General features: G+C 53.5%; 47 protein-coding genes and 1 riboswitch (1 of these 48 only partly in view). Of the genes, 16 read left to right on the forward strand and 31 right to left on the reverse strand.

All coding sequences use genetic code 11. The features are described from left to right. From AAIE03_RS21905 to clcA, 14 genes are all read right to left on the reverse strand, one after another. Positions 1-2017: the 5' portion of an ImcF-related family protein gene (locus AAIE03_RS21905; protein ID WP_498563203.1), read on the reverse strand. It extends 1451 nt beyond the left edge of the window; the window shows 2017 of its 3468 coding nt (coding positions 1-2017); the start codon lies at positions 2015-2017; the stop codon falls past the left edge of the window. After that, the gene (locus AAIE03_RS21910; protein WP_498563204.1) at positions 2014-3210 is read right to left on the reverse strand and encodes a KPHS_23130 family T6SS system protein; all 1197 of its coding nucleotides are present in this window, start codon (positions 3208-3210) and stop codon (positions 2014-2016) included. Before AAIE03_RS21910 ends, AAIE03_RS21905 begins: the two co-directional genes overlap by 4 nt. Positions 3211-4196: 986 nt before the next feature. Then, positions 4197-4475 (reverse strand): PAAR domain-containing protein, encoded by a 279-nt coding sequence (locus AAIE03_RS21915; protein ID WP_032495728.1) that lies wholly within the window; start codon positions 4473-4475, stop codon positions 4197-4199. A 63-nt stretch (positions 4476-4538) separates the two neighbouring features. After that, complete coding sequence (locus AAIE03_RS21920) at positions 4539-5630, reverse strand: Tli4 family immunity protein (RefSeq protein ID WP_498563205.1); 1092 nt, start codon at positions 5628-5630, stop codon at positions 4539-4541. Further along, complete coding sequence (locus tag AAIE03_RS21925) at positions 5627-7297, reverse strand: lipase family alpha/beta hydrolase (RefSeq protein ID WP_498563206.1); 1671 nt, start codon at positions 7295-7297, stop codon at positions 5627-5629. Before AAIE03_RS21925 ends, AAIE03_RS21920 begins: the two co-directional genes overlap by 4 nt. A 105-nt stretch (positions 7298-7402) precedes the next feature. After that, the gene (locus AAIE03_RS21930) at positions 7403-9904 is read right to left on the reverse strand and encodes a type VI secretion system Vgr family protein (RefSeq protein WP_498563207.1); all 2502 of its coding nucleotides are present in this window, start codon (positions 9902-9904) and stop codon (positions 7403-7405) included. Continuing rightward, positions 9901-12555, reverse strand: coding sequence for a type VI secretion system ATPase TssH (gene tssH / locus AAIE03_RS21935; protein ID WP_498563208.1), 2655 nt, complete (start codon positions 12553-12555; stop codon positions 9901-9903). The genes AAIE03_RS21930 and tssH overlap by 4 nt, the downstream gene beginning before the upstream one ends. A gap of 173 nt (positions 12556-12728) precedes the next feature. After that, entirely contained in the window at positions 12729-13220 is a 492-nt protein-coding gene (gene hcp, locus AAIE03_RS21940; RefSeq protein ID WP_014598243.1) for a type VI secretion system effector Hcp, read from the reverse strand. A 4-nt stretch (positions 13221-13224) separates the two neighbouring features. Next, positions 13225-14949 (reverse strand): OmpA family protein, encoded by a 1725-nt coding sequence (locus AAIE03_RS21945; RefSeq protein WP_498563209.1) that lies wholly within the window; start codon positions 14947-14949, stop codon positions 13225-13227. Next, on the reverse strand, positions 14946-15635 hold the full coding sequence (gene tssL, locus AAIE03_RS21950) for a type VI secretion system protein TssL, short form (RefSeq protein WP_210448527.1): 690 nt from the start codon (positions 15633-15635) through the stop codon (positions 14946-14948). The genes AAIE03_RS21945 and tssL overlap by 4 nt, the downstream gene beginning before the upstream one ends. After that, a complete protein-coding gene (gene tssK, locus AAIE03_RS21955) occupies positions 15632-16972 on the reverse strand; it encodes a type VI secretion system baseplate subunit TssK (protein ID WP_498563210.1) in 1341 nt (446 codons plus the stop codon). The genes tssL and tssK overlap by 4 nt, the downstream gene beginning before the upstream one ends. A gap of 17 nt (positions 16973-16989) precedes the next feature. Then, positions 16990-18537, reverse strand: coding sequence for a type VI secretion system contractile sheath large subunit (tssC, locus tag AAIE03_RS21960; protein WP_498563211.1), 1548 nt, complete (start codon positions 18535-18537; stop codon positions 16990-16992). A gap of 33 nt (positions 18538-18570) precedes the next feature. Beyond that, positions 18571-19068 carry a type VI secretion system contractile sheath small subunit gene (tssB, locus tag AAIE03_RS21965; RefSeq protein WP_041457910.1) on the reverse strand — a complete coding sequence of 166 codons (498 nt, stop codon included), beginning with the start codon at positions 19066-19068 and terminating at the stop codon, positions 18571-18573. Positions 19069-20153: 1085 nt separating this feature from the next. Further along, positions 20154-21572: a H(+)/Cl(-) exchange transporter ClcA gene (gene clcA, locus AAIE03_RS21970; RefSeq protein ID WP_498563212.1), complete on the reverse strand. Its 1419-nt coding sequence runs from the start codon at positions 21570-21572 to the stop codon at positions 20154-20156. A gap of 258 nt (positions 21573-21830) precedes the next feature. On the opposite strand from clcA, the gene glsB reads away from it, so the two are divergent. Next, positions 21831-22751 carry a glutaminase B gene (gene glsB, locus AAIE03_RS21975; protein ID WP_014598235.1) on the forward strand — a complete coding sequence of 307 codons (921 nt, stop codon included), beginning with the start codon at positions 21831-21833 and terminating at the stop codon, positions 22749-22751. Position 22752: 1 nt separating this feature from the next. Here the strand turns inward: glsB and AAIE03_RS21980 are convergent, their stop codons facing one another. Continuing rightward, positions 22753-23694, reverse strand: a complete 942-nt coding sequence (locus AAIE03_RS21980; protein WP_194761688.1) for a D-2-hydroxyacid dehydrogenase — start codon at positions 23692-23694, stop codon at positions 22753-22755. Positions 23695-23879: 185 nt separating this feature from the next. Here AAIE03_RS21980 and AAIE03_RS21985 point away from each other — a divergent pair, with 185 nt between their 5' ends. Together AAIE03_RS21985 and AAIE03_RS21990 are read left to right on the forward strand one after the other, a co-directional pair. Next, entirely contained in the window at positions 23880-24308 is a 429-nt protein-coding gene (locus tag AAIE03_RS21985) for a DUF2946 domain-containing protein (RefSeq protein WP_498563213.1), read from the forward strand. A gap of 63 nt (positions 24309-24371) precedes the next feature. Then, positions 24372-26108: a DUF2534 family protein gene (locus tag AAIE03_RS21990; RefSeq protein WP_072404695.1), complete on the forward strand. Its 1737-nt coding sequence runs from the start codon at positions 24372-24374 to the stop codon at positions 26106-26108. A 59-nt stretch (positions 26109-26167) separates the two neighbouring features. Here AAIE03_RS21990 and AAIE03_RS21995 read toward each other — a convergent pair whose 3' ends face one another. Continuing rightward, entirely contained in the window at positions 26168-26386 is a 219-nt protein-coding gene (locus tag AAIE03_RS21995) for a helix-turn-helix domain-containing protein (RefSeq protein ID WP_019105895.1), read from the reverse strand. Between the two features lie 167 nt (positions 26387-26553). Here AAIE03_RS21995 and AAIE03_RS22000 point away from each other — a divergent pair, with 167 nt between their 5' ends. From AAIE03_RS22000 to crtB, 6 genes are all read left to right on the forward strand, one after another. Beyond that, positions 26554-27084 (forward strand): YtfJ family protein, encoded by a 531-nt coding sequence (locus AAIE03_RS22000; protein WP_031283843.1) that lies wholly within the window; start codon positions 26554-26556, stop codon positions 27082-27084. 242 nt (positions 27085-27326) lie between these two features. Then, a complete protein-coding gene (locus tag AAIE03_RS22005; protein ID WP_014333254.1) occupies positions 27327-28235 on the forward strand; it encodes a polyprenyl synthetase family protein in 909 nt (302 codons plus the stop codon). Positions 28236-28244: 9 nt separating this feature from the next. Continuing rightward, positions 28245-29540, forward strand: a complete 1296-nt coding sequence (locus AAIE03_RS22010; protein WP_498563214.1) for a glycosyltransferase — start codon at positions 28245-28247, stop codon at positions 29538-29540. Then, positions 29524-30672 carry a lycopene beta-cyclase CrtY gene (crtY, locus tag AAIE03_RS22015; RefSeq protein ID WP_019105892.1) on the forward strand — a complete coding sequence of 383 codons (1149 nt, stop codon included), beginning with the start codon at positions 29524-29526 and terminating at the stop codon, positions 30670-30672. Before AAIE03_RS22010 ends, crtY begins: the two co-directional genes overlap by 17 nt. Positions 30673-30683: 11 nt before the next feature. Continuing rightward, positions 30684-32162, forward strand: coding sequence for a phytoene desaturase (locus tag AAIE03_RS22020; RefSeq protein ID WP_019105891.1), 1479 nt, complete (start codon positions 30684-30686; stop codon positions 32160-32162). Next, positions 32159-33088, forward strand: coding sequence for a 15-cis-phytoene synthase CrtB (gene crtB / locus AAIE03_RS22025; protein ID WP_013027995.1), 930 nt, complete (start codon positions 32159-32161; stop codon positions 33086-33088). Before AAIE03_RS22020 ends, crtB begins: the two co-directional genes overlap by 4 nt. On the opposite strand, the gene AAIE03_RS22030 is transcribed toward crtB, so the two are convergent. From AAIE03_RS22030 to AAIE03_RS22040, 3 genes are all read right to left on the reverse strand, one after another. Next, a complete protein-coding gene (locus AAIE03_RS22030; protein ID WP_013027996.1) occupies positions 33027-33554 on the reverse strand; it encodes a sterol desaturase family protein in 528 nt (175 codons plus the stop codon). The genes crtB and AAIE03_RS22030 overlap by 62 nt on opposite strands. 112 nt (positions 33555-33666) lie before the next feature. Further along, the gene (gene ahr, locus AAIE03_RS22035) at positions 33667-34683 is read right to left on the reverse strand and encodes an NADPH-dependent aldehyde reductase Ahr (RefSeq protein WP_014333258.1); all 1017 of its coding nucleotides are present in this window, start codon (positions 34681-34683) and stop codon (positions 33667-33669) included. A 12-nt stretch (positions 34684-34695) separates the two neighbouring features. Next, on the reverse strand, positions 34696-35280 hold the full coding sequence (locus AAIE03_RS22040) for a flavin reductase family protein (RefSeq protein ID WP_498563215.1): 585 nt from the start codon (positions 35278-35280) through the stop codon (positions 34696-34698). A gap of 355 nt (positions 35281-35635) precedes the next feature. On the opposite strand from AAIE03_RS22040, the gene AAIE03_RS22045 reads away from it, so the two are divergent. Together AAIE03_RS22045 and AAIE03_RS22050 are read left to right on the forward strand one after the other, a co-directional pair. Further along, positions 35636-36187 carry a DsbA family protein gene (locus AAIE03_RS22045; protein WP_014598224.1) on the forward strand — a complete coding sequence of 184 codons (552 nt, stop codon included), beginning with the start codon at positions 35636-35638 and terminating at the stop codon, positions 36185-36187. Positions 36188-36240: 53 nt separating this feature from the next. Next, the gene (locus tag AAIE03_RS22050) at positions 36241-36654 is read left to right on the forward strand and encodes an ASCH domain-containing protein (protein WP_019105889.1); all 414 of its coding nucleotides are present in this window, start codon (positions 36241-36243) and stop codon (positions 36652-36654) included. A 62-nt stretch (positions 36655-36716) separates the two neighbouring features. On the opposite strand, the gene AAIE03_RS22055 is transcribed toward AAIE03_RS22050, so the two are convergent. Then, complete coding sequence (locus AAIE03_RS22055; RefSeq protein WP_014333262.1) at positions 36717-37130, reverse strand: YybH family protein; 414 nt, start codon at positions 37128-37130, stop codon at positions 36717-36719. 66 nt (positions 37131-37196) lie between these two features. On the opposite strand from AAIE03_RS22055, the gene AAIE03_RS22060 reads away from it, so the two are divergent. Genes AAIE03_RS22060 through AAIE03_RS22070 form a run of 3 tightly spaced genes read left to right on the forward strand, consistent with a single transcriptional unit; the run spans position 37197 to position 38744 of the window. Continuing rightward, entirely contained in the window at positions 37197-37571 is a 375-nt protein-coding gene (locus tag AAIE03_RS22060; RefSeq protein ID WP_019105888.1) for a VOC family protein, read from the forward strand. A gap of 53 nt (positions 37572-37624) precedes the next feature. After that, positions 37625-38227 (forward strand): LysE family translocator, encoded by a 603-nt coding sequence (locus AAIE03_RS22065; protein ID WP_019105887.1) that lies wholly within the window; start codon positions 37625-37627, stop codon positions 38225-38227. A gap of 49 nt (positions 38228-38276) precedes the next feature. After that, the gene (locus tag AAIE03_RS22070) at positions 38277-38744 is read left to right on the forward strand and encodes a GNAT family N-acetyltransferase (RefSeq protein WP_019105886.1); all 468 of its coding nucleotides are present in this window, start codon (positions 38277-38279) and stop codon (positions 38742-38744) included. A gap of 13 nt (positions 38745-38757) precedes the next feature. On the opposite strand, the gene AAIE03_RS22075 is transcribed toward AAIE03_RS22070, so the two are convergent. From AAIE03_RS22075 to AAIE03_RS22100, 6 genes are all read right to left on the reverse strand, one after another. Then, a complete protein-coding gene (locus AAIE03_RS22075) occupies positions 38758-39720 on the reverse strand; it encodes a HesA/MoeB/ThiF family protein (protein WP_019105885.1) in 963 nt (320 codons plus the stop codon). Between the two features lie 9 nt (positions 39721-39729). Continuing rightward, the gene (locus AAIE03_RS22080; RefSeq protein ID WP_019105884.1) at positions 39730-40488 is read right to left on the reverse strand and encodes a thiazole synthase; all 759 of its coding nucleotides are present in this window, start codon (positions 40486-40488) and stop codon (positions 39730-39732) included. Between the two features lie 2 nt (positions 40489-40490). After that, positions 40491-40688, reverse strand: coding sequence for a sulfur carrier protein ThiS (thiS, locus tag AAIE03_RS22085; protein ID WP_013028008.1), 198 nt, complete (start codon positions 40686-40688; stop codon positions 40491-40493). Then, a complete protein-coding gene (locus AAIE03_RS22090) occupies positions 40685-41617 on the reverse strand; it encodes an FAD-dependent oxidoreductase (RefSeq protein ID WP_013028009.1) in 933 nt (310 codons plus the stop codon). Before AAIE03_RS22090 ends, thiS begins: the two co-directional genes overlap by 4 nt. A 138-nt stretch (positions 41618-41755) precedes the next feature. Then, a riboswitch (TPP riboswitch) is annotated at positions 41756-41875 on the reverse strand. A 58-nt stretch (positions 41876-41933) separates the two neighbouring features. Beyond that, positions 41934-42254, reverse strand: coding sequence for an AzlD domain-containing protein (locus AAIE03_RS22095; RefSeq protein ID WP_019105883.1), 321 nt, complete (start codon positions 42252-42254; stop codon positions 41934-41936). Beyond that, positions 42251-42922 (reverse strand): AzlC family ABC transporter permease, encoded by a 672-nt coding sequence (locus AAIE03_RS22100; protein WP_013028011.1) that lies wholly within the window; start codon positions 42920-42922, stop codon positions 42251-42253. The genes AAIE03_RS22095 and AAIE03_RS22100 overlap by 4 nt, the downstream gene beginning before the upstream one ends. 94 nt (positions 42923-43016) lie before the next feature. Between AAIE03_RS22100 and AAIE03_RS22105 the strand changes: the two genes are divergently transcribed. Continuing rightward, on the forward strand, positions 43017-43565 hold the full coding sequence (locus AAIE03_RS22105; protein WP_014604694.1) for a helix-turn-helix domain-containing protein: 549 nt from the start codon (positions 43017-43019) through the stop codon (positions 43563-43565). A gap of 22 nt (positions 43566-43587) precedes the next feature. Here the strand turns inward: AAIE03_RS22105 and AAIE03_RS22110 are convergent, their stop codons facing one another. The 4 genes from AAIE03_RS22110 to AAIE03_RS22125 are packed head-to-tail and all read right to left on the reverse strand — an operon-like array spanning position 43588 to position 48255. Next, positions 43588-45021, reverse strand: a complete 1434-nt coding sequence (locus AAIE03_RS22110; RefSeq protein ID WP_019105882.1) for an ABC transporter ATP-binding protein — start codon at positions 45019-45021, stop codon at positions 43588-43590. Next, positions 45018-45797, reverse strand: coding sequence for an ABC transporter permease (locus AAIE03_RS22115; protein WP_019105881.1), 780 nt, complete (start codon positions 45795-45797; stop codon positions 45018-45020). The genes AAIE03_RS22110 and AAIE03_RS22115 overlap by 4 nt, the downstream gene beginning before the upstream one ends. After that, the gene (locus tag AAIE03_RS22120) at positions 45794-46729 is read right to left on the reverse strand and encodes an ABC transporter permease (RefSeq protein WP_014598212.1); all 936 of its coding nucleotides are present in this window, start codon (positions 46727-46729) and stop codon (positions 45794-45796) included. The genes AAIE03_RS22115 and AAIE03_RS22120 overlap by 4 nt, the downstream gene beginning before the upstream one ends. Continuing rightward, a complete protein-coding gene (locus tag AAIE03_RS22125) occupies positions 46729-48255 on the reverse strand; it encodes an ABC transporter substrate-binding protein (protein WP_019105879.1) in 1527 nt (508 codons plus the stop codon). The genes AAIE03_RS22120 and AAIE03_RS22125 overlap by 1 nt, the downstream gene beginning before the upstream one ends. Before the next feature lie 217 nt (positions 48256-48472). On the opposite strand from AAIE03_RS22125, the gene zigA reads away from it, so the two are divergent. Then, positions 48473-49705, forward strand: coding sequence for a zinc metallochaperone GTPase ZigA (gene zigA, locus AAIE03_RS22130; protein ID WP_013028017.1), 1233 nt, complete (start codon positions 48473-48475; stop codon positions 49703-49705). A gap of 141 nt (positions 49706-49846) precedes the next feature. Here the strand turns inward: zigA and AAIE03_RS22135 are convergent, their stop codons facing one another. Next, positions 49847-51217, reverse strand: a complete 1371-nt coding sequence (locus AAIE03_RS22135) for an aldehyde dehydrogenase family protein (RefSeq protein WP_498563216.1) — start codon at positions 51215-51217, stop codon at positions 49847-49849. Between the last annotated feature and the right edge of the window lie 479 nt (positions 51218-51696).

The following is a 51696-nucleotide window of genomic DNA, read 5'->3' on the forward strand; positions in this document are numbered from 1 at the left end:
AATCGCTCAGCACCCAGTCGATTTCATCCCGGCGTGAGTTAGCAGCCTTATCAATCGCCTGCTGAATGCCGCCTTCCCAGGCCTGGCGGGTGAACATGCCCGGCACCACCTCTTCGGTGATGAACAGTCGCCGCGCATCCGTTCCGCTGGTCATGTCTTCAAGAGAGACATCGGCAAAGTTACGGCGCAGGGATTTGAGCATGTTTTCATACAGCGTGCTTTCCGCGTTGCGGCGTCCAATCTGCTGCAGCAGCACCTGGCGGCTCTGGCTGACCAGCTGCGCATCCGGCGTGATTGTCCACTGCGGCTGTTCAGGCAGTTCGGTGATATAGAAGGCCCATAAATCAGGCGACAGGCTCTGCCACAGGCCGGTGGAAATACCCGTTCGCGTCGGCTGCACGGCTTTCAGGGTCCGTGCGTAGTGCGCGCCGTCGGCTTTATCCGGCCGGGCCATCATCAGCCAGGCTTTAAGCTGGTCATAACCCGGCTTCGCCAGCTGTGCACGCTGGTCGCTGTTGGGGGCAGTGTTTGCCAGTGCGCTGAGTTTCTGTGTCAGCGCCTGATTCGCCGGGTCGCGTATCAGGCGGTTGTTCGCCACGCCGTACCAGGGGAGCACCGCACCCAGCAACTGCGCATTATGGTCCAGACCAAAGCGCTGATACCAGGGCGCACCTACCTGAATATGGTGCTGCAGGCGACCGGCTTCGTTGCGCAGCCTGTGCAGGGCCGTCAGCTGGTCATCTGATACGGCAGGATGCGCCACCAGGGCATGCGCCTGCTGCGCCACAGAGACAATCTGCTGGCGGTTGGCCGCAAACGAGAGCAGGGTTCCAGCGCCCCAGATACCGATGATGGTCATAAGTGTCCAGGCAAGGGTCTGTTCCCACACCATACCGACACGGCGGCCACGCACGCGGGTACAGTCATCCACAATGCCCTGCCAGGTCACCGGCAGCGTCAGCGCATGGCGTTGTGATGCCGGGATATATTTCTCAGCGCCGGCAGGTGCAGCACTGGCTGTTTCTTCTGCGGTAGAGTCGGGTTTATTCTCCGGCAGGCTGAACATCAGGCCACGCAGCGGAACGCGCTGCTGTGAGACGGCGAGCCAGGGCACCAGCTGCTGAGCCAGGCGGGCGATACCGCCGTCCTGCAGCTGCCGGCCCAGACGCAGGAGGAAGTCGTGGCCGTTATTCTCCAGCACCTGACTCATCCCCTGCGCCCGTAGGGCCGGCAGCATCCGCTCAAGCTGACGGACAATGTTGTTCTGGTCTGCGCGCAGCGGAAAGGCTGCCCCCACCGCCTGATCTGGACGTTTTGCCTGCGACCAGCTGCTGTCGCACAACTGCCACAACCAGACCGGCGCAGAATAACGGAGCAGTTCACTGATTTTTTCCAGTCCGCGAAGGTCATTGTCACTAATTTGCGGGGTCAGGTTAAGCGACTCGGGCATGACCCGGACAATCCCATCCAGTGGACGCCCACGGCGCAGTTTACGCAGCGCGGTATACTTTTCTTTGTCCGGTTCAGCCGTCAGACTGCCGCCGTGAATCAGCACGGTACGGTTGCCTTCCAGCCACTGACTTTCCTGAAGGCCTGGTACCAGTTGTTCGATTGCGGCTTCGTCGCCGGTGATCAATAACAGGCGGACTTTTGGGCGCCAGAAGAGGTTGTAACGGCGTTGAAGATGTTTTTTTAGGCTGGGGAAAGGCTGAACCCTGTCTCCATCCTTAATGTCGAGCTGGCCGATTTTCTCTTCAGGAATCTGAGGCTTATAGACTGTCTGGTTTTTTTTAAGTCTCCATCGCCACCAAACAGGTGAAATAATCAGGCCAAGGAGCAAGATAGCAAAAACGCCTCCCCAAATTGTCCAGAGTTTCTGCGTTGAAATCCCAATGCTATTCACACTGTCCTGGTTAATAAAAAGTACAAAAGCACTTATTCCAGCCAGACCAATCAGCAGAAGAAAATATCCCCATAAACCATAGTGAACATTTGGTAATCCTTTTTTTTCGGTCATGCGTAAAGCTCCCTGGCAATCAAGCAAAGTGTCCCTGTTTGCTGTGACGTGTGATTAACAAGCAACTGATCCTTACCAGTTATGTTGGCGGCTTCGACTAGCATGGCTAAGGAGAGTAGCAATGCCATTTCTCCAGGCGGACCAAAGGAGAGATCGACAGAATGTAGCGGCCTTTTTTCAGGCAGCGGCCACTTATACCTGTTTGCGTATTGCATGATTTCTACTGAAGTTTTTTCAGGCGCGCCTAAAAGCCAGACATATTCCAGAAATTGCTTGTCAGGTTGAATATATTCGAATAGCATATCTAACTCATTAAAGAGTTGCCCTGCTTCCAGCGGCATCATTCGAGATATACCAGCAATAACAGGCAGTGAATGCTGACGAGCGAAGTTGGGTGAAGCAATAAGCTGAGCAGAAATAAATTCACTTGACTGCCCGACATTGCTGGAAGACCAGTCCTGAAGGCAAAGGATTAATATCAATCCGTCAGAAATTTTTGCATCATAGAAAGACGTAAAGATTTCCGTGGTATCAGTTGCCGTAGGGATAAGATCCCACTGCTGATAAACCGCCTCACTGCGATATTCATCAAAACTTCCCAGTGCCTGAAAAACATAAATTGAGTGTAGAAAATGACGATACCCTGGATATTGCAGCTCCAGTTTCCAATCTACCTCCTTCATTAACGTCGGAAAACTATGCGATGAGTGGAATAATGGACGTGCTTTTTTTGGGTATGCTGGCACCTTATCCAATTCCCCCAACAGTGCTTCCATTCCTTTCTCTTCCGGGGAAAATAAAACATTGCCCACTACGGCAATCTGTCTCCGACTCCAGTCCCGCCATTCAGCTTTGGTTCGTTCTGTTTCAAGTTTCCACATCTGGCTGGCTACGACAGACTGTTCATAGCGATTTAACATTGCCCCGAAGAGACATAGCCAAAAAAACAATGAAGGCAGGATACCGTAGAAGAAAATTTTAGCGTAGGTTTTCGCATTAAATAGTTCCACACTGAAAACAGATCCTAAAGCTAGCATCAAAAGTAGTAATATTATCCATAACCAATACGTTGGTGCTGGAAGTGATTTTTTTTCAGGAATATCAGATATAGGCCATGCCATATTAAACTCGATATTAGTATGTTTATTTAAAACCCAAAAGTTAAGGTCAGGATAATTATAAGTAACGTTCATAACCTTGGGAGAATTACGATACTCACAAACACATTAAATAAATCAACAAATCAGGCATTGCTTAAGCAATATCACTGTGGACATTAATACTCCGTGGCGATTTATTTTTACATGAGTTTATTCCAAAATAAACAATATCAGCTTACCCTTTCATTTATTGATGAGTAATTCTAAAAACTCACCCATAACATTTCAACTTCACTCCATAAAAATATGAATCCAGCAGGCGTCGGGGTGAAAAAGAGAATCTCCATTTACTTAAGATATCTTCAACTATCAAGGCCGGGGAGATGAGCTACTGAGACAATATATTTAAAATCATCTTCATCATAGGAAAAAGCCTAATAGTGCTGAGAAGAAATAGCATTCAATTAGCTTACCCACTAAACTTCAATATTTCAAATTATTAATATCAGACTCTCTGTCGCTCAGAACCGAAATTTACGCAACTCTTACCTTGACTCATATCCCTTTTCTCTTTTCTCTTTTCTCTTTTCTCTTTTCTCTTTTCTCTTTTCTCTTTTCTCTTTTCTCTTTTCTCTTTTCTCTTTTCAGTTACTATTATTTAAAAAATCAGGCTAACCGCAATGTCTTTACTTTTAATTCAAGAGATTCAAAATTGGCAGCGATTTTATAAACACACCCATAAATATATTTATCTTATAAATTGCTTAATAACATATCCATAACCACGTAAACCAGATTTTTTACCGAATACTTTCCAATTTAATTACGTTGGAATTTTGCTGATTTAGTTTGGCAAACAGTAATTAAACCGGCTACAACAGGCAGAAAAACAATAATCTGCATTGGAGTTCATATTATTCATCAGATACACGCAGCGTTTGAAATAATTATCGTGAAAAGGGATAGTTTAACTTCCTAAACTATGCCATTGTGTTCTATTTTAGTTAAATCATGAATTCATGACATGCTTCAGTCTTTTCAAATCGATAATGGATTTTTCAAATATACTCGCATATTCCTCAGGCTTTAGAGTAACTATCCTGAATGCCCGGAATAAACTTTGCCTGACAGGGGCAGGAACTAAAACTATCAAGTGACCCCGCCAAAATCTGACCTCCGTTGAATGTATCTGCTGCTCCGCCTAAGATTTTATAAGTCCCCGAGTGCTTTCCGCAGTTGACCATATCTCCTTCTCTTGCAGCAGAAACGCCATACCACTGAAAAGTAGGATCACCGGTCAGGATTTTTCCACCGCACGTAGTGCTGTCACCTACTCTTAAAAAATATCCAACGCTCATAGCGGATCCTTTAATTTAAAAATTTCAGAAGAAAATGAAAAGTACTTCTAATTCCACTAGCGGTTACTTATAGCGCAGGGAATTCACCAGCCTGTCCCAGATTTCAATCATCTGCGCTTCGCTGTACCGCGTTTTTTTATATTCACTGGTGAGACCAATTTCAAGCTTTGGCTTATCTGCTGTGGCATCACGCTCATTGGCCTTAAAATCAAAATCATAAAATGTGTTCTTTTCATCTTTTCCCGTTGCCGTATTTCTGATGGTTTGGGTACCACCAAATAACCATGACTCTGCAGGAATACCGTTAGGAGAGAGTGCCAACTTTTTAATCGTATACTGGTTTGATGTCTTAAGCGCCTCATTAATTTCCGCGCTACGGTTAAACAGGGTATCCTCTGAGCCGGGATATTTATTGTTTGTATACACGCCCAGGATAAAGTCATCATTTTCATAACTGAATGTAATTTTTTCCAGATGCTTCCCACCATCATCCCGGATAAATCCATTCGGAATACACACGCCTCTGGCAGACGGAATATCCTCATCTTTTCTGCCACTCAGCCGTGATATCAGAGACTGCATGGCGGCCAGTTTGGCTGGTTTCTCATTCATTTGAGCCTCGGAAAAACCAGCCTTAATGTATGTTTTTTTCCTTTCCATATATTTTTGGTCAGATAAATCAAGTATTCCCGCTGTGATAACAAAAGCTGTCATATTGACATATACATGTGCTTCTAAGACTCTTCCAAGATCGTCCTCACCTGTAATATTTCTGTCAAAAATAACTCCTTTACCATCCGGTAGCACAATTTTTTCTTTTATAAATGGCGCATTTACAGACTCATTTTCAGGTTTATTAATGGCATCATGCAACGCCTGCTCTCTTAACTGCACCCGCTGCTTAAACGCGGGTGGGTAGAGCGGTTTGCTTTCAATTTTAAAGTCATCGATAAAAATCATATCGTGAAGCTTGTTGTTAAACGACTCGGGAACCTCAATCACATAGCGCCCGATGCACTGAGGTTTGGTTTGCGCAAACAAAGTATTTATCACTGAACTGTCCTTCTGCACTGGTGTAAATGCCATAGCCTGGGCAATAAAAAGCATGCTGCCCGCTATAAAAAATGATGCTGTAAGCTGCCAAATAGTTTTCATGGGATGGGGATCTCTTGAACCATTTTCACAATGGCCCTGAGGGTAAACTGCAGTGCTGGCCTGGCCTCAATATCCTTCAGGCTGCCGACATCGTAGGCTCCCTGATGATCAACGTCGGTTGCCAAGACGCTTTTGATTTCGCCGTTACGGCAAATGGCGCTCAGCGATTCCACCGGCACCGTGCCATCTCCAGGCGTTTTTGATGGGGTGACCACGTACATTTGAGAACGATTATAAGGCTGGGGGATCTCCCGGTAGTTGTTAGGCAACTTCCTGTCACTTTCGTGCATATTTTTCGGGTAGGTGATGGAAGTTCTTTTCCACGTTAGGGTGCCGTCGGAGGCGATTTTATGGCCATAGAAGGCATAAGTATTAGGGTGATAGCCATTATTATCCAATTGAGAAATAAATTTACGAACAGGTTTATCCACTAAATTTACATAGGCAATCCAGTTACTCTGACTGACCGCCTCATCCTTATCGATAATGTCGGACTCATACAGGCGATACCAAAGGGTTTTATTCAGGTATATCTCACCGAAGGGATCCCGGGTCTGTGGCAGTTTTACATCACTGCCGTCTTCTCCGGCCCCCTCCACGGTCAGCCAGGGCGCCCCGGAAAGGTATTTCGCTGAGGGTAAAAGCTGAAGCGGCGCAGGAGCCCTGGCCAGCACCGGCATCAGTTCCTTCGCGGTGTTACCCAGCACGGCCCCAGCCAGACCTTCCTGTTTTGCACCCACCTTCATACGGCGGTATGCCGCAGGAGAACCGAGGTCGGGGATCACACCATGCACTATCCCCAGAATCTTATCTTTGGCTCCGCAGACCTGAGACGCATAACGTGCCACCAGCCCGCCCATGGAGTGAGTGACGATAATGACTTTTTCCTGCCCGGCGGGAAAGGGCATGCCGTAGCCCCAGTGATTTTTGTAGAGGTTGATCGTCCTGTCGATAAAAGCTACCAGCCCTTCAGCCGAGGTTTTATTATCCTGCAGCCAGTTGTAGCCATAGACGTGAACCGGGAATAAAAAGTTCTGGAAATGGTTCAGTTCCTCCGGGGTCAGGACGCATTCACCGGTAATTTCAGCATATTTGCTCTCAGACAGAGATTGACCGACCAGCTGACGTAGTACGCCCTTTTTTTCCGACGCTGATTTGCCATAGTTAATAAGAGACTGCTGCCAGTCATCCAACAGTGCGCCTTGTAAAACACTTAAAAATTTACCGTAGCTTAAGGATAAAACCTCCCCCCAGCCCCTCTCCCGTCGGGTTGGAAATAATGTCCCGTCATCGGATAACGGGGAATATATGCTCTGGTGGATATCCCCACGGTTATCCACCTTTGTGGCGTCAGGATTAAGCAGTTCTCTTCGTTCAGCGCCCTCCTTTCGTGCCCATTTCAGAAATACCCCCACCAAACTATCGCCACGCCAGATATCATTTTCTTTACCTCCGTCAGTACTCATCAAATTCGTCCCCATCACGCCAGGAAGGAAGATAACGGGGATCGCTTTGACAGGCGGCTGAAGCAGAACGGCTTTAGCATTCTCTGATTTTTTTTGATTCTGTATGCCGGGCCAGTGGAGTTTTCCGTTTTCATCCCACTCCGGCTTTATGCAGGTCATAAAGGGGCTGCTCTCATTGCCCGTAGTATCTTCTTCTACCATGAATTTCGTCCTTTTTCTGTTCAGGAAAATACTCGCCAGAAAAGTCCTTCGGGGCAATTAAAGCGCTACTTACTCCGAAGGTATGCGCCGAAATAACAGAGCGCATTATGTTTTATCCAGCAAAGAGGCGTTGAGAGAATCGATATTAATATTATTCTGCACCGCCGTGGCCCCTGAGGCGGAGGTCACCAGACTTTGCTGCGTGCCATCCCCGTTTGTTAAACCCAGCTTCAGACCGGCTACAGGTGAGTTATCCGATAAGCGCAAGACTTCAGGCGTCACAGCAAAATCCGCGCTTTCCCAGCTCTGCATTGCCTGGCTCAGGCTCTGCCCGCCGAACTTCTGCCACACCGCCGCCCGCTGGATGATTTTGTCCGGGGCCGCGCACTCCACGACGCCATCCGCAATGCGGATATAGCCGCCTCCGCTGGTCAGAATGATTTCCTGCTTCGCGCTGATCACCAGCCTGCCTTCGCTGCTGCTGATGCGGATGTCTTTCAGCGCATCCAGCGTCATCTCATCCCCCTGCGCCTGTATCTCCACCTTCCCTTTGCTGGCAAAGATTTTGATGCCCAGCTTTTGGGCAAACAGACTTATTCTCTCCCCGGCCGCCACGGTGAATCTCTTCAGCGCACTGAAATCAGTATGTTTGCCGCTGGTGCTGATAACATTCTCACCAGCTGACAGCTGCACACTTTTTGGCGTGCTCTGGGCAATGCCCTCCGGGGCGGAGAGTAACAGCGCGGACTGTTTTAAATCGGTAAGCGTCTGCTGCAGCAGCATCTTCTGAGCCTGAATATCAGCCAGTTCGGCTCTGGCTGTTTCAACTGCACCGCTCAGGGCCTCGGCCTGGTTCAGGGCCTGTTGCAGCTGGCTCACCGCCGCCCCCATCTCCAGCACATTCCCCTGCGCCTTCGCCTGCCCGTCCGCCGAGATGAAAAGGCCCTTCTGCGCCCGTATCGCGCCCCAGCTGTCGGTTCTGAGTTCAAAACCTTCCCCGCGCGGCTGCTTTTCGCTGTCAACCAGATGTCCGAGATTCAGCTGGCTCTTGCCGCCGTACTCGGTCGAAACCTTGATATGCTCCCGACCACGGCTGTCATCCAGGCGGATTTTGTTGTTCGCCGGCGTGCGCAGAACGTTGCGTTTGTAGTTGCGGATGGTGACGTGGTCGCCGTGCGCCGAGTCGTGCAGCGCCCCCGCGATGTACGGCCTGTCCGGGTTGCCGTCCTCAAACCCAATCGCCACTTCGGTGCCCGCCAGCAGCGGCAGGTGCAGGCCGTAGGTGTCACCGGCATACGGGCGTGACTGGCGCACCCACAGGCTCTCGAATCCCGTCTCCCAGTTATCGCGGTCGAACAGCATGTTGACGCGGTAGCGGCCGTCTTTATCGATATGCCCGTAGGTATCGTTTTCAGTAGTGCTGGTAACGCGCGCGGGCAACGTGCCTGCCATCACCGGGCGTGAGCCTGGCTCCGAACGAAAACTAAAATCAGTACTGTCCGGTATCCCCTCAAAATGCACACCAAAATCTTCATCACGCCTTGCGTGAGTGTGCATGCGGGTAATAACAACGCCCTGACTGAACACCTCTGCCACTTCGTACCCTCCGGTAACTTTCACTACCCGGCCGGGGGAAAGCGTCGGGCAGCCGGTGACGGCGCGGACCCGCGTCTGGCCGTTCAGGCAGCGCTCGTGCCGGATGCGGGCGTAAAACGCCCCGGACTCCGGTGCCGGGTTGCGGTCGTGGGCGCTGCCCCGGGTCAGGTAGTTATCGGCGAAGTGGTAGGCATCGCCGTAGGTGGTGGTATCGCCCCGGGTCACGTCCACCCGGGCGTTCATGTCTTCCGTGGCCTGGCGGTAGTTGTAGTCGCGGGTGCTGACCTGCTTCTGTACCACGCTGTGGTGGCATTCCATCCCCCAGACCGCCTCCTCACCCTGCGTGTGCTGCCCGGAGGGCGGCACCGACGGCAGCGTCAGGCCTTTCTCGTAACCCTGACGGTCGTCGTAAAACTCCACCACGTCGATGTTCAGGCGCGTGTCGGTGGTGAAGCGGAACCAGATGCCCACCTCGCCCAGCAGGCGGGTGATAAAGTGCAGGTCGTCCTCGCCGTACTGCATCACCTGCTCGCGGCGCGGGTACTCTTTTGACAGCGAGAACAGAAAATCCTGACCGCGCATGTTGTGACGCTCGCGCAGGATTTTTTCCACGATTTGCGGGACGGACATGTCCTGATAAATCGCGTTCTGGTGCGAGCGGTCAAGCAGCGCCAGGCGTGGCCGGAGCGTCAGGGCGTAACGGGTTTCGTCCCTGGAGGTGCTGAGACGTTCAAAGCCGCTCACCACGCCCTGAATCACTCGCACGGCCTGCTGCATCCTGATGCCGTAGCCCTGGTCAACCGGGGCCTGCAGCGTCAGGGAGGCGGCCTTCATCAGCATCATCTCCTTGCTGATGGCATGGTCAGCGCTGGTGAACTCAATGCGGTAGCTGAACGGCGTGCTCAGGGCCTCGTCGCCTTCAAACGCCAGTACATCGAGTTCTGCTTCACATCCCTTAACCGACAACTGGTGATGGTTGTGGCTGAATCTGATCGGGGAATTACTGCTCATGCGTGCACTCCCTGTGTAGGGCCGAACGCCAGCCCGATACCCTCTTCTTCACTCCAGCTAAGGCTTAGCGACTGTGGTTTCTGTTTCGCCGCCATGTGGGTCAGCAACTGCTGACTCAGCACGGGCAGAATTTGTTGATTGAGCAGGCTGTCAACGTTGCGTGCGCCGGTGTCCGGCAGCAGGCAAGCCGCCGTCAGCGCATCGTACAGGCTCTCATCAATATGCGTGGTCAGGCCATAGTGACGATTCAGGCGCTGGCTTACCTGCCCCAGTTTCATCTCCACGATGGTGCGCATCGCCGCTTGCGACAACGGGCGGTAAATTACCGTCTGGAAGCGGGCCAGCAGCGCGGGCTGGAAGTGATCACGTAAGATCGGGCGCAGCAGTTCGTGCAGGTCGCCTTCGGTGGCGTCTGGTTGTTCATCCAACCGCTGCATCAGGTGGTCGCTGCCCAGGTTCGAGGTCATCAGAATAACCGTGTTGCGGAAGTCGATTTCCCGCCCTTCACCGTCGCGCATAAAGCCGCGATCAAACACCTGATAGAACAGGTTCATCACGTCACGGTGCGCTTTTTCCACTTCATCGAGCAGGACCACGCTATAGGGACGCTTGCGCACAGCTTCGGTGAGGATACCGCCCTGGCCGTAGCCGACATAACCCGGTGGCGAGCCTTTCAGTTGCGATACGGTATGTGGCTCCTGGTATTCGGACAGGTTAAGGGTAATCAGCGATTTTTCGCCGCCGTACAGCACTTCAGCCAGCGCCAGCGCGGTTTCGGTTTTACCGACGCCACTCGGGCCGACCAGCAGGAACACGCCCTGTGGGCCATTTTCGGAAGTAAGCCCGGTTTTCGCCGCGCGCAGGCGCTGGGCGATGGCTTTAAGGGAAGGCTGCTGGCCGACGACACGGCGGCCGATTTCGTTTTCCAGAGTCAGCAGTTCCGTCTGTTCGTCTTTCATCAGGGAAGACAACGGCACGCCGGTCCAGTCGGCGATAACATTTGCGATCGTGCGCGTATCCACATCGATCTGAACCAGCGCATCCCCCTGCTGCGCCTGTTCAAGTTGCTGTTGCAGGTCAATAATTTCATCTCGCTGGCCGATGTCCTGCCGGCTGGTCATTAACTGCTGTGCCAGCGCTTTTTCGTGGCTGAAGCGGCTTTCCTGCATCTGAATATGTGCGTCCAGCTCAGCCCGCCGTTGCTCAATAACGCCCAGGCGATCACCATGGCGATGACTGCCGGCGGCGACATCGTCCAGCAGCGCCTGCTCTTCCAGCGCCAGCGCAGTAAGTTGTGCTTTCAGGCGCACAATGGGGTCCGGAACGGTATCAAGACTCATACGTACACGTGCGGCGGCAGTATCCAGCAGATCCACGGCCTTGTCCGGCAACTGGCGGCCTGTTAAATAACGTCGGGAAAGCGTAACGGCAGCCCGCACCGCATCGTCGGTAATGTGCACGCCGTGATGTTCGGCATAGCGGGATTTCAGGCCCCGCAGCATCAGGCAGGCCGTGTCATCGTTGGGCTCGTCCACTTTCACCATCTGGAAGCGACGTTCAAGCGCGGCATCGCGCTCGAAGTACTGCTTATATTCAGACCAGGTCGTGGCGGCAATGGTGCGCAGTTCGCCACGGGCGAGTGCGGGTTTCAGTAGGTTAGCGGCATCGGCACCGCCCGACTGGTTGCCCGCCCCGATAATGGTGTGCGCCTCATCGATAAACAGCAGTATCGGCACTGGCGACTGCTGCACGGCATCAATGACGTTTTTGAGGCGCTGTTCGAACTCGCCTTTCACGCCCGCCCCTGCCTGCAACAGCCCAAGATCAAGCGTGCGCAGAGCAACTGACTTGAGTGAATCCGGTACATTGCCTCCGGCTATACGCAGCGCCAGCCCTTCAACCAGCGCGGTTTTACCCACGCCAGGTTCACCGACCAGGATCGGGTTGTTCTTGCGGCGGCGGGAGAGAATGTCCACCATCTGACGAATTTCAGTATCGCGGCCAAATACCGGATCAATCTTGCCTTCTTTGGCTTTGGCAGTGACATCGAGAGTGAATTTATCCAGTGCGTTCTGCAGGGCCGGGGTCAGCTCGCCCTCTTTCAGCTCTGCACCGACCGAGCGGCCAACAAACTCCACCTCACTGCCATGCTCCTGGGCCAGTTCAACCTCAAACTGCAGCTCCGGGCGTTCGTCGGACTGCGCATCCAGCAGCGGTCGCAAGCGCTCCAGTTGTCCCCGGCCCAGCGTCAGTAGCGGCCACAGACCATCGCAGCGGGCCAGACTCTGTTTTTCAACCAGGGCCATCAACAGGTGGTGACTGCGGATCTGTTCTTCACCGTTGAGCGAAGCAATCAGCCAGGCTTCCTGCATCAACACCTGGATAGGTTCGGAGAGTTGTGGACGGTGGCGCACTGAGCGCGGTTGTCGATCCAGCCAGCCCAGCAAATCCTGCCAGATGCTGTCCATATCCCACTCATAACGTCGCGCCAGTACCGTGAGATCGCCCTCACCCTGCTCTAGCAGTTTCAGCAGCCAGTGCTCCGGCAAAATTTCCGCATGGGTGCGGGTCTGGCAGAGCGAAGCCGCTCCTTCCATCGCACGGGCACAGTAAGGGTTCAGACGTCGCAACAGGATGGCTGGATTTTCCATGAATCTCTCTCTTTGTCGGTTCCTGGACAGGCTACCGCCCCTCGCTGTTTCCCGTGAAGGGGACCAAAGCGCATACGGTCAGGCGGGCAGTTTGTGTTTTTCTTTGCTGAAAGCCCGCTTCATACAGGCACTCAGCAAAAAACTGCGGACAGGAAACCCCGTCCGCATCGGGCTTACGCGGTAGCGCGTTCGTTCCAGGAATCGGAATGGATGATGTTGCCGTCTTTATAGGTCCAGGTGATTTTTTCGTAACGCAGTTCGATGCGCTCAAGGTGGTTGTGCTTCTCAAAAGAAGGATCCTTGATGTCATGCATCACAGGGTTCACCTTCACCACCTTCACGTTTTCCAGTTTGGTGTTGAAATACTCCACTTCCTGACCCGCATCGTTGATTTTGTACCATTTGAATTCCGCAGACTTGAGGGTCTGACCGGTGGTTACCGCCTTGTAGAGATACGGGCTGGACGAATCGATTTCCTTGGTGAACAGGAACGGCGTATGAATACGGGTGCCGGTCAGCTTGCCGGTGTTGTTATCGGTCGGGATGTACAGGTTGTGCTCCTGCGCGACCACTTCGATGCTGCCTTCACGATCCTGAACGTCAACCGAACCCTTGATGTCCGCGCCGCCGTCGTCTTGTAGCCAGAGATAAACAGGAATTGCCATGAAATTACTCTCCATTGTGTTGTGATGCGCCATCATCCTGCGATGACGCCAGGGGGTGGTCCGGTATCTGACAGGCATTCGCCTGAGGTACCAGACTGATTTCGACACGGCGGTTGAGCGCGCGCCCTTCCGGGGTGCCATTGGCAGCGACAGGGCGGCTTTCACCATAGCCCTGCACCGCGAAACAGCTTTCCGGCACGCCGCCGGTATCACGCATCCAGTTACGCACCGCTTCGGCACGCTTCAGAGACAGCGCCTGGTTTAATTGCGGATTGCCGGTGTTATCAGTATGCCCGGATACGATAATCAGCCAGCCTGGCTTCGCTTTGATGCCGACCAGTGAGTTCACCAGCATTTTGGTGGACCCGTCTTTCAGCGCCGATTTGCCAGAATCAAACAGCGACATACTGTCGAGCCGCACGATTGTCGGGACCGGAATGGATGTTGACCGGGGTTCTGCCGGCACGGATGAAGGCACGGAGGGCGGTACATACGAACGGATAGCATCCAGCACCGGCATTCGCAGACGCTCGCCTTGATAAAGACCGAGGCTCATCCGGACCGGTACGCCATTGCGCGCCCAACTATCCAGTTCTGCCGCCTCGTCACGCAGAACGGCAACGGCCGCGGCCTTAGCTTCAAAATCATGCATCGGGATACGGTCATAGCGGGCAATATCGAAGCTCACGCGATGCAACAGCTGGCGATTGTTCCAGCCACTGCTGATCAGGGCTGCAAGGGCTGCAAGGGTGAAAAGAGTGCATGCATAGCCTAAGGTTTTGCCACGGGGCGTCATGCCCTGCCCTTGCGGCAGCAGCGGCAGAATAAAATCCGGGAGTGGGGGGAGAACCGGATCGTCCTTTCCAACCGGTTGCCATCCCGTCACCTGCTGCATTGCGGTGTGACGCGAAAGCCACGCCGACCAGAGCGACGTCGCCAGGCTTCCGGTAAGGATCGGCCCCATTCCCCACAGCACTGCGGCAGGTGCGATGACAGGAACATCGGCGTTCTCATCCGTGAAGACAGGCTGGACATGCTGACAGAACCAGCCTGTCAGGCTGTTCATTAGCACCTGCTGCTGCATCGCCGGTGCTCCTCCGGTGGTGCCCCATTCAGCGATTGACGACGGTGCTGAGGACTCACGCCAGATCCTCACCCCTTCCCCCGCGATAGCCGCCTGCCAGAGCAGTTCATTTGTCATCGCGCTGCCGATCTGACAATTCAGAATCAGCGGCACAGAATGACCGGTTGCTTTACGCAGTTGGCTGATTTGCCAGCGCAGAGCCAGCAGACGACGGGTCAGGGCTTCGCTGTCAGCCTGTTTTTGTGGGCAGATACAGACCATCACCGACAGCTGACCTCCCCAGTCAGGACGCAGCCACAGCACCTGACGGGCAACCTGCTCCGGGTCCTGCTGGTCCTCCACGCGGATCCAGCATCCCTGCGTGACAGTGAATACCGGTGACTGCTGCATACATGCCAGCGGCAGATCGCCACAGACCAGCACCACGGGCTGACGATAAGAGGCTTCTGGCAGATCATCCAGTTGCAGGATGACATTCTGCTCCGCACGACGACTGGCCACAGACCAGAATGCGATGATAAGCCCCAGAACGGTGAGCAGAATGAGCACAGAAACCAGTCGCGATACAGGCAGGAAACCCAGGCAGACCACTGCACTCAGCAGGGCGGCCCACAGCGCAAGTCCGCGCTGTTGTGCGGGGCTCATTTTACGGCTCCCGGCAACAGGGTAAGCAGCGTCCGATCCAGCCAGTGATCCAGTCCCCACCATAGTGCGGCCACCACGACAACGCTCAAGCCAATACGCACAGGCCATGATGCCATCCAGCCGCCCGTGCCCCTTCTGATACGACTTTCCACCACTACCGGATGGGTTTGTGGATAGCTGAACGGCGCAACATGTTCGCTGAGTGCTTTGACGAGTTTCTGACGTTCCGGATCGTCCAGCGCGCGAAAACTGCCGAGGAATCCCAGCATCATGACCCGCTGGAAGCAGGTCACCACTGTATTGTCAGGAGCCGGTTCACGCAGCACATCGCGCATCCGATCGCACAGCGTATCTCCGGCGTCCATTGTGCCGAGGAAGTGCCCCTGCAGGGGAATGTGATACCACTGCACACAGGCGTCATCTTCCACACCACGACCTTTGACCGCCTCATCGAGCAGCGCGCACTGTGCAGTGAGAATATGCTGGCAGCTGGTTTCATCAAGTTCGCTCGCTTTCAGCTCGCGCTGCACTCGCCCGACATCAGCGATGCAGCGCTCCCAAAGCGTGCGCCCTTCGCCATCGTGAAATTCAGGGCCGTGACGCAGGCTGATCACCTGCAGCCAGGTATCCTGCAGCAGGGCATCAATATCAATGGACGCGGCAGCGCCGCGTTTATGCTCACTCATGTTCTCAGTACCGCAAAGAGTTCAAGTTCAGGCTCACCGAGCATGCCAGGGACGTAAAACATACAGGTGCCGCCCTGAAGCATTTCGGTGGCAAGGGGATGAGAGACATCCAGGCTGAAATACTGGTTTTCCAGACGCAGCGGAATGGCTGCCGGCACATGGCGCAGTGGCGTCAGAGGTACGCCCACCCGCGATGAATTGACGATACTTCTGACATGATCGGGACTGCCGACCTTGCACTGATGCGGGAACTGTTCCTGCAGTTGTGCCGCCGGCATCGGGGATCGCACAGAGAGATAGTAATCTGCGCCTTCGCGCAGACGTGGGTCATGCAAACGCGCCTGCCAGACATGAAGTCGGGCATCATTTTCGAGCTCAATCGCCACCACCCGCGATGGCAGACTGGCTTCCAGCAGGTCGCTGAGTAAATCAAACAGCGGCGGGAAGACGTTATTTAGTTGCATAAACTGCCAGACAGGAATCGCACTCACCTGGTGTTCGAGTGAGAAGGTCAGCAAGCTGCCCGCAAGCCGCGCAAGTTCCGGATACAGACGCTCCGGCGGGCTTTGCGGGTGACGCTGAAACTGCCCCAGCACAGGCTCAGCGCTGTTCAGGGCATTAAGCAGCCAGAACAAGGACACATCGGCCACGGCAAAATCAGCCATACGTTCGTTACTTTCACGGCGCATGGCCATCAGACGACTCAGACGGGCACGTAGTTGCGTCATCAACTGTTCCAACTGACTCACCAACCAGCGGCTGCCCTGGATGGATAAAAGCGGAGGAAGAAACGTCTCATCAAGTTGCCATGAACCCTGCGAATCCTGCTGCAGGCGGGCAACCGGGCAGGTCAGATAATCGCTGTTGTCCTGATGGGCAAACCGCAGCGTCAGCTCTGGCTGCATCACCGCAATCTGGCGGATATCGTCGCCAAAAGTATTGCGTACATCGCGCCAGCGCTGGCGATAACGAACCGGACGCTCGGCCACCTCATAAGGTTTAAGGCAGTTGCCACCATTCGCCCGCAGCAGCGGAAGCGCCAGAACCACCACCATGTCCTGTGACTCACTTTCAAGCGCCAGCACCGGCGGAAGATCGTCAGCATTATCCGTATCGATTAGCGTTCCGTCAGGGAAACGAATGTGCAGATGGCGGGCCTGCAGGCGGCCCAGTTTCAGCGTTTCCGGTTCAAAAGCGACATTTATCACGCCCCAGGGCTGTGATAACCCCATCCTGGCGATACTTTCGGCAGACCAGGCCGCATACGCGACCTGTTGCTGGAAGTGTTGAGGAGAGACCATTACGCCCCTGCCCCATAACGGTTGTTCCGTTTTCATCGGCTTCCTGCCTTAGCTTATGATTTCGCCTTGGGCATCTGAGAAACCAGTGACAGGTTGACGTCCATGCCCTCTACCTGGAAGTGCGGGATCGCGTACAGTTTCACCCGGAAAAAACCCGGGTTATCCTCAATATCTTCCACTGTCACTTTCGCGTCACGCAGTGGGTGAGAAGCCTGTAGCTCATCACCCGGATCGCTCATTTCCGTTACCAGACTGCGCACCCAGGTGTTCAACTCCAGCTCCAGTAGACGACGGTCTTTCGTCGTACCGATGTTTTCGCGCTGAATAAGCTTCAGATAGTGCGCAATGCGCGACAGCAGGAAAATGTATGGCAGACGGGCATTGATACGGCTGTTAGCCGTTGCATCCGCTGTATCATAGAGTGCCGGTTTCTGGGTCGAGTTCGCCGAGAAGAAGCACGCATAGTCACGATTGCGGTAATAGGACAAAGGAATGAATCCCAGATTGGCAAATTCAAATTCGCGGGTTTCAGGGATCATCACCTCACTCGGGATCTTCACCTGATTGCCAGTACCCAGATCGTACAGATGGATTGGCAGGTCCTGAACGGCACCACCGGCCTGCGGGCCACGAATTTGCACGCACCAGCCGTTATTGATGAAGCTGCGCACCATATTGGAGGCAAAAGCAAACGAGGCGTTGGTCCACAGGTATTTGTCATGATCCGGGCCTTTCACTTCTTCCACGTAATTGAAGCTACGAACAGGCACGGTGTCCGGACCATAGGGTAAGCGGCCGAGTACGCGCGGCATGACCAGACCGATATAGCGGGAATCGTCTGTTTCGCGAAAGGATTTCCACTTGATGTATTCCGCGCGATCAAAGTAATTACCAATATCCTTGATGGCCGCCACTTCCTCCATGGAGTCCTTGAGGAAGAACGTCGGGCCGGCAGAGCCGATAAACGGCATATGCGCAGCGGCAGACACTTTCGAAATGTTGCGCAGTAGAGCGACATCCTGCGCAGACGCATTAAATTCGTAAGCGGAAATCAGCGCGGCAATCGGCTCGCCACCCGGCGTATCGTATTCATCAATATAGGTATGTTTATACAGCCCGCTCTGGATAATTTCGGAGCTGTCTTCGAAGTCCTGACGCAGGTCTTCTTTAGACATATCCAGCAGTTCAATTTTGACGTTCTGACGAAAATCGGTTTTGTCGACAAGGGATTTCACGCCGCGCCACAGGCTTTCTACTGCCTGAAAGTCCTCGTGATGCATAACGGCATCAAGCTGACGACTAATCTGGTCATCCAGCGCCGCGATGTGATGGTCAATCAGATGCTTATCGAGTTTTTCAACTTTTGAGCCTGATTTTGTCAGGCATTCGATAAACACCTGCATGCCGGCAGTTAATCGTTCATCGGCAGTCGCATCCGACATCGCCTGTGCATCCTGCCAGATATCCAGCGCACTCAGCTCAGAAACCGGGTTCAGATTAATTTTTTCAAACAGGGACGCATAAACTCCACCTGCGGCAGGACGTTCAAGCACCACATTCTCGCCGCCAGCGGCATTCTCATTTTTTACAGACATCAACATCTTCCTTATTAATCCGTTAAAAGGTCGTGACCGTTATGGCTGTTTAGGCGCCAGCGCAGACAGCTCAGATCGGAGCTCTGCACTTAAGGCCGGATCGAGCAGAATTTTTTCCAGCTCTTTTCGAAAAGCCTGGTTATCCAGTAAATTTGCCTTTAAATCACGCAGCAAATTGCGCATGGAAAGCATGGCCTTCAGCTGGGGTATTTGGCGGGAAACCTGCTCTGGAGAAAAATCCTGCATGCTCTGGAATGACAGGCTGATGTTTTCTTCGCTGTCGTCACCGGCAAGCGTATTTTTAACGGTCAGGTTTAATTTTGGGGAATATTCAGAAAGCACAGCGTCAAAATTATTTTTGTTCAGATTAACTTTTTTACGTTCAGGCAGGGGTGCAGACTCCTGACCATTACTGAAGTCGCCCGCCACAAGTAATTTCAGAGGGAGCTCCGTTTTCTTGCTTGCGCCCCCCGTATGCAGATCCAGTTTTAAATTAATACGTGCCTTTGGCACTTCACTCTGAAAACTATCCGTCATTTCATCATCCCTCGATTTATTGCTGCACACACTTTTGAGACCAAAATTATATACACGCCAAATTGGAATAATGATCGAAACAAGATCAAATTTACCGATCTTTAATCCTAAAAAATAATTTTATTAAGAATTTTCTACTGATTAATAATATCGAACAATCGTAGCCCACCAGAGGATTTGTCTACCGCTAATACAATGAACAAACGTTAATATCGCAGTCATAAGAACGTACAGGGAATCGGGAATATAACGATCTCGAATTGACTCAAATCATTGCTCGGGAAGCGGGAATACCCATAGCCTTTTAAGGCTGGCATTGGAGAGAGGAAGAAGATAAAAATGGCGCATCGGATAAGCGGAGAGTCATGACCTTATTTCACGTGAGGAACACGCTAATTGTCACAGGAAAGACTTCCCGGGTTTACGTGCCCCAGGCGAGTCTGTCATCAACGTTCAAAGCGATAAGTCATCCTATAACATCGGGCACAATTACAGGCTGAAACCGGGGCCTAACTGAATATTCCATCATCAGCCAGCATCGTTAGCCAGAAACACAGGCGTCTTTAGCCACGTATAAAAAGAGCCTCCCTTTTGCTCTTTCCGTCCATTTTATAGCGCCACGTGGTTTAAAAAGCCGGAGCGTCGTGGGTTGTCATATTCCAAAATGAATCACCAGAATGTGGGTAAATAACGCGCGAGCATGAGTCAGGAAGAAACGCGCGCAAAAAATGCCCATATTCACGTGAAGGAGAGTACGTGCAATGTCGCTTCAGAGCCTGTTTTGTGCCGCAGAGACGCGATAATCGGCTAAGGTGACGCTGGCCTGTGGGAGAAGCATGAAGAGAACGCCGATAGCGCGGGGAGCCCTCACCAGATTTTTTCAGGATTCTGTAAGGCGTTCCCAGCGCAGCCAGCACTGCGCCGAGTCTGAATGTCACCGCTGGCCGTCAGCGTAAACAACCCTGTCTTTATCAGGTGCGATCTTATCCGCCCTCCGGATAACCCGTTTCAAGAATGATTGCCGTCCGACCTCAGGCCAGATTCCCGGCGTTAATATCAGTGCAGTTTCGCCCTGCTCCACTCACTCAGGCCCGATCGGGCGTTGCATTGGCCTCCGCCTCACTTTGTTGCTGCTTTGCCAGAGTCCGGGCGAGAAGCGTTGAATACAACGGCGTTCCGCCGAAATATTGCGCAGACAGGGTAGCCCCAAGACAGGTAATAATCATTGGCAGAATAAGCTGATAATTATTCGTCATCTCCAGCACCAGAATAATGCCGGTCAAGGGTGCGCGTACCGAGGCCGCAAATAACGCTCCCATGCCCGCAACGGCAAAAGTTGCCGCTTCAAGATGATACGCCGGAAACATCGCAACACAGAGTTGACCGACGCTGATGCCGAGTAATGTGCCGAGCGTCAGCATCGGCGCGAAAATACCGCCTGGCGCCCCGGATGCGAAACACAGCAAGGTGGTCAGCGCGCGAAGAAAAAACAGGGAGAGTAAAGCGGCGGAGGTATATGTACCGGCTGAAAAGTCGGGAATTAACGTAATACCGCCAGTGACGGCCTGAGGCAGTACCAGCCCCAGCAGACCGCATAATCCGCCCAACACTGCACCGCCCAGCACCCAACGCGAGGTTTGGCCCTTGTGAAGAGTCTGAAACAGATCCTGCAGCGTGAATATCAGACGATTAAAGGCCACACCGCAGCCACCAAATAGAATCCCTAACAGCAAATATAACCACAGGGTTTGTATCGGCGCATCTTTCAGTTGCCCGATGTTAATGATGGGTTCGTTACCGTTCAGCGCGCGAAAAACAATGCTTGAGGTAATGACCCCAACAAACACGGCTTTGATAGAAATAAGGCTAAAGCGAAACTGCAGGCGCATTTCTTCAATGATGAACAGAATGCCTGCCAGCGGGGCATTAAAGGCGGCGGCCAGGCCTGAAGCAGCACCGGTAGCCAGAATAGTATGACGGGATTCAGAAGACCGCATGCGGAAGATATCCAGACACATGCGTCCAATGTTGCCGCCAATTTGAACTGTCGGCCCTTCTCGCCCAAGCACCATGCCCGAGCCCAGCGCGCCCAGCCCCCCAACGAACTTCACCGGTAAAACTCGCCACCAGCGTACGGGCCTTAACTCCTCCAGCGCACCTTCTATTTCAGGAATGCCCGATCCACCCGCTTCAGGCGCAAATTGCCTGACAAGAAAATAGCCTGACGCTGCCAGCCCTGCGGAAAAAATAAAGGCAAATAAGCCCATTAACAAGGCATTGTTTTCAAACTGGCTCAGCCAGTGGAGGCGGGAATGTATGACCCAGCTTACCGCTCTGTCGAATGCCACCGCCGTCAGGCCTGTTAATACGCCTACCAGCGCGGCAAGCAGTAATAAGGCAACCGGCGTTTTATCTCGCCGAATAAGATATTGTAACAACCGTAGCCGACGGGGGCGAAAAAGACCGGGTCGGTTTGAGACAAAAGCGCGCATGCCTGACCTCAAAATTAGCGTGCTGAACAGCACCAACAATGCAAATTAAATCCAGAGGTTATCGCATCCCCGCCATAATTCCTCGCTTTTATTTATCTCCGAATTTTACTAAATCAGCAACCTGCTGCTGCATAAGGGATGATGTAGGGTAATCATCACGCCTGATAAAATTTCAGGCCTCCTCTGACAATTTTATCTGCAAGCCATTGATTTGCAGCCTGAGGACGCTCATCATCCTGCGCCATCAACGATCTTTCTGGAGACGCGTGTGTGACCACTCTCAGTAATTCACTGCTTGAAGCCGTTCTTGAGCAGGTCCGTCCGTTAGTTCATCAGGGCAAAGTCGCTAATTACATTCCGGCGCTGGCTGACGTCGCGGCCGACCATCTGGGTATAGCGGTCTGTTTACGTGATGGCACAGTTTTTCAGGCAGGCGATGCTGAAACTCGTTTTTCGATCCAGTCCATTTCGAAAGTGCTCTCACTCACCGTCGCGCTGACGCGTTATGAGGATGCGGAGATATGGCGGCGAGTGGGTAAAGAACCCTCCGGTCAGCCTTTTAATTCGCTGGTTCAGCTTGAACTGGAGCAGGGAAAACCCCGTAATCCCTTTATTAACGCCGGGGCGCTGGTGATCTGCGATTTGCTTGAAACCCGACTGACAGCACCGCGTCAGCGTATGCTGGAAATAATCCGTCAGCTCAGTCAGCAATCGGATATTCAGTACGATCGTCACGTCGCCCGTTCTGAATACGAACACTCTGCCCGCAACGCGGCTATCGCCTGGCTGATGAAGTCATTTGGTAATTTTGACAACGACGTCACCAGCGTTATGCAGACTTATTTTCACTACTGCTCATTGTCCATGAACTGTATTGAACTGGCTCGCAGTTTTATTTATCTGGCTAATCAGGGAAAAACCCTGGATGGCGCGTCCCTGATTTCGTCCCGCCAGGCGCGGCAGATCAATGCGCTAATGATTACCAGCGGTATGTACGACGGGGCTGGCGAATTTGCCTGGCGGGTGGGCATGCCCGCCAAATCCGGGGTTGGCGGCGGTATCATTGCCGTCATTCCTGGTGAAATGAGCATCGCGGTCTGGTCACCCGGATTGGATAGCGCGGGCAATTCGTTAGCCGGCACCGCCGCGCTGGAGTGCCTGACTGACAAACTCGGCCGTTCGATATTCTGATTCAGCTCACGACATTCACGGGCCGGTTTTGCTCAAATCCCGCCAGGTTCACCATGAGTCCCTGAAGCAGATTGTGCATGCCGCTGTTACTCGCCCAGGCAATGTGCGGTGTCAGGAGAAGATTGGGGATATCGGGCTGGAGTAGAGGGTGATCCCGCGCAGGGGGTTCACTGCTGAGAACGTCCAGCGCTGCACCGGCAAGGGTGCCATTCCGCAGGGCATCTGCCAGTTGCGCCTCGTGAATTAAGCCGCCCCGCGCGGTGTTAATCAGTAACGCCTGGGGTTTCATCTTTTCCAGCGTCTCGCGATCGATCAGATGACGGGTTTGCTCGCTAAGAGGGCAGTGCAGTGAAATGATATCGCTGGAGGCCAGCATCGCATCAAAGCTGACATAGCCGTCACGGATCCTGCTGCTGTCTTTGCGTTCGGCATAAAGCACACGCATTCCCAAGGCCTGTGCCAGCCTGCCGACTGCGCTGCCGATGTCGCCCTTTCCAACAATACCCAGCGTTGCGCCAGCAATATCCTGAATCGGCGCCCGGTGCAGGCAAAAATGAGAGGATTCAGGCCAGGAGTGACGCGTGCTGTTGGCGTATTCCACGATCTGGCGCCGCAAGGCAAAAATAAAGGCTATCACGCCTTCCGAAACACTTTGCGTTGAGTAACCCGGAATGTTGCTCACCACAATGCCATGTTCTTTGCAGGCTGCAATATCAATGCAGTCATAGCCCGTTGCCGTGACACAGATGTATCGCAGGTCGGGGAGCTGTGCCAGCGTCGCCGCACGTAAGGGCACCTTGTTGGTGATGGCAATGGTCGCCCCCTTTAGCGCTGTAACGATCTCGTCTTCGGCCGTGTCCGTTCGAAATTGCCAGTCACTACACCAGGCGGGCTGAGTCGGTGGCACGGGCAATGTGTCGCCATCGAGTGTTACGATTTTCATTAGATCTCCTTTATTACGATATCACCGACAAATAATGTTATTCAAATGTACGGCATGAGTAACGATAAAGTTAATTTCAAAGCCAATTTGAGTGAAGGTGTTCAAAAGGTGCGACTTTCGATGGCTTAAATGCCATTTTTTTTAACCCTTTTATCTCCGTCGCGTTACACTGCCGCCCTGAAATTGTGAATAACTATCCTATTCTGATGATGAAATCCACCCGCTGTAAACAACAACGACTGAGCGCCTGTATTGCGATACTGGCTGTAATGCTGTTGTTTATTGCACCTGTGGTATCAAAAAATCTTGCTGAACGCCATGATGCGATGACGATGTCAGGCATGAGTGCGGATATGCCGATGATGGATCATCACAGCGATATGGCGATGACCGATCACAGTATGATGAACGACGGCCTCGCCTGCGGTTATTGCGATCTGCTGGTTCATGTTCCGTTAATGTTGTGGGTATTTATTCCCTTCATCTGGTTGATCTGCCTGACCTGTCGCGCTCCTCCGCCCCGGCACATTGCGCGCCTGGCGTTACCGCGCCTGAACGGTATTTATCGACCCCGCGCACCACCGTTGCCCCGGTTGTTTATTTCCTCGATGTGATCTTTTCTTCTTACGCCATGGCGCAGGAGGAAAAGCCCGGTATTCTGAAAATATGGAATCGCTATGACTTTTTCACGGGAAAATAATCTTCCTCAACGCGGGGCGATGTTGAATGTTCTTCGTCGTTTACATTTTTATATTGGCCTGTTTATTGCGCCCTTTATTTTTGTTGCTGCATTAACCGGCACGCTGTATGTCATTACGCCGCAGTTAGAGAACCTGATTTATAAAGATGCACTCACCACCAACGCCCAGGGCACTGCAAAGCCGCTTTCCGATCAAATTAGTGCGGCCAGGCGTTATGCCGGTAATGCCCGGATTTATGCCGTAAGGCCCGCTCCGGGCGAACACGACACGACGCGTGTGCAGTTTTCAGAGCCGCAGTCAGGCCCTTCAGAATCACGTTCTGTTTTTATCGACCCTTATACGCTCGCTGTAAAAGGAGACATGACGGTTTATGGCACCAGCGGCGTATTACCTCTTCGCATGTGGCTCGATCAGGTTCATCGCGGTCTGCTGCTGGGCGATGTTGGCCGTAATTACAGCGAACTGGCGGCGTCATGGTTATGGGTTGCGGCACTGGGTGGCATTCTGCTGTGGCTGGGTACGCGTCCGCGGCGCAAAGTCAGACAGCCGCGTTCTGGCTTTTTATTAACGCGTTCCTGGCATATTACGCTCGGCTTAGTCCTGTCCCTTGGTCTGGTCTTTTTCTCGGTAACGGGATTAACCTGGTCTCAGTGGGCAGGTAGTAATATTGATAAAATGCGCAGCGATTTTGGCTGGTTGACGCCTCAGGTCAGAACAGCGCTAAATGGCGATGCACCGGTGGTGGCTGCCGATCCTCATGCCGAACATCATGCCACGATGGACGGTATGGCAATGGGCGGCACCCTGCCCGGCATGCCGGGTCATAAGACCGACAAACCCGTTATCCTTAATCAGCCTGATGCTGACTGGGACAGGGTTGAGGCGGCCGCACGTAGCGCAGGTATCAAGGCGGCAAAAATTGAATTACGCCAGCCGAAAAGTGCCGGTCAGGCATGGACAGTGAGTGAGATCGATCGCCGCTGGCCAAGTCAGGTCGATTCGGTTTCCGTTAATCCTGATGACTTCAGCATTGTCGATCACGTGGAGTTTGCCCATTTTCCGCTGGTCGCGAAGCTGACACGCTGGGGCGTAGATGCACATATGGGCGTGCTGTTTGGCCTACCGAACCAACTCATCCTGGCGCTGTTTGGTACGGGGTTATGTGCGATGATCGTTCTGGGTTATCGCATGTGGTGGATTCGCCGCCCGGCATTACCGCAGGCCAATCCCGCGCAAACGCTGCTGGCAGCATGGCAGGTCTTACCGCGCTATCAGCAGGGGGCCAGCCTGATCCTGGCTCTCGCATTCGGTTATGCGCTGCCGTTGATGGGCGTGAGTTTACTGGCCTTCTTACTGCTTGATATCCAGCGCTGGCGGAAAGCACAGCGTGCTTCACGTCAGGAGGTTGTCACGCCGCTGGATAAGCAGTCTCCATTGGCGATTGTTCAATCCCGATTTGCCGTTAAGCGTAAAGAGATGCGTTATTTCCTGCGCAGCGTGGTCATTCTGGCAATTATTGTGGGAACCGTTATGGCACGCGCCATGGTGAGTGGCGTAATTGAGCAATACAATATTCCGTTCAGCGACTGGACGATAATGATGTATATCACTCAGGCCATGATGATTCTGCTTTATACCACCGTATTTACCGGCTTAATGTCGATTCCACTCTGGTATTTTTTCCTGGGTGAAAGTGACGAGCAGGGCAAGTAATAAAAATGCCCGCATTATGCGGGCGTTTGATGAATCAGAATGCATGCTAAGCCGTGTCTTTAATCATGATGGATATCGTGAACGCGTTGCAACGCGTGTTTTAACTGGCTGACATCCTCTTTTAACCAGTGCCGTTGCGTCAGAGGCAGATGATCCAGTCCTTCGGGAAGCGGCACACCATCTAACGCCCCCTCATTACAAAGCGCCCTGACCAGGGTTGCCTGCGAAACCCCTAGATAGGCTGCCATTTCAGATAATGTCATACGATCTGAGTGCATTTTTCACCTCCTGATCTTCACTTGCTGATGCATTTTTGTTCAGCCCTCCCCCGGCTATATTGATCTCAAACAGGATTGGGCATAAAACAGTTGAAAGTGAATAAAGTTGCTAAGCTGGTAACTCAGATCCTAAAAACAGGGATAAGACTGTGCAACGTTATGGATTGATGGCGCTTTTGCTCGTTTCCTGCTGGGCCAGCGCGCATAACATCGTCATCGGGCAGCCCCTTCCGTCGGTTTTTATTGCGGATAAAGGTGAAATGCGGCTGGATGGCGGCAAGGTTAACTATCAAAAATGGAACAGCCTTTCTCTTCCGGGTCGGACACGTTTAGTTATTCATGTTGCAGGACGATTGTCGGCCAAAGAGCAGTCCGCCCCGCTTATTGCGGCCCTGCAGCGCGCCAACATGCCACAAGACGGGTTCCAGACCACAACCATCGTGAATACAGATGATGCTTTGCCTGGCAGCAGTCTGTTTGTGATTAACAGTATCCGCTCCAGTAAAAAAGCCTCACCATGGCAACAATTTATTATCGACAGTAGCGGCGTGGCACAACATCGCTGGCAGCTTAAGCCAGAAGGTGCCGCTGTCATCGTGCTGGACCCTGATGGTCAGGTAAAGTTTGCGAAAGACACGGCGCTCAGTGCGGATGATGTTTCTCAGGTCATTGCAACATTACGTGCGCTGACAGGCTGATCCTGGCAACCCGGTAAAGGTACCGCACGGTCTGCCAATCCGACGGAGGTTTATGAATTTTCCACCTTTTCCACAAGCTCAACTAGTATTAACGATGTGGATTTAGCAAAAAAAACCTGTAACCCTAAATGTAAAATAACGGGTAAGCCTGCCAACCATGTTATGGCAGATTAAGCGTCTTTTTGAAGGGCACCGCATCTTTCGCGTTGCCGTAAATGTATCCGTTTATAAGGACAGCCCGAATGACGGTCTGCGCAAAAAAACACGTTCATCTCACTCGCGATGCTGCGGAGCAGTTACTGGCTGATATTGATCGACGCCTTGATCAGTTATTGCCCGTGGAGGGAGAACGGGATGTTGTGGGTGCCGCGATGCGTGAAGGTGCGCTGGCACCGGGAAAACGTATTCGCCCCATGTTGCTGTTGCTGACCGCCCGCGATCTGGGTTGCGCTGTCAGCCATGACGGATTACTGGATTTGGCCTGTGCGGTGGAAATGGTCCACGCGGCTTCGCTGATCCTTGACGATATGCCCTGCATGGACGATGCGAAGCTGCGGCGCGGACGCCCCACCATTCATTCTCATTACGGAGAGCATGTGGCAATACTGGCGGCGGTTGCCTTGCTGAGTAAAGCCTTTGGCGTAATTGCCGATGCAGATGGCCTCACGCCGCTGGCAAAAAATCGGGCGGTTTCTGAACTGTCAAACGCCATCGGCATGCAAGGATTGGTTCAGGGTCAGTTCAAGGACCTGTCTGAAGGGGATAAGCCGCGCAGCGCTGAAGCTATTTTGATGACGAATCACTTTAAAACCAGCACGCTGTTTTGTGCCTCCATGCAGATGGCCTCGATTGTTGCGAATGCCTCCAGCGAAGCGCGTGATTGCCTGCATCGTTTTTCACTTGATCTTGGTCAGGCATTTCAACTGCTGGACGATTTGACCGATGGCATGACCGACACCGGTAAGGATAGCAATCAGGACGCCGGTAAATCGACGCTGGTCAATCTGTTAGGCCCGAGGGCGGTTGAAGAACGTTTGAGACAACATCTTCATCTTGCCAGTGAGCATCTCTCTGCGGCCTGCCAACACGGGCACGCCACTCAACATTTTATTCAGGCCTGGTTTGACAAAAAACTCGCTGCCGTCAGTTAAGGATGCTGCATGAGCCATTTCGCGGCGATCGCACCGCCTTTTTACAGCCATGTTCGCGCATTACAGAATCTCGCTCAGGAACTGGTCGCGCGCGGTCATCGGGTGACCTTTATTCAGCAATACGATATTAAACACTTGATCGATAGCGAAACCATTGGATTTCATTCCGTCGGGACAGACAGCCATCCCCCCGGCGCGTTAACGCGCGTGCTACACCTGGCGGCTCATCCTCTGGGGCCGTCAATGCTGAAGCTCATCAATGAAATGGCGCGCACCACCGATATGCTGTGCCGCGAACTCCCCCAGGCATTTAACGATCTGGCGATAGATGGCGTCATTGTTGATCAAATAGAACCGGCAGGCGCGCTCGTTGCTGAAGCACTGGGACTGCCGTTTATCTCTGTAGCCTGCGCGCTGCCTCTCAATCGTGAACCGGATATGCCCCTGGCGGTTATGCCTTTCGAATACGGGACCAGCGACGCGGCTCGCGAACGTTATGCCGCCAGTGAAAAAATTTATGACTGGCTAATGCGTCGTCATGACCGTGTCATTGCCGAACACAGCCACAGAATGGGCTTAGCCCCCCGGCAAAAGCTTCACCAGTGTTTTTCGCCACTGGCGCAAATCAGCCAGCTTGTTCCTGAACTGGATTTTCCCCGCAAAGCGTTACCGGCTTGTTTTCATGCCGTCGGGCCTTTGCGCGAAACGCACGCACCGTCAACGTCTTCATCCCGTTATTTTACATCCTCAGAAAAACCCCGGATCTTCGCCTCGCTGGGCACGCTTCAGGGACACCGTTATGGGCTGTTTAAAACGATAGTGAAAGCCTGTGAAGAAATTGACGGTCAGCTCCTGTTAGCCCACTGTGGTCGTCTTACGGACTCTCAGAGTGAAGAACTGGCGCGAAGCCGTCATACACAGGTGGTGGATTTTGCCGATCAGTCAGCCGCGCTGTCACAGGCGCAGCTGGCGATCACCCACGGCGGAATGAATACGGTACTGGACGCGATTAATTACCGGACGCCCCTTTTAGCGCTTCCACTGGCCTTTGATCAGCCCGGCGTCGCGTCACGCATCGTTTATCACGGCATCGGCAAGCGTGCTTCCCGCTTTACCACCAGCCATGCTTTGGCTCGTCAGATGCGTTCATTGCTGACCAACGTCGACTTTCAGCAGCGCATGGCGAAGATCCAGACCGCCCTTCGCTTGGCAGGGGGCACCATGGCCGCTGCCGATATCATTGAGCAGGTTATGCGCACCGGTCAGCCTGTCTTAAGTGGGAGCGGCTATGCAACCGCATTATGATCTGATTCTTGTGGGGGCTGGACTCGCGAATGGCCTTATCGCCCTGCGTCTTCAGCAGCAGCAACCTGATATGCGTATTTTGCTTATCGACGCCGCACCCCAGGCGGGCGGGAATCATACGTGGTCATTTCACCACGATGATTTGACTGAGAGCCAACATCGTTGGATAGCTTCGCTGGTGGTTCATCACTGGCCCGACTATCAGGTACGCTTTCCCACACGCCGTCGTAAGCTGAACAGCGGCTACTTCTGTATTACTTCTCAGCGTTTCGCTGAGGTTTTACAGCGACAGTTTGGCCCGCACTTGTGGATGGATACCGCGGTCGCAGAGGTTAATGCGGAATCTGTTCGGTTGAAAAAGGGTCAGGTTATCGGTGCCCGCGCGGTGATTGACGGGCGGGGTTATGCGGCAAACTCAGCACTGAGCGTGGGCTTCCAGGCGTTTATTGGCCAGGAATGGCGATTGAGCCACCCGCATGGTTTATCGTCTCCCATTATCATGGATGCCACGGTCGATCAGCAAAATGGTTATCGCTTCGTGTACAGCCTGCCACTCTCGCCGACCAGATTGTTAATTGAAGACACGCACTATATCGATAATGCAACATTAGATCCTGAACGCGCGCGGCAAAATATTTGCGACTATGCCGCGCAACAGGGTTGGCAGCTTCAGACACTGCTGCGTGAAGAACAGGGCGCCTTACCCATCACCCTGTCGGGCAATGCCGACGCATTCTGGCAGCAGCGCCCCCTGGCCTGTAGTGGATTACGTGCCGGTCTGTTCCATCCTACCACCGGCTATTCACTGCCGCTGGCGGTTGCCGTGGCCGACCGCCTGAGCGCACTTGATGTCTTTACGTCGGCCTCAATTCACCAGGCCATTACGCATTTTGCCCGCGAGCGCTGGCAGCAGCAGCGCTTTTTCCGCATGCTGAATCGCATGCTGTTTTTAGCCGGACCCGCCGATTCACGCTGGCGGGTTATGCAGCGTTTTTATGGTTTACCTGAAGATTTAATTGCCCGTTTTTATGCGGGAAAACTCACGCTGACCGATCGGCTACGTATTCTGAGCGGCAAGCCGCCTGTTCCGGTATTAGCAGCATTGCAAGCCATTATGACGACTCATCGTTAAAGAGCGACTACATGAAACCAACTACGGTAATTGGTGCAGGCTTCGGTGGCCTGGCACTGGCAATTCGTCTACAGGCTGCGGGGATCCCCGTCTTACTGCTTGAACAACGCGATAAACCCGGCGGTCGGGCTTATGTCTACGAGGATCAGGGGTTTACCTTTGATGCAGGCCCGACGGTTATCACCGATCCCAGTGCCATTGAAGAACTGTTTGCACTGGCAGGAAAACAGTTAAAAGAGTATGTCGAACTGCTGCCGGTTACGCCGTTTTACCGCCTGTGTTGGGAGTCAGGGAAGGTCTTTAATTACGATAACGATCAAACCCGGCTCGAAGCGCAGATTCAGCAGTTTAATCCCCGCGATGTCGAAGGTTATCGTCAGTTTCTGGACTATTCACGCGCGGTGTTTAAAGAAGGCTATCTGAAGCTCGGTACTGTCCCTTTTTTATCGTTCAGAGACATGCTTCGCGCCGCACCTCAACTGGCGAAACTGCAGGCATGGAGAAGCGTTTACAGTAAGGTTGCCAGTTACATCGAAGATGAACATCTGCGCCAGGCGTTTTCTTTCCACTCGCTGTTGGTGGGCGGCAATCCCTTCGCCACCTCATCCATTTATACGTTGATACACGCGCTGGAGCGTGAGTGGGGCGTCTGGTTTCCGCGTGGCGGCACCGGCGCATTAGTTGAGGGGATGATAAAGCTGTTTCAGGATCTGGGTGGTGAAGTCGTGTTAAACGCCAGAGTCAGCCATATGGAAACGACAGGAAACAAGATTGAAGCCGTGCATTTAGAGGACGGTCGCAGGTTCCTGACGCAAGCCGTCGCGTCAAATGCAGATGTGGTTCATACCTATCGCGACCTGTTAAGCCAGCACCCTGCCGCGGTTAAGCAGTCCAACAAACTGCAGACTAAGCGTATGAGTAACTCTCTGTTTGTGCTCTATTTTGGTTTGAATCACCATCATGATCAGCTCGCGCATCACACGGTTTGTTTCGGCCCGCGTTACCGCGAACTGATTGACGAGATTTTTAATCACGATGGCCTCGCAGAGGACTTCTCACTTTATCTGCACGCGCCCTGTGTCACGGATTCGTCACTGGCGCCTGAAGGTTGCGGCAGTTACTATGTGTTGGCGCCGGTGCCGCATTTAGGCACCGCGAACCTCGACTGGACGGTTGAGGGGCCAAAACTACGCGACCGTATTTTTGAGTACCTTGAGCAGCATTACATGCCTGGCTTACGGAGTCAGCTGGTCACGCACCGGATGTTTACGCCGTTTGATTTTCGCGACCAGCTTAATGCCTATCAGGGCTCAGCCTTTTCTGTGGAGCCCGTTCTTACCCAGAGCGCCTGGTTTCGGCCGCATAACCGCGATAAAACCATTACTAATCTCTACCTGGTCGGCGCAGGCACGCATCCCGGCGCAGGCATTCCTGGCGTCATCGGCTCGGCAAAAGCGACAGCAGGTTTGATGCTGGAGGATCTGATTTGAATAATCCGTCGTTACTCAATCATGCGGTCGAAACGATGGCAGTTGGCTCGAAAAGTTTTGCGACAGCCTCAAAGTTATTTGATGCAAAAACCCGGCGCAGCGTACTGATGCTCTACGCCTGGTGCCGCCATTGTGACGATGTTATTGACGATCAGACGCTGGGCTTCCAGGCCCGGCAGCCTGCCTTACAAACGCCCGAACAACGTCTGATGCAACTTGAGATGAAAACGCGCCAGGCCTATGCAGGATCGCAGATGCACGAACCGGCGTTTGCGGCTTTTCAGGAAGTGGCTATGGCTCATGATATCGCCCCGGCTTACGCGTTTGATCATCTGGAAGGATTCGCCATGGATGTACGCGAAGCGCAATACAGCCAACTGGACGATACGCTGCGCTATTGCTATCACGTTGCAGGCGTTGTCGGCTTGATGATGGCGCAAATCATGGGCGTGCGGGATAACGCCACGCTGGACCGCGCCTGTGACCTTGGGCTGGCATTTCAGTTGACCAATATTGCTCGCGATATTGTGGACGATGCGCATGCGGGCCGCTGTTATCTGCCGGCAAGCTGGCTGGAGCATGAAGGTCTGAACAAAGAGAATTATGCGGCACCTGAAAACCGACAGGCGCTGAGCCGTATCGCCCGTCGTTTGGTGCAGGAAGCAGAACCTTACTATTTGTCTGCCACAGCGGGCCTGGCTGGGTTGCCCCTGCGTTCGGCCTGGGCAATCGCTACGGCGAAGCAGGTTTACCGGAAAATAGGTGTAAAAGTTGAACAGGCCGGTCAGCAAGCCTGGGATCAGCGGCAGTCAACGACCACGCCCGAAAAATTAACGCTGCTGCTGGCCGCCTCTGGTCAGGCCCTTACTTCCCGGATGCGGGCTCATCCTCCCCGCCCTGCGCATCTCTGGCAGCGCCCGCTCTAGCGCCATGTCTTTCCCGGAGCGTCGCCTGAAGTTTTGACAGGGGCGGCGCATAGAGGAAGCCAAAAGAAACACAACCTTCTTTGCCCCTGACGGCGTGATGCATACGGTGCGCCATATACAACCGTTTGAGGTAGCCCTTGCGTGGAATATAGCGGAATGGCCAACGTTGATGCACCAGCCCGTCGTGCACCATAAAATAGAGTAATCCATACGCCGTCATACCTGCGCCAATCCACTGGAGCGGCCACATTCCTGTACTGCCCAGATAAATCAGCAGGATCGATAATGCAGCAAAAACCACGGCATAAAGATCGTTAACTTCAAACGCACCTTTACGCGGTTCATGATGTGAAAGATGCCATCCCCAACCCCAGCCGTGCATGATGTATTTGTGTGCCAGTGCAGCAACCACTTCCATGCCAATCACGGTAACGAAAACGATCAGGGCATTCCAAATCCACAACATAATTTCTCCGGTAGAGACGTCTGGCAGCAGGCTTAAGGATTCAATTTTAACAGAGATTAGCCGATCTGGCGGCGGGAAGGGAAAAAGGCGCGCCAGAAAGGCGCGCCAGGGATCAGAAGTCGGCTTTCAGAACCACACGGTAGTTGGCTTTACCTGCACGAACATGGTCCAGTGCATCGTTGATTTTCGACATCGGGAAGTACTCCACTGTCGGCGCAATATCTGTACGGCCAGCCAGCTTCAGCAGTGAACGCAGCTGCGCAGGTGAACCGGTTGAAGAACCCGTCACGGCGCGGTCGCCTAAAATCAGGCTGAAAGCCGGCACGTCAAACGGCTTCAGTACGGCACCCACGGTATGGAACTTACCGCGAGGCGCCAGGGCCGCAAAGTAGGGTTGCCAGTCGAGATCGACGGCGACCGTGCTGATAATCAGGTCAAACTGGCCCGCCAGGCTTTTTAAAGCTTCCGGATCGCGGCTGTTCACCACATGATCGGCGCCCATGTCCAGAATAGCCTGCTTCTTATTGGCCGAAGAACTGAACGCCGTCACTTCTGCGCCCATCGCGTGCAGAATCTTAATGGCGATGTGGCCCAGACCACCAATACCGATCACGCCGACGCGGCTCATCGCGGTAATGTTATGCATAAGTAAGGGTTTAAAGACGGTAATCCCACCACACAGCAGAGGGCCGGCCGTGGCCGCATCCAGCTTTTCAGGTAATGGGATAACCCACTGCCAGTTGGCGCGCAGTTTGTCAGCAAAGCCACCATTGTTGCCAATTGTGGTTGTGGTGCCATTGGCGCAGTTGACGTGATCGCCGCTGATGCAGGGATCGCAATGCTGGCAGCTCTTGGCTGTCCAGCCGATGCCCACGCGCTGTCCCACTTTTAGGCCTTTCGTTTTGGCACTTTCGCCAAGCGCAGCCACGCGTCCAATCACTTCATGACCGGCAACAACGGGATACGCGGAAATTCCCCATTCGTTATCGATCATCGACAGATCTGAGTGGCATACGCCGCAGTATTCAACTTCAACTTCTACATCTTCAGCGTCTAACGGGCCGGGATCATAGTCGTAACGCTCCAGTGCTTGTCCCGCCTGCATGGCTGCGTAACTCTTAATTGTCATTCTGTACCTCATTTAACGCGTTGTTTTGGCGGTCAGCGTATTTGCAACTGTCACGAACTGACCGCCGCCAAGATGATGTAAAGTGTGTAGCGCTGAGTTGCTGTCATCGAAATGCCAGCGACCGTCGTAAAAAACCCGATTGTCTGCCGCAGCGGTGACCACTTCACCAAACAGCGTGTCGTACGCCTGCTGCGCTTCGGTTTCAGGTAACAGACGGCATTCCATCCACGCTACACAACTCTTCTCCAACAGAGGCACACCGAAGTGTTGACTCTCGCTGGCCTGAATATCAAAAGCCGCAAATTTATCCTGGTCGCGCCCGGTCGTGCTGCCAACGGCATAAGCCAGATCGACAAATTGCGCGGCAGGGACACAAATACCAAATGCACCACTGGCTTCAATCAGCTCACGTGACCAGGTCGATTTATCCACAATAATCGCTACCCGCGGCGGCGAAAATTCGACGGGAACGGACCAGGCTGCGGCCATGATGTTGCGACGCTGTGACTGACTATCCCGACTGGTTATTAATATAGTCGGTCCGTGGTTCAGCAAACGGCTTGCGTGTTCCAGCGCGACAGGACGAAAGTGCGACATTCGAAAATCCTTAATGACTGGGTCAGGCAATATAACGCCAGTACACCCGGTTTGCAGGTTGATGAACCCGGTACTCTAGCGGTTTTTATCTCAGATGAACTTGCCGCTTTGTGCCTTAGCTTGACAAAATAGTGTTTAATATCATGATTTAACAATCTTGAAATTTTAAACAGGTTGCACGACAAGCGGAACCGCTGAAGGGATAATTTTAGTTCGGTTTGGTATGAAAGATGAGAAATAAGACTAATCCTTATCAGTCTGCATTCACGACTGCTGGCAGGAGCACCTGGCAGAATAAGCGTAAGTTTGTCACAGTCAGTGAAGCAGAATTTTAACCATCGTAACGGGAGTTGCTATGAACAATGACAAGCTACAGGCTGAACCTCTTGTCTGGGGACAAGGTCCACAGGTGTTTGAGGTTTTTATCGAACCCACCTGCCCTTTCTCTGTACGCGCGTTTAACAAATTCGATGCGCTGTTAGAGCAGGTTGGTGAAGATAAAATGACACTCAAAATTCATCTTCAGTCGCAGCCCTGGCACATGTACTCTGGCGTAATCGTGCGCTACATCCTCGCGGCATCGGTAGAAAGCAAAGCGGCGGCTAAAGCGGTTCTGCAGGCCGTTGCCGATCATCGGGAAGCCTTTGAGTTTACAGACCATTGTCGTGGTCCAAACCGAGATGTTACGCCTAATCAGCTTCTCGCCAGACTCAGAGAGTACAGCGGCGTCGATGCTTATGCGGCATTCGACCGGCCTGATTTGCAAAACCTGATCAAATGGCACTGTAAATATGCCCGCCAGAACGGTATTCATGTTTCACCCACCTTTATGATTAATGGCCTGGTGCAGCCCGATATCGGCAGTGGTGATACGGTTGATGAGTGGGCAAAACGTATTCTGGCCTGACAGACTTGCTGCCCAAAAGCAGCCATTCAGGCCCTGCTGTAAAAGGACTTAATATGACGATGACACTTGAACAGATTAAAACGAAATACCCTGACGCGCTGGCCTGGTCGTTTGGCGATTCACCCGATCTGGCCAATGAACTGGCCACGTTGGTCCTTACCGGCAAAAAAATCGCCACCTGCAGTTCTCTGCAAGGCTGGTATGAAGATGACGTGAAACCGCAACCCGGCGGCTATAGCATCATCTTAAACGGCGCGGATAATCCGGTTTGCGTCATCAGGACGACGGGACTGTTTGTGACACGCTTCGATCGCGTTACGCCGGAGATGGCCATGATGGAAGGCGAAGGTGACCTGAGCCTTGAGTACTGGCAGCGTGAACATCAACGCTTTTTTCAGCGTAACGGGGGTTTCAGTGCTGAAATGGAACTGATATTTGAGACCTTTCAGCTTATTGAAGTCATCTGAATCAGCCGTTAATCCGCACGCTATCCGGATTAACGGCCTAAATCACGCAGTGCATACCAAAATCAGCCCTGCTCACTCAGTACAGGATCCAGTAGCGAAGTGCCATAGGAGTTATCCACGGTGCAGCGCCACTGGTTATCGCTTTCCAGGCGAAATACATAGGTGGCCCGGCGGGTGCTTTCTACGGACTGTCCCTGCCCATCGGGATAGCGCAGCACAGTTTCCATAATCACCAGCGCGGTGCCTGCGCCCTCAATGACCTCCATCCTGCCCTGCTCTACCACCAGCTGATGCTGAAAATAATTTGCAATCGCTTCAAAGGCGCGACGAATGGCTACGCGACCCGTAACGGTCATTCCGGGCTTCACAACCAGGCTGGCATCGGCAGCATAGTGTTTCATCAGGGCATCATAATTACCGGCTGATATCGCCCGGTCGCATAACCTGACAACCTCTAAAACGGGATGGTCATTCATCAGCTCTTCCTCACACATAGCGGGTGTGCTAAGTATATCGCCATCAATGTTAAAAAGGAGTTATGTATGTTTAGCCATATGGTTGTTGGTACGGATAATATTGAGCAAGCTAAAAAATTCTACGATGCTGTTTTTGCTGTGATCCGTTGCGAAGATCAGGGCATTGATGCCCTGGGTCGCCCTTTTTACGTTAAAAATCACCAGCGTTTTATTATCACTCAGCCCATTAATGGCCAGCCCGCGACCTTTGCCAACGGGGGTACCATTGGCTTTACCATGGCCTCCTCTGAAGACGTTTTCAACTGGTATCAAAAAGGTCTCGAAAACGGCGGCTCTTCGGCTGAAACACCGCCTCATGTCAGAGAAACGGATGGAAGATGCGTCGCCTATCTGCGGGATCCAACCGGCAATAAGCTGTGTGCTTTTTATAATCCGGCATAATTTTTTAACGAATTTGGTGTGCGCCTTGAAGCGCTCCCACAAGCCGGTGGCGGATGGAGATTAACCTGACAGGGTTTCTGCCTGCGCTTCTACCGATTGCCCTTTCTCCCGGCGCGAGTTTCACGCTGGCGATGAACAGCGCGCTTACGGCTGGCCGCAGGGGGCTGGTGAAAACGCTGCTTGGTACCGCGCTGGGTATTTATACGCATGCTTTGCTGATCGGTCTGGGCCTGTCGACAGCGCTGGTTGCGTCCCCCGCGCTGTTTGCCCTGTTAAAAATAGCTGGCGTACTTTACCTGTTCTGGCTGGGCGGCCTTTTATTTATCACTGGCGTCAGGACCACGGCATTCGTGCTGAAGACAACGGGTAGCGCAATTACCGTTAAAGGTGCGTGGCTGGCTAATGTCGCTAACCCCAAAGCTATCCTGTTTTACCTGACGGTGGTTTCACAGTTTGTTGGCGACAGGGCCGGTATTGATGCCTTTCTGACGCTGGCAACAGTGCACATTGTCGTGATGAGCCTGTGGTTAGCGCTCTTCAGCCAGGCGCTGGTCTTCTCGGCGCAAAAAATCAATCCTGTCGCGCTGAAACGCTACGTCAATATCGGTGGTGGATTACTGCTTATCGGCATTGTCGTACGCACTCTTATCGCCTGACAGGTCTTTCGCCACCGACTCTCATACTTAAACAAGGAATACGGGAAAAATGATGGCACCTGTTCAGCACTGGCATAACGGCGAGTATGCCGTGACGACGGATAAGTCGCAGATGGATATCGGGGCAATACACCGTTATCTCACCCGTTCAAGTTGGGCAGCGGGAATTGATTACGCCACGGTCGCGCGGTCAATTGAAAACAGCCTGAATTTTGGGCTTTTTCATCATCAGCAGCAGATTGGCTTTGCGCGATTCATTACTGATTACGCGACCTTCGCGTACCTGTGCGATGTCTATGTACTTGAAGAATGCCAGGGCAAAGGACTGGGCGGATGGCTGATCGAATGCTGTCAGTCACATCCCGTGGTTAACACATTGCGCCGGCTGTTGCTCTTCACCTCAACCGCGCCCTGGTTATATCAAAAATTTGGCTACCAGCCGGTAAACAAACCCGACTATGCCTGGACAATCACCCGGCCCGATATTTATCAGGCCAACCGCGATGCCCAGACGTAATCAGCCGCCTGTATTACCGATCTGCAATAATCGCCAGCCGCTGGCAGCCACGCGCCTCCAGGGCCAACGCGGCCTGAGCAGCACGCATGCCGCTGGCACAGACCAGAACAATGCGTTTATCCGCGGGCGGCTGCCAGCCGGCAATGTGCTGTGGCAATATCCGCTGTGCATACTGGCTGACACTGACAGGTGCTTCCTCTGTCCCCCGTAGATCCACCACGCAGTCATCGGGGGTCAGCAAAGCAGGATCGATAAACGGGATGCCGGCCTTTTCGGGCTCAGGCGCATTATCGAACCGGAACTGACGCAGTTGCCATGAGACAAAATCACAGTTGATCATACAGCCCAGTGGTGAGGGCGAAAGGTGCAGCAGAATGCTGAGCGCCATCTGCGCCTGTAAGGCGCCAAGGGTGGCAACCGCCGGTCCCAGCACGCCTGCAGTGTTGCAGTTACCTGAGGCTTTGGGTAATTGTGGGAACAGTGCGCGATAGCTGGGCGCGCCGCCGCAAAAACTGCCTGCATAACCCTGTCGCCCCAGCACCGAAGCGCAAACCAGCGGTAGGTTACGGGCAAAGCAGCTGTCGGAAAGCAGATAAGTCACCGCGAAGTTATCCGCAGCGTCGATAACCAAATCAATATCCACCAGTGCTTCTTCAATACGACTTGCCTGTAACGCTACGGGATGTGCTTCAACCACCGTATCAGGATTACGCTGTGCCAGCGCACGTTGGGCGCAAAACACCTTCGGCTCGCCAATATCGGCAGTCGTAAATAGCGTCTGACGATGCAGGTTATGCAGCGCCACGACGTCGTCGTCATAGAGCCGGATATAACCGATGCCAGCGCCCGCCAGGAGCGGTAATAACGTGGAAGCCAGTCCACCCGCGCCAACCACTAAGACGCGGGCAGCGGACAAAGCCTGCTGCCCCTGCTCGCCCACTTCTGGCAGCATTGTCTGTCGTTGATAACGTGCCATCTCTGCTCCTTAGCGAAATTGCGCCAGCCCGAAAACGGGCGTAGAGGCGGCAGCCATGTCGCGACGCTCCATCATGCCAGCCTGACGTGCCTGATATCCCGCTTCAATGGCGCGCGCAAATGCGTCAGCCATGCGAACCGGATCGCTGGATTTCGCCACGGCGGTATTCAACAGCACAGCATCAAACCCCAATTCCATCGCCTGAGCCGCCTGGCTCGGCGCACCGATCCCGGCATCAATAATCAGTGGAACGTCCTTAAACCAGGCACGCATCGTCCGTAATCCCTCGATATTGCGTAATCCCTGGCCTGAGCCGATAGGCGCCCCCCACGGCATCAGCACTTCACAGCCCGCGTCCAGCAGTTTCTCGCCCACAATCAGATCTTCTGTGGTGTAAGGGAAAACGTGGAAACCCTCTGCACACAAAATACGTGCTGCTTCGACGAGGGCAAAGGGATCGGGCTGTAAGGTATCGGCATGACCGATCACCTCAAGCTTGATCCAGGACGTGGCAAACAATTCCCGCGCCATATGCGCAGTCGTCACGGCTTCTTTCACCGTGTGGCAGCCTGCGGTATTGGGTAAAACGCGTTTATTTAAGGTTTTCAGGAGATCGCGAAAGGCTCCGCCCTGGCTTCCTTCACGACGCAGACTCACCGTAATAATCTCGGCGCCGGATGCGCCAACGGCCTGTTGCAGAATATCCGGCGAGGGATAACCTGCAGTACCCAGTAAAAAACGTGACTGTCCGCTAAAGTCATAAAACATCGTTAGCCTCCCTGCATCGGCGATAACACTTCAAGACGACAACCCGCCACAAGCGGCTCTGAGGAATAGCGCTCCCGGGGAACAAATTCGCCGTTCACGGCACTGGCGACACAGCCAGCATCGATATGTTGTTCCACGAGTAATTCAGCCAGCGTGCGGGCTTCGGTTTCAATAGCAAGGCCGTTCAGTTCTATTTTCATCGCACTCCCTCGGACGTCAGTTGTTGCATAAGCTTCTCGGCCATCATCGGGGCCAGCAGGAAGCCGTGACGGTACATGCCGTTAATGGAAAAAATGCCATTTTCATAACGCACTTCGGGCAGATTGTGGCGGTAAGCCGGACGCAGACCTGTGCCGCTTTCAATAATGCGTGCTTCGGCGAGGGCAGGATGGATGCTGTAGGCTGCGCTTAACAGTTCCATCATAGCGCGCGCGCTGATTGGGCTGTCATCCTGGCTTTCGACCATGGTCGCGCCCAGCATAAAATGCCCCTGAGCCCTGGGCACCAGATAACAGGGAAAACGCGGGTGCAGCAGGCGAACAGGACGGGAAAACGTTATTTCGTCGGTGTGGAGAATAACCATTTCACCGCGCACGGCACGCAATTCCGGTTGGGATTGCCGGGCATGAATACCCCGGCAATCGATAATTTTCCCGCTGGGTTTACCCGGGTGAAACCGGACACCCGCATTCAGTAAACGCGTTTGTAATTGTTGCATTGCCAGCCGGGGATCAAGATGACCTTCTGCGGCAAAGAACAAGCCACGGGCAAAACGGTCTTCCAGCGCAGGTTCAATCTCTGCTGGCGTCACCCACTGATGTGATGAGGTCATGTTAGCGAAACGCGTTAACTCAGCACTGTCGCGCGGGGGCGCAATCACCAGGGTACCCTGCTGTTCCACGCCGCTGACCCGGGCCGACCACCATGCCGCAGCATACTGACCCCAGTCAACGACCTGCTGTGGCGCACTTTCCGCTTCGCACCAGGGCGCCAGCATACCGCCAGCCCAGTGCGATGCCGCGCGGCAGTCCGGTAAGGTAATGATTTCGACAGGTTCACCCTGCTCCGCCAGTAGCGTGGCGATACACAATCCGGACACGCCGCTGCCGAGCACTGACCAGCGGCTCATTGCCAGCCAACCTGACAGGGTAACATCAGAAACAGGATTTTCACTTTGGCCTCTCTGTTAACAGTCAGAGACCCGTGATACAAGAAGGGAAAAAGCATGAGCCCGGCAAAAGCAGACTCTGCGGCAAGTATCTGCCTGTGGCAAAGATACCCGTCTTCCTACGCCAGTATCAACTGGGTCAGGTTCTAAGGGTCGCTAAGCCGCGCATTGCGCTATTAGCCTCTCAGTCTCTTTGGCGAGACTCCCCTGACGGGTTCTAGTTTTATTTTAAGCCGCGCCTTACGTCAAGGCTGATGCAGCAATTTGTCGTTAGCGACTAAGGCACATTCAGGTAACGCAGCAGAGCGGTCATACAGGCTGCGCCCAAAATGATGACGATCAGCGGCGCCCTGCGCCAGGCGAGAAAAATGGCAAACGACACGCCCAGCAGCCTTGCCATCCCGGCAAAATGCTGACCTTCGAACAACGTGGTGGTGGCTGCAACGGCCAGTAACAGTACCGTGGCCGCATCGGATAACACATTTTGCGTGCGCTCACTGACAGGCAACCGGTTACCCAGTTTGACGCCCGCATAACGAATGGCATAGGTTCCGGCAGACAGCAAGGCAATGCCTGCAATTATCATCGGATGATTCATTTGCGCGATCTCCACGTAAGCAGCCCTAACAACGAAAACAGAACAGGCATCCCTGCTGGAACAAATGGCGTGACCGCCAGCGACAGCACGGCGCCGGTAGCCGCAGGAATGCGGGTTCGGGGTTTGCGTAACGCCGGGAAGATGAGTGCGATAAGAATGGCGGGAAACACGGCATCCAGACCGATAACGGAAATATTCGGGATAAACTGGCCAATCGCGGCCCCGAGCATGACGGTGAACGGCCAGATCAATCCGATACCGATGCCGCACAGCCAAAACGCACTGCGGCGTTGAGCCAGCTGCGGCTGAGAGATGCCGAACACCACACTTTCATCGTTCATAATGTGACAGCCGAGCGCCCCCCGCCAGCCTCTGCCCACTAAGTCTTTAACCGCAATGCCAAAGGGAAGATGGCGGGCGTTGACCAGCAAACCTGCCGCGGCAGCGGTTAAAGGACTGCCACCGCCGGCAACGATGCCAATAAATAAGAATTCCGATGCGCCAGCCAGCACCAGCGTTGATAACGCCAGCGGTACCCAAAACGGAAAGCCATCAGCAGTGGCGAGCGACCCGTAAGACAGGCCGACAATGCCATCTGCGATACAGACCAGAAAAATTGCTTTTATAACGCCTTTATCCAGCGTGAATTTTTTTGCCAGCATCAACATCGAATCCCATAACGAACGATAAATCCATTATAATGAACATCGGATATGTATTACAAGACGAACGATACGTTCATTTTAACGAACAGGAAAAGTGATGAGCACGCCCATTGATATCATTGCCCGAGGTTTAGTAAGAGAACGCCAGCGTGCCGGCCTGACGCTGGCTGAAGTTGCTCGCCGGGCGGGGATTGCAAAATCGACCCTGTCTCAGCTTGAAGCCGGTAACGGCAATCCGGGTATTGAGACGTTGTGGTCGCTGTGTGTCGCGCTCAATATTCCATTTGCACGCCTGATGGAGCCGGAAACGAACCGGTTACAGGTTATTCGCCGCGGAGAAGGCCCCACGGTGGCTGCTGAGCAGGCTGATTACAAAGCCGTCTTACTGGCAACCTGTCCACCGGGCGCACGACGGGATATCTATCTTCTGCACATACAGCCCGGCAGCGAACGCTGCTCACAGCCGCATTCACCGAATACCATCGAACATTTAATTTTGACGCAAGGGCGCGCAGAGGTTGGGCCGGTTGATTCACCCGTTGAGCTTGAGGTAGGCGATTACATCAGCTACCCGGGCGACACTGAGCATATTTTTCGTGCGCTTGAGCCAGATACGCTGGCTGTGCTGGTCATGGAGCATGTGTGAAGGCAGGTTTCCCTGCCTTCGGTTAAATACAGACTTCCTGGGCTATTGCGGCGCTCTGGCTGAGGGAAGCCAGTGAGATAACACGATGCGCGCTTTTCTCCAGTAAGGCGAGATCGTGGCTGACCAGCAAAATGGCGCAGCGTTGCTGTGTTGCCAGTTCGCTAATCAACGCCAGCGTCTGCTGCTGAACGACAGGATCCAGGCGCGACGTCGGCTCATCCGCAAATAAAAACACAGGGTCCAGTAACATCACCCTGAGCAGTGAAAAGCGCTGAAGCTCGCCGCCTGACAAACCCGAAGCCGGACGGTTCAGCAACGCGTGCGCTAATCCCAGTTGTGCCATCAGTTCATCACGTCGCTTCACCGTGGCGTGGTGCAGCCGCAGCACATCATCGATAACCCTGACCATCGCGATGTCAGGTGGAAATATGGCTGAGGGATCCTGATAAAGTTTTTGATAACGTAACCTACTGGCAGCCCCTGGACGCACGATCTTGCCCGCATCGGGCATTATCAAACCGCATAGCGTATCCCCCAGGCTACTTTTACCGCAGCCGCTTTCGCCGTAAAGCCCCACGATTTCGCCGGCCCGGAAGATTAGCGAGGCATTGTGAAACAGTTGCTTCCCTGACCGTTTCAGATAAAGGCCCTCTGTCTGTAACACGATGGTTTCATCACAGGGTACTCGCGATCCTGGCGCCCAGGCCTCAGGATCGGCCGCCAACAGCAGTTGGGTGTAAGGCGCTTGTGGACGGTATAACACCTGCCCGGCGCTGCCCTGCTCAACGACTTTGCCTTTATGCATCACCATGACCTCACCACCTAACTGTCGGGCCAGTGCAATGTCGTGCGTGATCGTCAGCAAGGTTTCACCCTGAGACACCGCCGTATTTAACAGGTTACCCATTTCATCCCGCCGCGCGACGTCCAGCCCTTTAGTCGGCTCGTCTGCAATCAGCAGCGTCGCGCCCCCCGCGCGAGCAGCCGCGAAGCAAACCCGCTGGGCCATTCCCCCTGAAAGCTGCCAGGGAAAACGCGCAGAGGCGTGCGCAAGCCCCAGATGATTGAGTGCGTGTGCCGCGGCCTGTTGTGCATCCCTCCGGGCTAAACCCCGCACGTACCGGTAACCTTCCATGACCTGAGCGCTGACACGCATTGTTGGATCGAGCGCCAGCCCGGGTTCCTGGGGCAAAGACGCGATGCGATGCCCCCACAGAGCGCGAAGACGGGCCAGATCGGTTTGGAGATCATAACGTTGTCCGTCAATCTCAACCGTGCCTGTGGCACGGAGTCCTTCTGGTAACGCCCCCATGATGGCCTGGGCGAACAGACTTTTTCCCGATCCGGTTTCGCCCACCAGCGTCATGGGTTTGCCCGGCTGAATGACCATGCTCACGGGCTCGACGATGCAATCTTCGGCGTAAACGGCGACCTGTTTAATTACTATGCCCGTCATATCCGATCCTTATTCACTAATAAATTCATGCCAGTCAGTAACAAAAAAAGCACCAGCACGGGCTGGAGTAGAAGCCAGGGCGCTTCCCAGGCATAGGGAAAAAGTTCTGTCATCATCAGCCCCAGTTCTGGTGTCGGAGGGCGAACCCCCACGCTGATGAATCCCAATGCGGACACCGCCATAACGGCACTGCTAAACGCATAGACCGTTAACGTCAGCAACAAGGGCGCCATGGCTGGCCATAAGTGTCTGCGAAACAGATAGCGTATCGAGAAACCAAGCAGTGAAGAGGACTGGACGGCGGGAGACATAACAACGGGTCGCAGGGTGGCTCGCGTCACGCGGAAAAACTCGACCCACAGCACCAGTGAAATCCCCAGCCACAACATTTCTGGCGAGTCAGGTGAGATAGCCGCTAACAACAGCACCAGCAGCAGACCGGGAAGCGCAAGGCACATATCCGCTAATGCGTTGCACACCTTGTCCACCCAACCGCCGCGCCAGGCACTCATGATCCCCGCCAGCGTGCCCATTATCAGTGCCGTCATAACGCATATCGCTGCCAGGCCCAGTGATAACCTGAGTGCCGCACTCAACCGGGCCAGCATTGAGCGGCCAAGATGGTCATAGCCCAACCAGGCCTGCCCAGAGGGAAGCTGTAACATCTGCAACAGGTCCTGCTGCACAGGATCCCCAGCCCCGAATAGCGGCACCAGCCAGGCAAACGCGAGCAACGCCAGAATAATTGCCAGACCTGTTTTTTGACGAAAGGTCATATGCGTTTCCCCCTTGGATCCAACACATAGCACAAACCATCGACCAGCATGTTCAGGGTGACAAACGTCAACCCCAGTACCATTGCGCTGGCCTGTATCACGGGCACGTCCCGGGCAAAAATCGCATGGACCAGCGCATGGCCAATGCCTGGCCAGGCAAACAGCGTTTCCACCACCACCACGCCTTCCACCAGCCAGACGAACTGCATGCCGAGCCAGGTCACGACCGGAACGCTGAGATTACGCAGGGCGTGACGCCAGAAAAGACGCGGTTGAGAGAGACCCTTTTGTGCCCCCCAGCGATACCAGCTGGCCGTTACAGCCTGGAACGTCGCCTCACGTACGACCCGAGCGCCCACGGCACTTAGCGGCAGCGCCAGCGTCACTGACGGCAGGATGAAATGTCGCCAGTTCCCCTGCCCGGCACTGGGCAGCCAGTCCAGACGCAGCGCAAACAAAACGATAAGCAGCAGGCCAAGAGCAAAATGCGGAACCGATTTGAGAATGGCGGCAGCGCCGTTAATGGCCCGGTCCAGGAAACGGCCGGGATGACAGCCTGCCCAAATCCCGAGTGGAATAATCAGCAGCAGGGTCAGTAACAGAGAAAAGCCGGCAAGGGCGAACGTTTGTTTCAATTGCCAGACCAGTTCGCCACTGACAGGCTCACCTGATACCAGTGAACGGCCAAAGTTGAAGCGCAGCAGATCCCACATCCACTGCCCCAGCGCACTTCCCTGGGCGGTCATATCCGCCAGTTGCTGTTTTACCTGGGCTACCGCTGCCAGATCGACCCGATCATAACCATAACGTCCCGATGCGATACGCCAGGCCATATCACCCGGTAATGCCTGTACCAGAACAAACGTTAAGATCCCGACCGCGAGAATGACGAAGGCGGCCTGGCAAAGGCGCCAGCTGAGTTGTTTAAGCATCATTTCACCCATTGCATATCACGCAGGCCAAAATGGCGTTCAAACGGATCCAGCGTGACCGAGGTGAGGCTGGCATTAACTGCCGCCGACTGCTGATACCAGGCGATGGGAATAACCGGCAAATCGCGCTGGAAAGCCGTAGTAATGACCTCTCTGGCCTTTTGTCGCACCGCAGGATCATGACTCTGCGATAGCGTACCGAGCGCCTCGTTGAAGGCCTTGTCGTGCCAGTTCATTGCTCCCCAGTCACCGCCTTGAGGGCCATAATCCTGAAGCAGCGTACCGGTGGGATCGGGCGTTAAGGCAAAATTACGGGCGAAAAGCGCCATCTGCAGGCTCCCGTCGTGATGACGAGCGGGGATTTCACTGGAGTTAGTTGAATTAATGACGACATCGATTCCAATCTGACGCAGCTGCTGTTGGATCACCATCGCGATGAGCGGCAGTTCAGGACGGTCCGGATAGGTCAGCAGCGTGAGCGTAAAACGCTGTCCATTACGGATCAGTATCCCATCCTGACCGGCTTTCCAGCCTGACTGCGTAAGCAATGCTGTTGCACGCTGTGGTGAGTAATCCAGCGTGGGCAATGCCGGATTGTGCCACTCGGCCATCGAAGGCGGGAACATCTGTGTCGCCGCCCCCGGATAGCGCAAAACCGCATTAGCAAGCGCACTCCGGTTAATCGCCAGGCTTAACGCCTCGCGCGTGGTGTGGTCGCTGAGAAAGGGATGTGCCAGATTCAGTTTGAGCATCACCGTTCGTGGAACGGAAACGGTAAGCAGCTGCAGAGATCTTTTATGTGACAGGCGCTGCCGACTGGCGGCATCAAGGTTAAAAACATAATCGGCGTCTCCGCTTTCAGCCAGCAGTGCGCGTGTTTCAGCGCGTCCCGCAGATAAAAATTCAGCGCCAGCGATGGCCGGTTTTTCGCCCCAGTAACCCTCAAATCGCTTTACGCTCAGCGCCTGAGGCGGCTGGAAACTTACCAGCTGAAACGGACCGCTGCCAATGATCCACGTGACAGCGTTCGTGCTATCCCATGATGCCAGCGCCAGAATTTGTGAACGACTTTCTGCCAGCACCGCCAGTAGCGGTGTAAAAGGTTCACTGAGTGTGATGGTGACCTGTCGATCTTCACCCACAATCGACGTTATCGGTGCCTTATCCAGCAAGCCCGGCTTACCGCGGGCGATGTTAAGTGATTTCACCACGCTTTCAGCAGTAACAGGGGAACCGTCGTGAAAATGGGCGCCTGGACGCAGTGTAAAGCGCCATTGCAGACCATCCGGAGAAGCCTGCCAGCTCTCAGCCAGCGCTGGAACAGGGGCTCCTTTAGCATCCGTCTCCACCAGCGTTTCCACCACATCCATGCGGAGTAAAATATCACCCGAAAGAGCGGGATCGGCACCCTTAATTTCAAATGGGGCGGCAATACGGACCGGTTTTGTTTCGGCAGCACCGGCACTCAATGAGGCAAATAACAGGCACGCAAGCGTGCTGTGAAGGAGGTGCTTAAGTTGTTTCATAATATGTCTTTTAACCACATAATGTTACCCAGAAATATTATGTTATAACATATCAACCCAAAGCAAAACCCATCTGAACATGTCGAGTCGAAAACGGGATAGTCACTCAGCAGTTTCACGATCCTGTGTTTTGCTATTCCTGACAAACAGTGTTGAAAATCACCGCCATTTTGTTATGTTATAACATATTAAATGACACTGATTTTAAGGATCTCTCATGGCGCTTCATTCCTTACCGGACTCACCCGATCCCCGCTTGCCTGTTTCTGTACTGTCAGGATTTCTCGGCGCAGGTAAAACGACACTGCTAAATCACATTCTTAATAATCGCGAGGGTCGACGCATTGCAGTGATTGTTAACGATATGTCTGAAGTCAACATTGATGCGGCGTTGGTGCGTAATGGCGGAGCTGAACTCTCTCGTACCGACGAAAAGCTGGTGGAAATGAGCAATGGCTGCATATGCTGCACCCTTCGTGAAGACCTGTTACTGGAGGTCAAACGGCTGGCGCAGGAAGGCCGCTTTGATCATCTTGTCATAGAATCGACCGGCATCTCTGAGCCGCTTCCGGTTGCAGAAACCTTCACCTTCGCCGATGAGGACGGGGAGAGTTTATCCACTATTGCGCGGTTAGATACCATGGTCACCGTCGTAGATGGGTATAACTTCCTTCAGGATTACCGTTCGGTCGACTCGCTTCAGGCACGAGGAGAATCTCTTGGGGCAGAAGATGAGCGATCTGTCGTCGATCTTCTGGTCGATCAAATCGAATTCTGTGATGTGCTGGTGGTTAATAAGACTGACCTCATCACGGAGGATGAGCAACGGACGCTTAAAGCGATGCTACATTCGCTGAATCCACGAGCGCGTATCATCACCAGCCACTTTGGTAACGTTCCCCTTGATCAGGTACTGGATACCGGTCTGTTTGACTTTGATCAGGCTGCACAGGCACCGGGTTGGCTGAAAGAGCTGCGCGGCGAGCATCAGCCTGAAACAGAAGAGTATGGTATTCGCAGTTTTGTTTACCGTGCCAGGCGCCCTTTTCATCCAGAACGTTTCTGGCATGCTGTTAACCACCAGCTTGATGGCGTCATTCGCTCAAAAGGCTATTTCTGGCTGGCCAGCCGTCCGGAATATGCGGCGATGTGGTCACAGGCCGGTGCGGTCGCACAGCATGGTTATGCCGGGAGCTGGTGGGCCAGCATTCCGCGGGACAAATGGCCCAGAGACAGCGAGTCTCTGAATTTTATTGCTGAGAACTGGCTGGATGGGATTGGCGATGCCCGACAGGAACTGGTTTTTATCGGCATTGAAATGGATGAAGATCAGGTGCGCAGCGCGCTTGACGCTGCGCTGTTAACGCCGCTGGAAATGGCTCAGGGCCCCGAATACTGGGTAACGCTTCCGGATCCCATGCCGGGCTGGTTTGGTGATGCTGATTCCTGATCGTTATATCCTGATTGCATCCTCTGACTCGCAATAGAAAACCCGTTTGTCTGTTCTGCATGAAGGCTGAAAGTGATAAGAAACAGGCGCATTGACATGCGCCTGTTTTATTGTTGTTGTCGCCAGAAGCCAGAACGTGGATTACTGACGGTTTTTCCAAATCGTCTGCACATTACAGAACTCATGCACACCAAAATGTGACAGTTCGCGGCCATAGCCACTCTTTTTCACACCACCAATGGTGACGCGCGGATCTGAAGCGCCATTGCCATTAATAAACACAGCGCCCACTTCCAGCTCTTCGCTCATCCGGGCAGCCATATGCTCATCGCCTGTCCAGACGGTCGCGCTCAGCCCAAAGTCGCTGTTATTGGCGATTTCCAAGGCATGCTCCGCATCCCGGGCCACGGCAATCGCCGCTACCGGACCAAACAGCTCTTGCCGGAAGGCGGTCATTTCGCTGGTGACGTCTGAAAGGATGGTGGGGGCGTAATAGTTGCCCTGCCCTGCTATTTTCTCACCGCCTAACACCAACCGGGCACCCTCACGCAGGCTGGCTTGTACCTGCTGATCCAGCTCATCACGCAGATCGGCGCGGGCCATTGGGCCGATATAGGTGTCCTCATTCAAAGGATCGCCGATTTTAAGCGCTTTGACAGCCTCTACAAAACGGGCCTCAAATGCCTCTGCGATGGATGCCTCAATGATGAACCGTTTAGCCGCCATACAGACCTGTCCGGTATTCTGATAACGGCCTGTCACCGCAGATTTTATCGCTTCATCGAGGTCTGCATCAGCCAGCACGATGAAAGGATCTGATCCGCCCAGTTCCAGCACGGTCTTTTTCAACGCTGCGCCCGCCTGTGCTGCGATCGCTGCACCAGCCCGAACACTGCCTGTTACTGCGACTGCAGCAATACGATCATCTTTGATAGCGGTTGAGACACCTTCGTTATCAACGTTAATCAGATTAAAACCGCCCTTTGGCAGGTCGGTTGCATCAAATAACTCAGCCATCAGCGTTGCGCTTCCCATGACGTTGGGCGCGTGTTTAAGCAAATAGGTGTTACCCGCCAGCAGCATGCCTACGGCGCCGCGCAGAACCTGCCAGAAGGGGAAATTCCACGGCATGACGGCCAGTATCACGCCTATAGGGCGAAAGGACTGCCACGCATCAGGTACTTGTGATGGCTTGTCTTCCAGCATCGCAGGTCCAAATTCTGCATACCAGTCACACAGATTGGCGCATTTCAGGATCTCCGCTCTCGCCTGCGCCACGGGTTTACCCATCTCGAGGGTAATCATGCGTGTCAGTTCAGGCTCGCGTTCACGAAGCTTATGACCGAGCTGGCGAAGCACCGTTACGCGTGATGCCATGCTGCTTTTTCGCCATTTTTTAAACGCGGCCGCGCTGGTGCTTAATGCCTGTTCCAGTTCAGCTGTGTTCTGCATGGGATAGCAGGCAAGAATGTCGCCCGTGGTTGGATTACGTGACACGGCAAAGTCAGTCATGGTTTCGATCCTTTTCAGTAAGTGATGTTGTCACCATACGCCGGGATAATGCTGATGAAAAATGAATAATGCTGAGCAAGTTGTTTATAAAAAATGAAGTGCTCGCTTTGTCACGCCAGGTTTCGCTCAGGCGAACACCACGAGCAGCGCGTTACTATTTTGGCAGAACGGATCCGGACAGACGGCTGAATAACGTGAATGCCATATGTGTTTCAGGCAAGTTATCCACTTATACAGTGAATAGTTCCTATATAACGATCATAAAGAGATCCCTTATAGATCCAAAGAGATCCCCGATCGTCGCAGGCCGCACCACACAAGGGCTGAGAGGGGGTTTGCATTCACTGTAATCAGTAAAGTATTCACTGTAATCAGTACTTTATTCACTATACACAGTAGAATGTTCACTATAATCAGTGCTAATGTTCACTGTAATCAGAAAACGATCCTTTTCATCCACAGAATGAAGATCTTATCCA

Source organism: Pantoea sp. Ae19-2, assembly GCF_059801205.1.

What these genes read in the sequence shown, in the direction of transcription:
- AAIE03_RS21920 (WP_498563205.1), bottom strand. Translation starts at nt 5,630, where the DNA reads ATGAAAACTATTTGGCAGCTTACAGCATCATTTTTTATAGCGGGCAGC.
- AAIE03_RS21925 (WP_498563206.1), bottom strand. Translation starts at nt 7,297, where the DNA reads ATGGTAGAAGAAGATACTACGGGCAATGAGAGCAGCCCCTTTATGACC.
- AAIE03_RS22030 (WP_013027996.1), bottom strand. Translation starts at nt 33,554, where the DNA reads ATGTTGTGGATTTGGAATGCCCTGATCGTTTTCGTTACCGTGATTGGC.
- AAIE03_RS21915 (WP_032495728.1), bottom strand. Translation starts at nt 4,475, where the DNA reads ATGAGCGTTGGATATTTTTTAAGAGTAGGTGACAGCACTACGTGCGGT.
- AAIE03_RS22050 (WP_019105889.1), top strand. Translation starts at nt 36,241, where the DNA reads ATGACGATGACACTTGAACAGATTAAAACGAAATACCCTGACGCGCTG.
- AAIE03_RS22105 (WP_014604694.1), top strand. Translation starts at nt 43,017, where the DNA reads ATGAGCACGCCCATTGATATCATTGCCCGAGGTTTAGTAAGAGAACGC.
- AAIE03_RS22045 (WP_014598224.1), top strand. Translation starts at nt 35,636, where the DNA reads ATGAACAATGACAAGCTACAGGCTGAACCTCTTGTCTGGGGACAAGGT.
- AAIE03_RS21980 (WP_194761688.1), bottom strand. Translation starts at nt 23,694, where the DNA reads ATGAAAATCGTAACACTCGATGGCGACACATTGCCCGTGCCACCGACT.
- ahr (WP_014333258.1), bottom strand. Translation starts at nt 34,683, where the DNA reads ATGACAATTAAGAGTTACGCAGCCATGCAGGCGGGACAAGCACTGGAG.
- AAIE03_RS21910 (WP_498563204.1), bottom strand. Translation starts at nt 3,210, where the DNA reads ATGAACGTTACTTATAATTATCCTGACCTTAACTTTTGGGTTTTAAAT.
- AAIE03_RS22075 (WP_019105885.1), bottom strand. Translation starts at nt 39,720, where the DNA reads ATGGCACGTTATCAACGACAGACAATGCTGCCAGAAGTGGGCGAGCAG.
- AAIE03_RS21995 (WP_019105895.1), bottom strand. Translation starts at nt 26,386, where the DNA reads ATGCACTCAGATCGTATGACATTATCTGAAATGGCAGCCTATCTAGGG.
- AAIE03_RS22115 (WP_019105881.1), bottom strand. Translation starts at nt 45,797, where the DNA reads ATGACCTTTCGTCAAAAAACAGGTCTGGCAATTATTCTGGCGTTGCTC.
- AAIE03_RS22110 (WP_019105882.1), bottom strand. Translation starts at nt 45,021, where the DNA reads ATGACGGGCATAGTAATTAAACAGGTCGCCGTTTACGCCGAAGATTGC.
- crtY (WP_019105892.1), top strand. Translation starts at nt 29,524, where the DNA reads ATGCAACCGCATTATGATCTGATTCTTGTGGGGGCTGGACTCGCGAAT.
- AAIE03_RS22040 (WP_498563215.1), bottom strand. Translation starts at nt 35,280, where the DNA reads ATGTCGCACTTTCGTCCTGTCGCGCTGGAACACGCAAGCCGTTTGCTG.
- AAIE03_RS22070 (WP_019105886.1), top strand. Translation starts at nt 38,277, where the DNA reads ATGATGGCACCTGTTCAGCACTGGCATAACGGCGAGTATGCCGTGACG.
- AAIE03_RS21945 (WP_498563209.1), bottom strand. Translation starts at nt 14,949, where the DNA reads ATGAGCCCCGCACAACAGCGCGGACTTGCGCTGTGGGCCGCCCTGCTG.
- AAIE03_RS22020 (WP_019105891.1), top strand. Translation starts at nt 30,684, where the DNA reads ATGAAACCAACTACGGTAATTGGTGCAGGCTTCGGTGGCCTGGCACTG.
- tssK (WP_498563210.1), bottom strand. Translation starts at nt 16,972, where the DNA reads ATGAAAACGGAACAACCGTTATGGGGCAGGGGCGTAATGGTCTCTCCT.
- AAIE03_RS22080 (WP_019105884.1), bottom strand. Translation starts at nt 40,488, where the DNA reads ATGTTTTATGACTTTAGCGGACAGTCACGTTTTTTACTGGGTACTGCA.
- hcp (WP_014598243.1), bottom strand. Translation starts at nt 13,220, where the DNA reads ATGGCAATTCCTGTTTATCTCTGGCTACAAGACGACGGCGGCGCGGAC.
- AAIE03_RS22120 (WP_014598212.1), bottom strand. Translation starts at nt 46,729, where the DNA reads ATGCTTAAACAACTCAGCTGGCGCCTTTGCCAGGCCGCCTTCGTCATT.
- thiS (WP_013028008.1), bottom strand. Translation starts at nt 40,688, where the DNA reads ATGAAAATAGAACTGAACGGCCTTGCTATTGAAACCGAAGCCCGCACG.
- AAIE03_RS22005 (WP_014333254.1), top strand. Translation starts at nt 27,327, where the DNA reads ATGACGGTCTGCGCAAAAAAACACGTTCATCTCACTCGCGATGCTGCG.
- AAIE03_RS22090 (WP_013028009.1), bottom strand. Translation starts at nt 41,617, where the DNA reads ATGAGCCGCTGGTCAGTGCTCGGCAGCGGCGTGTCCGGATTGTGTATC.
- AAIE03_RS21930 (WP_498563207.1), bottom strand. Translation starts at nt 9,904, where the DNA reads ATGAGCAGTAATTCCCCGATCAGATTCAGCCACAACCATCACCAGTTG.
- zigA (WP_013028017.1), top strand. Translation starts at nt 48,473, where the DNA reads ATGGCGCTTCATTCCTTACCGGACTCACCCGATCCCCGCTTGCCTGTT.
- AAIE03_RS22125 (WP_019105879.1), bottom strand. Translation starts at nt 48,255, where the DNA reads ATGAAACAACTTAAGCACCTCCTTCACAGCACGCTTGCGTGCCTGTTA.
- AAIE03_RS22010 (WP_498563214.1), top strand. Translation starts at nt 28,245, where the DNA reads ATGAGCCATTTCGCGGCGATCGCACCGCCTTTTTACAGCCATGTTCGC.
- AAIE03_RS22095 (WP_019105883.1), bottom strand. Translation starts at nt 42,254, where the DNA reads ATGAATCATCCGATGATAATTGCAGGCATTGCCTTGCTGTCTGCCGGA.
- tssL (WP_210448527.1), bottom strand. Translation starts at nt 15,635, where the DNA reads ATGAGTGAGCATAAACGCGGCGCTGCCGCGTCCATTGATATTGATGCC.
- AAIE03_RS22135 (WP_498563216.1), bottom strand. Translation starts at nt 51,217, where the DNA reads ATGACTGACTTTGCCGTGTCACGTAATCCAACCACGGGCGACATTCTT.
- AAIE03_RS22065 (WP_019105887.1), top strand. Translation starts at nt 37,625, where the DNA reads ATGGAGATTAACCTGACAGGGTTTCTGCCTGCGCTTCTACCGATTGCC.
- tssB (WP_041457910.1), bottom strand. Translation starts at nt 19,068, where the DNA reads ATGACGGATAGTTTTCAGAGTGAAGTGCCAAAGGCACGTATTAATTTA.
- AAIE03_RS22000 (WP_031283843.1), top strand. Translation starts at nt 26,554, where the DNA reads ATGGCGCTTTTGCTCGTTTCCTGCTGGGCCAGCGCGCATAACATCGTC.
- tssC (WP_498563211.1), bottom strand. Translation starts at nt 18,537, where the DNA reads ATGTTGATGTCTGTAAAAAATGAGAATGCCGCTGGCGGCGAGAATGTG.
- AAIE03_RS21990 (WP_072404695.1), top strand. Translation starts at nt 24,372, where the DNA reads ATGACTTTTTCACGGGAAAATAATCTTCCTCAACGCGGGGCGATGTTG.
- AAIE03_RS22100 (WP_013028011.1), bottom strand. Translation starts at nt 42,922, where the DNA reads ATGTTGATGCTGGCAAAAAAATTCACGCTGGATAAAGGCGTTATAAAA.
- tssH (WP_498563208.1), bottom strand. Translation starts at nt 12,555, where the DNA reads ATGGAAAATCCAGCCATCCTGTTGCGACGTCTGAACCCTTACTGTGCC.
- AAIE03_RS22060 (WP_019105888.1), top strand. Translation starts at nt 37,197, where the DNA reads ATGTTTAGCCATATGGTTGTTGGTACGGATAATATTGAGCAAGCTAAA.
- AAIE03_RS22055 (WP_014333262.1), bottom strand. Translation starts at nt 37,130, where the DNA reads ATGAATGACCATCCCGTTTTAGAGGTTGTCAGGTTATGCGACCGGGCG.